Raw genomic sequence first — 47142 nt, 5'->3', positions numbered from 1 at the left:
GCAGGGGTTCGGCCAGCAGCGTGGCCGGGCCGCCATGTACCGCGGTCACGAGTACAAGACCAACCTGCTGCGGAAGGTCTCGCTGGAGATTCTGGTCAACGACGATTTTGTCGACCGCACGATGGACTGCATTAGCACAGTGGCGCGTACTGGGCCCGAAGGAAGCATTGGCGACGGCAAGATTTTCGTCCTGCCGGCCGAACGCGTGGTGCGGATTAGCGACGTGCTGCAAGGTCCGGAAGCCGTGTGACGACACGTGTGCGGCACGTGCCGCCGATGGGGCTCTTCAGCTTTTTCTCTCATTGTTCGGCGCAAGTCTGTCATGAACCCTGCCCCTCGCGCGTTGGTTTTGCTGTTGTCGACGGATCTGGCGACTTCGTCGAAGGTGGCCGGGGCTGGTGCCCGCCAGCGTGTGCAAATCAACACGATCAATAGCGTGGCGGCGATCGCCGACCGAGCCGCTGCCGACAGTTACATGTTGGCGATTATCGATCTCAGCACCCCGAGCCTCGACGTAGGAGAGGCCGTGACACAGTTGCGGGCTCTACCGCAACCGCCGGGCAAGATAATTGCTTTCGGTCCGCACGTACACGAAGCACTGCTCGAGCGCGCGAATGCCGCCGGTTGCGATTTGGTGCTGTCCCGCGGCCAGTTTCACGCCCGCGTGGATGAGCTTCTCGCGGATCTTGGCTAGCGCGGCCTATCCCCCGGTGAAGCACCCCGCACAATTTCTTCGTGGCGATCGGGCCGCCTACTCCGGTTCGAGAGGGAAATGGCTGACAATTGCGCGTCGCAACGCATGTTGATTGGCTGATGTGTTCCTGGTAGGTTCACATGGGTCCTGCACCTGTCTTGCTCCCCGCCGATCCCGCCCGAACGGAGCCGAACGTTGCCACCTTTTCCTACTACGCATGCGCACGCGATCGGTATGAATCGGCGCGAGCTGTTGCAGGTCGGCTATTGCGGATTGCTGGGCATGGGGTTGCCGTCGCTGTTGGCGCGTCGCGCCCAGGCTGCAACCGGCGCGACGTCTGTCACCAGTGGCAAAGCCAAGAGCGTCATCCTGGTCTTCTTGACCGGCGCGCCCAGCCATATCGACACTTTCGATATGAAGCCCGACGCCCCGGCCGAGGTCCGCGGCAGTTTCCAGCCCATCTCGACTGCGGTGCCGGGCATCCAGATTTGCGAGCATTTGCCGCTGTTGGCCGCGCGGGCCGATCGTTACGCCATCATTCGCTCGATGACTCACGGTTTGCCCAGCCACGAACACGCTACGCACATGTTGCTGACAGGCATCGACAAGATGCCCCCCGGTGCCACGCACATGGCCTCGCGTTTTGATTGGCCCTGCTATGCGTCGGGGCTCGACTTTCTGCGGCCCCGCAATGACGGCATCCCGAATGGCGTGATGCTGCCCACCTACTTGAATAACGGCTACGGTTTCTCTGGCCAGGACGCCGGTTGGCTCGGTCCCCGGCACGACCCGTGGCACGTCACGCAAGATCCCAACGATCCAAAGTTCAAAGTCGAACTGACAAGCCTGCCCGTGGGTCTCTCGGTCGAGCGCCTTGCGCAGCGGCAGTCCTTGCTAGCCGAGATCGAACAGCAGCGCGCCGGATTGGTGGCACGGACTGATCGTGGACCCTTTGCCGACTTGCAACAACAGGCTTTTGATGTGCTGACCTCGGGCAAAGTCGGGCAGGCTTTTGCCATCGATCAGGAACCGGGAGAGTTGCGCGATCGATATGGCCGGCATGCGTTCGGCCAGTCGCTGTTGTTGGCACGTCGGCTGGTCGAGGCGGGTGTCCCGATCGTGCAGGCCAATATGGGACGCATGAATAATTGGGATACGCATAACGACAACTGTAAGCAGCTCAAAGAACGGTTGCTGCCGCCGCTGGATCAGGCCCTGGCCACGCTGTTCGACGATCTTTCAGCCCGCGGCCTATGGGACGATACGTTGGTCGTGATGGTGGGAGAATTCTCACGCACTCCGAAACTGGGAGGCAACGTCGGCACGGCCTCGTTTACGCCCGACGGCCGCGATCATTGGGCCGGAGTATTCTTCGCACTGTTGGCCGGTGGCGGCGTGCGCGGCGGGCAAGTGCTTGGCAAGTCCGACAAGATCGCAGCCTTTCCCGCCTCGCGGGAATACTATCCCTCGGACCTGGGGGCGACGATCTATAGCGCGCTGGGGGTCGGCAGCGAGGCCGAAGTGCGCGACCGCATGAACCGGCCGATCCGCCTGAACCAGGGCCAGGTCATCGAGCCGCTATTCACCGGCTAACAACCTTGGCCTCCGGATTGGAACGCCATTGCAACGCGGCCACGATTGTCTGTCCTTCGAGCGCCTGCGTCATGCTTTGTCCTTGATCGCCGTGGCATGGGATTCGAAGTCCACGGTGTCGGCCACCGATTTGCGGCGCAATTGGAGCACGGCCGCGCCTTTCTCTTTCCACCAGGTGCGCGCATCGGCCTCGGTCCACGTGCCGAGCCCTGGAATCTCGTCCAGCGCGTGCAGAATATCGAGCGCCGTTTGCGGGCGATCCTTTGGGTCTTTGGCCAAGCAGGCGACGATCAATTGGTTGAGTGCCGGGGGAATCGCCGGATTAAAGGTCTGTGGCGGCGGCGGCACGATGTTCATGACGTGAAAGAGCACGTCCAAATCGCTGGCACAGTGGAAAATACTGCGGCCTGTCAGCAGGTTGTAGCCGACCGCCCCCAACGAATAGAGATCCGAGCGCGGGTCATTTACCGTGGGGTCCTTAAGACGTTCTGGCGCCATGTACAAAGGCGTGCCCGTAAGCGCCGTCGACGCGGTCAACGTCGGATCGTCACCTCCGCTGGCGATGCTTTTGACCAGTCCGAAGTCGAGCACCTTCACGAAATCTGGCTGGCCACCGCGCTCGCAGAGCATGACGTTATGGGGCTTGATGTCTCGGTGTACCAGGCCGATGGCGTGAGCCTCGGCCAGAGATCCGCAAATCTGTTTCAGGATCGCCACGGCCCGCGCGGGGGGAATGGCCCCTTCGATCTGAATCAACTGGGCCAGCGACGCGCCAGGCAAAAACTCCATCGCGTAGTAAAACACGCCGTCGGCCGTGCGGCCAAAGTCGTAGATCTCGATGGTATTGGGGTGCGTCAATTGGCTGGCCAACTGCACCTCGCGTTCGAAGCGCGCGATGGCGATGGTGGTCATCTGCTCGGGCTTGAGCAGCTTGACGGCCGTTGGACGCCTGAGCATGGCGTGCCGTGCGCGATACACGACGCCGATGCCCCCTTCGCCGATCTTCTCTTCCAAAGTGTATTGGCCCAATTGGCGTGCTACGCCGATCTGTCGTTGCAATTGGGCAATGTGATAACCCGAGTAGACCAGCCCCCCGGTGGCCATCAGTAGCACCACCAGCGGCAACCACGAGGCGATGATCGGATAACGCAACGGTGCGTAAGCCTCGGCGTAATCCACCTCGGTTACGACACCGAAGCCATATTCGGGCAGCCACTTCCAGGCGCCGATGACTTTTACGCCGCGGTAGTCGCGATAGCCGTGTACATCGAATCCGTCTTGCTGTGCGATTGCCAGGTGGGCCGCGCGGGTGAGCGGTAGCGTCTCTTGGGGCGACGACAGCTTGGCGCCCTTGGTCAGGTCCGCTCCAGGGTCGCGCACCTGCATGTTGAAGATGGCCCTTGCCTGTTGCTCGTTGGGGATCAGCCCCGCCGATTTCAGCTGATCGTTGAAGCGGCTATCCGAGAGAAACCATCCCCGCTCGTCGAAGGCGTATGTCTCGCCGGACTTGCCGATCCGCCCCACGGACAGGATCCGAGTGAATTGTTCGTCGGCGCTTACTCCCAGATTGAGCGAGGCAACGATCGTGCCCGCTTCGTTTCGCACCGGCGTGCTTACCCAAATCATCGGCTCATCGAGTCGCACAGGGCGATCGAGTGCGAACGACCCTTGGGGATGGGGGCGGGCGACGCGTGTCTGGCCAGCAAAGGCGTAGGCATTGTCGGCCATCCCCTCGGCGTTCAAGTGAATGCCGATAGCGTTGTTGGCCCGTGCACCGAGCACGAGCCCCGAGCGATCGACGACGGCGTACGCCGTGCGACCCTCGGCGTCTTCGATATACGCCGCCAGCGATTCGCGCAGCGTTGCCTGGGCCGTTGCCTCGCGCAAGGCGGTAGTGGCATCGTCGGCGGTTGCGGAATCGCGCGCCAGGCGTACCAACTCGGCAATCGGCTCGTATACATCTTCCTGGCGGGCCCAGCGTTTGGCCTCGGCTTGCTGCTCGCGCAGCCAAAGCTCCAGCGCGGTCAGGTCGGCGTCGAGCACGGTCTGTAACTCGTCGCGTAGCACGTCGCGCAGAGAATTCTCGACCCCGTAATGTGACCAAACGCCCCCGGCCAGCAGCAACAGCAAGGCCAACAGTCCGGCCAGATAGGTAACCTTCCGTTCGACAATGTCGTGCCAGACCACGCCGAAGGCACGCCGGGCAGTCGCCGGCACATGCCAAGGATCACGCGGTCTGATGGCGTATCGCTCGTGGGGCTCCTGAAGAATCGTCTGCGTGGCATGGTGCGCGAGCAAAGATTCGACCTCGGAACGGAGCGCTGCATTGCCGCCGCATTCACGCCCCAGGGTCTCGGCCCGCGCCGATTCGTCCAGGCTGCAAACCAAGAGGAAGAGCTTCTTGGCGCGATCGTAATGGTCGCTCGTCACGGCACGGATTCCCCGGCGAGTTCTCGTCTCATCCAGGCGCGGATGATTTTCCACTCGTTTTCGACGGTGCGCTTCGAGACGCCGAGAACCTGGGCCACCTCTTCGACCGTCAAACCTCCGAAGAAACGCAGCTCAACGATCCGCGCCTGCCGGCCGTCGATGGCGTTCAGCTTATCGATCGCCTCGTCGACGGCCAGTATATCGGCATCGTGGTCGGGTGAGACCATCAGATGCTCGTCTAGCGCGATACGATGCCAGCCGCCGCCTCGTTTGTCGCGGTGCCTGGCACGGGCATGGTCGACCAGTATGCGACGCATGGCCTGCGCGCCGACGGCGAAGAAATGCGTGCGCCCTTGCCAGTTGACCCGCGTCTGGTCGATCAGCCGCAAATATGCCTCGTGTACCAGTGCCGTCGGCTGCAGCGTGTGGGCCTTTGTCTCTTGGCGCAAATACGCGCCCGCCAATTCGCGAAACTCGTCGTAAACCAGCGGCATCAGCTCCTCGGCGGCGCGGTGATCTCCCGCGGCGAGTTCGTTGACAATCCGAGTTGCTTGTTCAGACGGAGTGGCGGGCATGCGGGCGGCCCTGTAGAGCGCGCGTGACAATTGCTGCCAGTCATCGCGACAGCAAGCCCCGATTGTACTTCATCCGGGATCGATGTGAGGCTAATTCCCGTCTCGCCTGAGGGCGGTCGCCCAGCGTCCGCCGGTTCCATTCTGACTGTCACGACAGGTTCGTCGAATGGGGCCCGGAAGTATGACGGGCAATGACGCTGGCACATTTCCCCGGTGCGGCCTGAGAGGAGTTTGGGGGCTGGGCAAATCGCCCTAAGCGCATCGCCGCGCCATTCAGGCGTGCTTCCTGAATGCCGTTTCACCCAATGAAAAAAGGCCGGGAAAGGCTGATCCGCAGGGCGGTCGGCTCAGCCGCTGGCGGACATTCTTGAAAATCTTTGCGGACTCGGTGCGCAAACGTCGCGTTATCCAGTGAGCCCCGGCGGGGAAAGGCCTGTTGGCAAATCACCCGGCCGAGGCCGATCGAGCGCTGGCTTACGGAGGTGCCGAAATGTGCGTTTTGCAATGTCCGTGTGGGTTGGTGGTATCGACCGCTCGCGCCCAAGTCCGCTGCATTCGCTGTGGCCGGACGCTGGGGCCGTGCAATCGGCTGACCGTACCAACGCCACCGATCACGGAGACAGAAACGGTATCGCAAACCGCAACAAGACCGGACGGGCCAGGCACGACCGAAAACGGGCCCAACGGCCAAGGGCCCGCGGCCCTGACGACCTACGTGACGCTGGTCGTCATTGCCGCCGCACGCAGTCTGTTTGCACGCGGCGACAGCGTTTGACAGGTGACCACTCGCGGCGAGGGCCGTGAGTGAAGGAATAGTTGGAGTTACCGGGGCCGCAGAATTTCGGCGGCAGTTTCAATCAGGGTGGGATTCTTTCAATTGAGGAAGTTGTAACATGGTCATGCCGAATCAAGATCACGACTGTAGTTGCCGGCGGCCGAGCAATGGCCGAGTTTCCGGGGCGAGAGATCTCTTGTTGACCAGTGGTCCGTTGCACCGCATCGCCGAGGTGCGGGCGCAACAGGGAGTATCGCTGAGGGCGGCGCGGCAAGGGCTGCTGCTGTCGACCGACGAGGTCCGCCGGCAAGAGAACGAGAATTACGACCTGTTGCTCAGCGAGCTGTATCGCTGGCAAAAGCTGCTGGACGTGCCCGTGGCCGAATTGCTGAACGAGCCCATGCTGCAACTTTCGCAGCCGGTGCTGGCACGTGCGGCGCTGGTAAAAGTCATGAAAACGGCCGCTACGATCCTGGAGAGTTCGCAGGATCCGTGCATGCACACCCTGGCCGAGCGCCTGATCGACCAACTGCTGGACGTCATGCCGGAACTGGCCGGCATCTCGGGCTGGCCCTCTGTGGGGCAGCGTCGCACGTTGGACGAACTGGGCCGGATCGCCGAGCAGCCGTACTCGATCGCGCCGGTGGACGACTATTAGGCCGGGGGCTTTCGGCCGCACCGCAGAATTCGCTTTGCGCGTGCGGCCGACAGGGGTAGAATCAGCCTCAGCGTCGCTTCATCCAGACGGCAGGCTGAGGAACTGGCGATGGCGTTCTTATGGCAGGGCCCACAGACCCGATTCCGGGTCGGCCGTTATGTTTCAAGATTTGTGGCGGTGCGCGGCCGCGGCCGATTCCTCGCACTGACATTTCTATGCATCGGCGTGTACGGCTGGTGCTTAAATCCGCTGCATGGTCTGGCCGAGGCACCGGCAGCACTGCCTGCTGTTCAGCCGCCGGCGGCGACGGCTTTGGCCGCGCCCAATCATGCCCGCGCGCGAGAGATGACGGCGCAAATCGACCAGGCACTGGCCGAGGCGTGGTTGGCGGCGGGCATCGAACCGACGATTGCGTCGGACGACGCCGAGTTCATGCGACGTATCTACCTGGACCTGGCCGGCAAGATTCCTTCCGTCGCGCAGTCCAGAGAGTTTCTGTCCGATACAGGGGCCAATAAGCGCGAGCGGCTTGTCGACCAACTATTGGCGAGCGCGATCTGCGCATCCCACTTCGCCAACACCTGGCGAGATACTTTGCTGTTGGGGACGAATCCCGAGTTGCGTGTTTCGTTACCCGAGCTGGAGTCGTGGCTGCGACTGCGTTTCACCGCCAACACGCCTTACAACCAACTGGTGGCAGAGTTGGTATCCAGCAGCAGCGCCCTGCCCACGCGCCGCGGGCAACCATTGGCCGGGACCATTCCCAGTCCGATTGCCTTCTTCCAGGCGAACGAACGCAAGCCAGAAAGCATCGCCGCCAGCCTATCGAGCGTTTTCCTGGGCGTGCAGGTCGAATGTGCCCAGTGCCACGACCATCCCTTCGCCAAATGGAAGCAAGAAGATTTCTGGTCGCTGGCGGCGTTCTTTCGCGGCCTGGATGGGCCGACTGCCGACAACATGATGATGGTGTCGCTGTCCGACAGTTTCGATCGGGGCGGATTGAAAATCCCCGGTACCGAGATGGTGGCGCTGCCAAAGTTTTTGGACGGGTCCGTTCCCACGTGGCGGGCCGAGATTGGCAATCGGACGGCGCTCGCCCAATGGATGACGCACCCGCAAAATCCGTTTTTTGCCCGCGCGGCCGTGAACCGCGTCTGGGAGCAGTTTTTCGGCAAGAGCCTTTCCGCACCAGCTGACTCCGTGGAAGCGCCTGACCCGCGCCGCGCCCAGTTGGTGGAGCAGTTGGCCGAGCAATTTGTTGCCACGCGGTTTGATCTCAAGCAGTTGATGCGCGGCATTGCCCTGTCGCGCGCCTATCAGTTGTCGAGCAAGGTTCCGACGACCGACACGGACCTAACCGCTCAATTCGCCTGCATGCCTGTGCGCCGCATGACGGCCGATCAGCTATTCGACAGCCTGGTGCAGGCGACCGGCTTTTACGAAGCGCCGCCGCCGCGCAACGCGCAGCCGTTTCAGGCCGATTCGGTGCGGGTTGATTTTCGCAACAAGTTTGCCGCCGAGGGGCGCCAGCGCAGTGAAAATCAAACCACGATCGTGCAAGCCCTGACGCTGATGAACGGCAAGCTGGTGGGAGATGCGACCAGCGTCGACCGTAGCAAGACATTGACCGCGATCCGCAAGATCCCCTTCGTCGACGCCAAAGATCGCGTGGACATGTTGTTTTTAGCGACACTTTGTCGCATGCCCCACGATGACGAAACGGCCGAATTCCTGGCCTACGTCAAAGCCGGCGATCAAGACGGCCGCTTGGCCGATGTCCTGTGGGTGCTTTTGAATAGTGCCGAGTTCGTGTCCAACCATTAATGCCAGCGGCGAATCGCGTGCCGATTTCAGCCGCTGATTCTAGGAGAGGCGAGCATGAGCCGATTGTTGAAACGCCTGTCGGATCTATCGCGCAGCGATCGTCGCCGTTGGATGCAACTCTCGGCGGCCGGGGTGCTGGGCGGCTCAATGTCGGGCTGGCTGGAAGCGCTGGCCGCGGCCAGCAATCCTGCCAAGCGGCGCGGCAGCTGCATCCTGCTGTGGATGAACGGCGGACCGAGCCAGATGGATACCTTCGACCTGAAACCGGGCACGGACAACGGCGGCTCTTTCAAAGACATCGATACCACGGTGTCGGGCGTAAAGATCTCGGAACACTTGCCGCGCCTGGCGACGCATGCCTCGGACATGGCCATCATCCGCTCAATGACCACGAAGGAAGGGGACCACGGCCGTGCGACCACGCTGGTGCGCACGGGCTATCTGCCGGTGGGTGCGATTCGCTATCCCACGCTGGGATCGCTGGTGGCCAAGGAGTTGGGGCACGACGATGCCGAACTGCCGAACTTTGTCAGCATCGCGCCTTTCAGATCGCTTGCGCCGGCCGCTTACGGGCCAGGTTTTTTAGGTCCGAACTACGCGCCATTGGTGGTTGGCGACGGCCCTAGTGGCGGCGAGGGCAACAGCCCGGTGGCGCTGAAGGTAGAAAACCTCGCGCTGCCGGACACAGTTAGCCCGGATTCGGTCGACGGCCGGTTGTCGTTATTAACGGCGCAGAATAACCGCTTCATCCGCGAGCGCCCGGCCGCGGCCCCGCATGACGTGGCTTACGGGCGGGCGGTGCGTTTGATGCGCAGCGCCGCTGCCAAGGCTTTCGAACTCGGCGAAGAGACCGATGCCACCCGCGAGCGGTACGGCAAAAGCAAATTCGGTCAGGGTTGCCTGCTGGCCCGTCGATTGGTCGAGCGGGGCGTCCCGTTTGTCGAGGTCACGCTCAGCGGCGTCGACAACCAGGTACTTGGTTGGGACACGCACGCCGATAATTTCGAGACCGTGAAGAAACTCAGCGGAGTGCTTGATCCGGCCTGGTCAGCTCTCTTGGACGACCTGCGCGCTGGCGGCTTGCTCGACAGCACCATGGTCGTGTGGATGGGGGAATTCGGCCGTACCCCCAAGATCAATCCTGGCGGCGGGCGAGATCACTTTCCAAATGCTTGGAGCGCTGTGCTTGCAGGCGGCGGCATCCGCGGCGGCCAGGCCATCGGCCGCACGAGCGCCGATGGCACCACGATCGAAGACCGCCCGGTCGCCGTGCCCGACCTGTTGGCCACGATTTGCCAGGCTCTGGACATCGATCCGGCAAAGCAGAACATCTCGAACACGGGCCGGCCGATCGGTATTGTCGATAGCAAGGCCCAGCCGCTGGCGGAGATTCTTTAGATGCAGCGGTTGTGCCTGGCGGTTGTGTATCTGTTTGGCTGCGGAGCGGTATTGGCGGCAGACGATGCGCCGCTTGATACGTCGGTAAAGGTGAACGCCTCTGTCGCAGCCCGCGACGAAGTGGCTGCCGATGTACAGGACCTGATACTCTTCACGCCCTTGAAGCCGCTCGCGCTGCGGCTGCACATTGCAGTGGATAAAACCCCGTTCCGGCAAGCGTGGCAGGAGCGCATCGAGCGGGCCTTTGCCGACATCGATGCTGATGGCGATGGTCGCATTACGGTCGAGCAAGCCAGCAAGCTGGCCGGCATGATTTGTGGACCGGGCCGGGAGGCGGTGGCGGAATTAAAGCGATTGGCAGTTGACGGCGCCACGTTGGGCTCGGCAGAAATGGTCGCGTATTTTCTGCAGGCCGCGCCGCCGCTGGTTGTGCGCGAGGAGCCGAGCGTGAACGGGACGGCCATCTTCGCCATCCTCGATTCCGACGGCGATCGTCGGCTATCGCTGGCCGAATTACAGGCCGCCGAGCAATTGCTCCGGCGTCGCGACTTCAACGATGACGAAGCCATTACCGCCGATGAACTGATTGACGATCCGCGCGCCGTGGCGAAATCGGACGTGTCTGAAGGGAATTCGATCGGCGAGACGCCATCGACCGTGCTGGCCCTGGGGTCTGACGTCTCTCGCGCGCAGATTGCCGCGGCCTTGCTAAAGCATTACGACCGCAACCACGACGGCCAACTCTCGATCGCGGGCGACGATGCCGAACTACTGCCCGAGCCAGCGATCGTGCGCCAATTGTCCGACGCGGATTCCGGCCGCGCGACGGCCGACGAATTGGCCGCGGCCTACCAGCAACACTTCGATCTGGAAGTATCGATTCCGATCGGGGCTGGTCCCGCCGGAACACGGCGGTCGAATGCCAGCGGCAAAGCCTCGGCTTTTACGATTCATCGTCGGCTCACGGGCGACCTGCGGATTGAAGGGCGTGGACTCGAGATCGAACTAAGGCGGCATAATCGCAATCCGGGCCGCAGCATCGACGACGAGTTTCCCTTTGCTGACTACGATGGCGACAAGAACGGTTACCTGGACGAGGCCGAGTGTCAGCGCGCGTCGCTCGTGGCCGGTTCGCTGGTGGCGATGGACGCCGACAAAGACGGCAAGGTTTCGCCGGAGGAATTCAAGCCCTATCTGCACACCAGGGTGCAGGCGGCCAGCACGCGGCTGGTGTTGCGAGTCATCAACGGAGGGCAGGACTTATTCGATCTTTTGGACAGCACGTCAGATGCTCCGGACCATCAGCTCTCTGTGCGCGAGATTCTGGCCGCGCCGCAATTGATCGCCGTGGCGGACCGCAACGGCGATAATTTTCTGGCAGGGGATGAGATCACGCAGCGGCTGACGCTGGAACTATTTCGCGTGTCGGCCGAGTTTGCCGACGCCCGCACTGCCGGGGCGCGATTGGGTCTGGGTGGGTCAAAGCGCGAGGCGCATGCCGCGGGTCCGGAATGGTTCGTGGCGATGGATAGAAACCAGGATGGTGATCTTAGCGCGCGAGAATTTCTCGGCACGGCGGACGCGTTCGCACGGTTGGATAAGAATCGGGATGGCCTGATAGATGCCGACGAAGCAGCCGCGGCCCCCGCGCCGTAGCCCACTGCGTGTGACACTCCGGCGAGCGACACCCCCGCGACGTTCATTTGGTCGCACACCAGAAATCGCGGAGCGCGGCCCGCACCTTTTCACCCTCGGCGCCGACCGCCAGATAATCTTCGGCATTCGAGCAGCGAATCAACAAGTCGGGACTGTCCGCGCGTTCCTCAATGACGCACACCTGTTCCAGGTTCAGAATCACCTTGCGATTTTTATGGTGGAACTCGACGAAGGCGGGCATCGTTTCAAATCCCTCCGTGTGGTTCGATCGTCTGGTACGAACAAGACGCCGCGTGACGTGCGGACCGATTGTTAGCCGTCTAGCAGGCGAAAAATCGTAGCCGCATTGTACTGACCGGCCGGCCCACGAATGCGCAAATGCCCTGTATAAACCGTAAGCCTGGGCATCAATAACGCGCAAACATGATTGGTTCGTTCTTCAACCAAAAAGAGAAAGCGAGGCGCCATCGAAGGCTCGCTCAGGAAGCCACCGACGGTAGTCGATAGTGCAGCCATTGGCTGCTGGTGGCACCTAGGCTGTCGTACAACCGCTGCGCCGTGGCATTCGATGTTGCCGTGGTCCAGATAATCGCGTCGTAGCCAAGCTGCTGGGCATGCTGCCGACAGTGCTCGATCAGCGCCCGGCCGATCCCTTGCCCTCGCGCGCTCGGCGCCACGTAAAGATCGTTCATCAAACATTGCACGCAAGCCCGCACCGAGGAGTTGGTGAAGTACAAGGTCGCCATTCCGACGGCGGCGCCATCGTCGGCTCGGGCCAGGAACAGGATTCCTTGCGAGTGATCCGTAAGAAATCGGGAGAAATGCCGGCGGTTGCGTTCGGCATCGGGCGCGGCGAGATAGAACTGCTGATAGGCCGCCACCAGCGGCAATACTTCAGCAAAGTTGGCCTCGGTGACGGTTTGGATCTGCATGCCAGCCCTCAGCTTGATCAAGAAACGATTTCACACGGTCCACCCCTATAGCAACGCACGTAGCGATCGGCTCGTGCAAAGAGGTCTGGTCCATCCACCAGGTTCGCGCTTTCCAGATCGGCCATCTATATAGCGCATTGCGCAGAGGGGGCAGGCATGCCACTACCCGTGGTCTGCATGTTCCGCCGCCCGATTATTGTCCGCCGGTCACTTCGGTCGGGCCGGCCTGCGGGCTGGGGGGTAATGTGGCGGCGGTGAACCAACCCATCATCATCTCGTCCCAGCTCTGCTCGCCGAAGAAGACCCATTTGTTGGGGTCGGGATTCGCCGGGTTCGACGGCGAATTATCGTACGTCGCGAAGCAGCGTAACTGCGTCCCCTTGGGCATCAACTTCGGCTCGGCCAGCACGTAGTCGATTTGCCAGTTGAAGTCCCAGCGGGGAACATCCAACAGCACCTCGCGCTTGCCGGTGGGATACCATGCTTCGTAACGGAACGATTTGCCGCGCATATGCATGTGCGGCGTGAGGATCAACAGCAGCCGGTCATCCTCGAATCGGTGCATCGAGAAAGATTTGTAGTTCGCCATGCCGGGTGGTATGGCGATGGCAAAGTTCACGGCCCAACCGGATTCGACTTCCTGCTTCACGTCCTTGGCATCGCACAGCACCAGGCCCAGCGAGCTGAGATCCTGCTGTGGGCGGCCGTTGGGCGTGTAGTGAACTTGCATGATGATTTTCGACCCGGCCGGAATCCGTTTCGCCATGCCTTTCTGGACTTGCCGTGGAGGCGAGCCGGGAGCATACGCCGCCAGCAGCGAGCCGCGGCCAATCTCGAGCGGCTGGCCCGGCGGGTGCAAAAACACCAGTATGTGATGGACCACGGAATGGTTGCCCGGCCGGGCTTCGCTGGCAATCGACCATTTGTCTTCGGTGAATCCCGGATCGATGACGTAGTGCTGGTAATCCACGACGCCTTCGGCCGGAACCTGATACGGTTCGGCGCGCATCTTGAAGACCACGTCCGGCTGCGGAATGTTCCAACCGTCGACAAACGTGCGCGGTGCAGGCTGCTCGGCAGGATCTCCCTCGGGACAGCCCGAGGCGACCCACTGCGTGATTTGCCGTTTTTCTTCGTCGGAGAGCCGTTGATCGTTGACGAATTTCCCGTGCTTGGGATCGGCGAACCAGGGGGGCATGCGTCCTTGGTCAACGACCTCGCGGATGGTTTCGCCCCAGCCGACTACCTCGGCATAGCTCGTCATGGCGAACGGGCCAATCTCGCCCTCGCGATGGCATTCCACGCAGTGCCGCTGGAAGATGCGCGCGATCTGTCGCGAATAGGTGATCTCGGCGTCTGCCGCGGGACGCGTCACGCGACCAATAAAACATCCTGGGGCCGGCAACTCGGGCTGGGACACGTTTCCGCCAGCCAGCAATTCGTCGATGGCCGTGGCTAGATCCTGCCGTGTGGGCTTGGCCTTTTGCACGCCGATGCCGAATTGATCGTCGATGCGTCCTTGATAGCGCACGACGCGTTTTTCGTCCAACAGGAACACCTCGGGAGTGCGGGTGGCGCCCAGCTTGTCGGCAATCATGTTGCCGCGATCGACCAACAGAGGAAACGTGATCCCATGCTCGTGTGCGTAGGCCCCGACCTCGTCAGGGGTGTCTTGCACGTTGGCGTCGATTCCCAGCACACGTACGCCACGTTCCGCGTATTGAGCCGCTAAATGTTCGAGGCGCGGTCCGTACAGTTTTGCCAGGGGACACTCGGTGCCCAAGAAGGCCACGACAACCAAGCGCGCGTCCTGCAGATCGGCTAGTGCATGTTCCTGGCCGCTGGCATCGGGCAGGCGAAAATCAGGCGATTTCTGGCCAAGGCACTTCGGCAGCACGTCCGACGCTTCGGCTCCTGACGCGACCGGCGAACACCAGGCACAGGAGAGCATGACCAAGACCATCGCACCACGGAAACGCAAGTTGGCAATCATCGCAACGTCCCAATAGCCTGAGGCCGATGTTTTTTTGACAGTAGAAAAGACAGCGCGGGCAACCCGCTAATTGCTCATTTCGTGTTTGCGAGACCACTCGCCTATTTCGTTTACTGAACGCCCGCCATGTTACGAATGCCCGTATAAGCCACGAGCGCTCGCACCAGTTCTTGCGCCAGCACATCCATGGCTGGGTCGTCGATTTCACCTAATTGCAATTTTAGTTCGACCGTACACATCACCATCGACAGGCCCGCCTCGACGGCCAATTCGGGATCAGGATGCGCGATCTCGTCCGTTCGTGCGGCGACCAATTCCTTGAGTCGTTTGGCGGCATGGTCGCGGGCTTGTTTCCAGACCTGGCGAAAGCGCTCGTCGCTACAGGCCTTGGCCGCGAAGGCCCGCAAGAGTCCCTGCCGGTCGCGATGCAACTGAACGAGAAACGGAATCGCTGTGGCCAGGACCGCCGCGAGCGACTGGTTCTGCCACCGCGGCGGATCGAACAGCGCGTCGGTCAATTCCGCCTGCTCTTGCCGGAAACGCTCGTACAGGCACCCCAAGAGTGCGTCCTTGTCGGGAAAGCGGGCGTAGAACGCCCCCACGGACGAGCGGCTTTTGCGGACGATATCGCCGATCGAGATTTCCTCGAACGGGTGCCGGGTCAGCAGCGCCTCGGTCGCATCCAGTATCCGCCCGAGCGTTTCTTCACTGCGCGCTTGCGTATGTGGGTGGGCCCATTTGACGTTCGGCTCGGCGGCGACGGCCATAACTCGGGGCTCCTCGTAGAACCAGAAACAGAATCTGATTCTAGTTCAGGACAAGCGCAACCGTCAACGGCAATTCGCCCAAATTGAGCCATAACGGCCAGATGACCCGCTTCAACGGGCGGCAAAGAAACCTGGCATCGCACTAGGAGGAACGTGAATTGGCGTGGGCAGACGCCATGCTCTCGGCAATTAGCGAGGCAGGTCCATCAGTTGGCGCGAGACTTTTTAAGTTCCCCGCGCCCCGCGGAGTTGTCTTGGACGCGGGTGCTGCGAGGTCCTATTGGCCCGCTGCTGAGACGCCCAAAAAAACGGCGATCCCGTCGCGCGCAGTCGCAATACGCGCGACGGGATCGATCCGAGGCTCGAACTACTTGATAAACAGCATTTCCTGGTAGGTCGGCAGCGGCCACAGGTCGTCGGCTACCCAGCCTTCCAGTTCGTCGGCGTACTTGCGGACGGCTGACATGGCCGGCAGCACTTCTTCGCAAAAGTGACGCGCCTCGTCGTCCAGGCTGGCGGCACCGTGATGGGCCAGGGCCTTTTCCAGCATCGAGGTGCTGTCCTGCAGGCACTTCACCAACTCGGTGATCTTGTCCAGCGTGTCGGTATCGAACTCGTAGCCGACCAGCTTCAGGTTGGCGCAGGTCGATGCCAGTTCGTTCTGATAGCGAATGACGGCCGGGAAGATCAACGTCTTGGACATCTCAATCGTGAGCAGCGCTTCGACGCGGACCGTCTTGCAATACTGTTCCAGGTAGATGTCCAAGCGGCTTTGCAACTCGCGCTCGGATAGCACCCCGTACTTGATAAACAGGGCTTTCACGTCCGAATCGCTCAACTCGGGAAGAGCGTCGATCGAGGACTTCAGATTCTTCAATCCTCGCTTGGCGGCTTCCTGGTGCCAGGCGGCCGAGTAGCCGTCGCCGTTGAAGACGATCGACTCCGACTCGTTGATGATCTCGGTCAACAACTTCTGCACAGCTCCGTGCAGGGCGTCGGGCTTGCCGGCCGTGGCGGCCTCGAGCTTGGTGGCACAGTAGTCGAGCGATTCACAGATGATGGTGTTCATCGCAACGAGCGGGCCGGCGATCGATTGATTCGATCCCACCGCACGGAACTCGAAGCGGTTGCCCGTAAAGGCAAACGGGCTGGTACGGTTACGGTCGCCGGCATCCTTCGGCAATGGCGGCAACACGTCGACACCGACCGTGAGCGTTCCCTTGGCGATCGAACTGTTGGCACCGCCCGCCTTGATCTGCTGGAAGACGTCGGTCAGTTGGTCGCCCAGGAAGATCGAGATAATCGCCGGAGGAGCCTCGTTGGCGCCTAGGCGGTGATCGTTGCCGGCCGTGGCGACGACCGCCCGCAGCAAGCCTTGATACTTCTTGACGGCACGAATGACCGCCGCGCAGAACACCAGGAATTGGGCGTTCGTGTGCGGGTTGTCGCCGGGATCGAGCAGGTTGCCTTGCGAGGCACTACCCAGCGACCAGTTGACGTGCTTGCCCGAACCGTTGACGCCGGCAAAGGGCTTTTCGTGGGTCAAGCAAGCCATGCCGTATTTCTCGGCGACGCGCTTCAGGGTGATCATCACCAGGTGTTGATGATCGGTCGCCAGGTTGGCCGATTCGAAGATCGGCGCGATCTCGTATTGGCCCGGCGCCACTTCGTTATGACGGGTCTTCACCGGCACGCCGAGCTTGCTCAGATCGCGCTCGACTTCCAACATGAAGGCCAGCACGCGCTCGGGGATGGCGCCGAAGTAATGATCTTCGAATTCCTGCCCCTTCGGTGGCTTGGCTCCGAACAGCGTGCGGCCTGCTGTGTACAAGTCGGGCCGCGCGAAATAGAAGTGGCGATCAACCAAGAAGTACTCTTGCTCGGGACCGGCTGTCGACGCCACGAAGGCTCCGTCGTCGTGGCCGAACAGCTTGAGAATGCGATGAGCCTGCTTGTTCAGGGCCTGCATCGACCGCAGTACGGGGGTCTTCTTGTCGAGCGCTTCTCCGGTCCACGAGACAAACGCCGTGGGAATGCACAGCGTGGTGCCGTTGGGGTTCTCCAAAATGTAGGCCGGGCTCGTTACGTCCCAGATCGTGTAGCCGCGCGCCTCGAACGTGGCGCGAATACCGCCGGTCGGAAAGCTAGAGCCGTCGGGCTCGCCCTGAATCAGAGCCTTGCCACTGAACTCGGCCAAGGCGTTCCCCTCGCTATCGAGCGAGAGAAAGCTGTCGTGCTTTTCGGCCGTCAGCCCGGTCAGCGGGTAAAAGACGTGAGCATAGTGGGTGGCTCCCTTCGAGATCGCCCAATCCTTCATGGCCGCGGCCACGACGTCGGCAATCGAGGGATCGAGCTTGGCCCCCAACTCGATTGTTTTGATGAGCGCCTTGAAGACGGGCTTGGGCAGCCGTTCTTTCATGACTGAGCGGCTGAAAACATTCGCGCCGAATACCTCGTGCGAAGCGGTGTCGGCAAAGCTCAGGGGGGGCGAGCTCGGGCGCCAGTTCGTCACCGCCGAGATCGCGGCCGAACGTGCCGACGCGTGCGCAGGCGCTCCATGGGAGTTGCCAGCCGCCGCCGAACCATTTCCATTGGTCGAAGTGCCACCGAGGACGTGGGTACTCACTGATTTCATCCCTTCCAGAAACTTGACGCTGGGGACGACCGCCTAACAGGACGTTAGCCCAAGCGAACAGCAGAAATCGTTCGCCGATCCGTGGCGCAGAAGCGCGGATACAATCCTTCCGCTGCGCGAGCTTTAGGCAATCGGCGTGCCGGGGCGGCCATAAAAACGGCTTGTCGTGGCCCTAGTATGCCGAAACTGCCGTCTGAATCAAGGGTTATGGCCGAAAGCTGACGGCCGGCTCTCTGTTTGCCAAAAGTTAAGCACTCCGGCGCTGCCCCCTGTGTAAGCAGCAATTGCGCGAGCCGTTGGCGACTCGCACGGCCACGCCATCAGCCACTTACAGTCAAATGTGAAACATAGGAACGTTGCACCTCAGCCGCATGCGGACCAATTTCGTAGGGGAATCGACAATTTATTGCGATTCGGTACAGGGGCGGATACCTTGGAATGGTCGCTGCTGGCCAGAATCGGGCAGTTGCTTCGCATCTTCTATCTCACTCGCGCTGCGCTGCGGAGCACGCTACTGGTCGCCTTCGAACGCTGACGCCTTGGGGGGTTGTAAGCGATGTCAAGCGGCGCGACACGCTTACCCCAGTCGTTTGCCGTGTTTAGCGGTGATACTCGGCTTTTCGGCGATACTGCTCTGCGCCTTGGCCTGCTCGCTTCACGCGGCGAGAGGGCCATCTAAAAACTGATCGCACAAAAAATAGGGCATCAATAATGTTCGCGTTGCAACTGCATTCGTTGCGGAATGGTTTAATCGCGGTGACGACGAGTGTTGTTGGAATTGTCACAGCGAATATCACGCTCGCCGATAGTTTTCAGGGATTGCCATTCGTTCATGGCCAGAGCGGCGCAATGGGCGTTTCGTCCAATGGGACAATGATCGTCGGTTACACTCAAACCAATCAATCGATTTTCTCGCCGTACTTTGAAGAAGGGGTTGTATGGACCAATGGGGTGATGACGCCACTCACCAACCTGCCCGATAATGGGTTCATAGGGTACGCAAAAGGTATTTCAGGCGATGGCTCGACGATTCTTGGTCAAGGGTTTAGCGACTCGCTCTCTGCACAGTACCTGTTGCTAAGGGGCGGCAACCTGTCAACGCTCGGTCAGCTGTCGACGAATGACGGAGTAATTCCAGCTGGCATTTCTTTCGACGGCTCGATCGTTGTCGGTCAAGCCTTCGACGCCAGCATGAATACCGAGGCGTTCCGCTGGCAAAACGGCATAATGACCGGCCTGGGATTTCTGCCTGGTGGTTTTATCAACTTCAGCGAAGCCACCGCAGTGTCGGCCGACGGAAACGTAGTCGTCGGCCATGGCGTATCCGCCGCCTCGAGTTCCAATCAGGCGTTCCGCTGGGTCGCCGATGGGATGGGGGGCGGGATCATGACACCGCTGGTAATCCCGCAAGGTGAAAACTCAACCGTCGCCCTGGCAGTGTCAGCAGACGGCCAGACAGTCGTTGGCTATGGCGGTACGAACGGCGGGAATTCCGCCTCGCTGATGTGGAAGGATGGGACGGTCACGAACCTTGGGCTGCCGGCAGGCTATACATCGACCGAGGCTGTGGCGGTTTCTGGCGATGGCTCGATTGTCGTTGGGTGGAACACATTCGGCACAAGCAATCTAAACCATCAGGCGTACCTTTGGACGCAGAATACCGGCATGCTTCCGTTGCAGGATTATCTGATCGCTCATGGTGCCACGAATGTCGCTGGGTGGAATCTGTACGTTCCGACCGCGATCTCCGCCGATGGCCGAACTGTCGTTGGCTACGGATACAATCCCCAAGGACAACTCCAAGCCTGGAGCGCGACGATCCCCGAGCCTTCGACACTCGCCCTTCCTTTACTTGTGGTGCTAGGGCTGTTGTTCTATCCACGCCGCGGTCGGGGGTTGGCTTTGGGCTCGTAAGCGATCGTCATACTTCAGAAATAGCGGGCCGCGCCGATTTCTTGGCCAAACGCAAACGGAGCAAATTTTTGCGATTTAACCGCCATGAATTCTTGCTGGGAGGGAAACGAAGGAGGCTCTGTTTGGTGCTCGCCTCCGTACGTGAAGGCTAGTTGAATCTCTCCGACGCCCGGAGTGCGGACCGATTCTCGCGCATTAAACGGAGACATGCACGCCATTGCCTTACTCCTTCTGTGAGTCCCGCAACTTTACAATTCCTTTACGAGTTCTATCTTTTTACTTCCTCCAGATCGAATCGCCGTGCCGAGCGAAAGCCGTAATCTAGCCGCCGATGCTTTGCAGATCTGGCGTGCCGGCGTGGCGGCCGTTGATTCGCGACTGCTGGTTCGTAACGCCTTGCGCGTCGAAGGGGATCGGCTGTTCGTGGGTCACGATTCATACGATCTGAAGGCCATCCGCCGCATCGTGGTAGTCGGCGCCGGCAAAGCAGGAGCCGGCATGGCCGAAGGTGTCGAGCAGGCTCTCGGGCCGCGCTTGCTTGCCGAGAAGCAGGTGGCAGGCTGGCTGAATGTGCCGGCCGACTGTGTGCGACCGCTCGCGGCGATTCATTTGCACACCGCGCGACAACCGGGACAGAACGAGCCCACGCCCGAGGGGGCCGCGGGCGCGGAGCAGATTTTGCGTTTAGTTGGGGAAGCCACGGCCGACGATCTTTGTCTGGCGCTCATTTCGGGGGGCGGAAGCGCGCTATTGCCGGCTCCGGTTGCGGGTATCTCGCTCGTCGACAAGCTGGCTGTCACACGGCATCTGAGCGCGGCGGGGGCCGACATTCGTCAGCTCAACACGGTCCGCAAGCAGCTCAGCCGAATCAAAGGGGGGGGTCTGCGGCGCGCGTGTCGGGCGGGGCGACTGGTTACGCTCATTATTTCTGACGTGCTCGGCGATCCCTTGGACATCATTGCTTCGGGCCCGACAGTTGACGATCCGTCGACTCCGGACGACGCCCTGGCCGTGCTTGAAAAGTTTCATGCCCAGGAGGCTGGCATCGCTCCGGCGGTGTTCGACTATCTGCGGTCTGCTGCGAAACGATCTGACCATCGAACCGGCTGCCCGGCCACGAACCTGGTAATCGGCAACAATTCCACGGCCGTGGATGCCTCGGCCCGTGAGGCGGCGCGGCTGGGTTATACGGTCGAAACGGCGCCGACAAATCCGCGAGAAGGCTTTGCCGAAGATGTAGGACGCCAGCTCGCCGACAAACTTCTGGTCATGCGACGGGCAGCCGGACCGCACTGCCTGGTGAGCGGAGGCGAGCCGGTGGTGAAGCTAGCGCCGGCCGAGACGCGCGGGCGGGGCGGGCGCAATCAACAGCTCGTATTGGCCGCGGCCGAACAACTGGCCCACGAGAACGTCGATCACTTTGCGATGATTTCGGGCGGCACTGATGGAGAGGATGGACCAACCGATGCCGCTGGCGCGCTACTCGACGAGCAGATTCTTGTCGCAGCCCAGTCGCGCGGTCTCGATACGGCCGATTATTTACGCCGCAACGACGCCTATCACTATTTCGAGCCGCTCGCCGCGCTCGTCAAGACCGGGCCCACGCACACCAATGTATGCGATGTGCGGGTGATTGTGGTCGACCCGCCAGAGCGCCAAAATGACGTCGGCAGTCAGAGCTAACTGCTCGTCGCTGGCGGTCCACTGACGGTTTTGCGCATAGCCACCATGCGTCCGCGTGCGCAGCCGTGCGTATGACGCGAGCGCGCCAGCACTTCCAATAAGTATCAGAAACCAGACTCTCAGGAGGTCTCATGTCGGCGGAATTTCAAGATCGCGTGGCGCTGGTCACAGGCGGCTCGCGTGGCATCGGCCGGGCCACGGCACTACGCCTGGCGAGTGAAGGGGCCGATGTGGCGATCAGCTATGGCTCGCGCGTTGCCGACGCTAAGCAGACCGTGGCCGAGATCCGCCAGCTAGGGCGGAAGGCGATCGCCGAACCGTGCAACGCCGCGCAGCCGGCCGACGTAGCGCGGCTGGTCGCGCGCACGCGCAGCCAGCTGGGGCCGATTTCGTTTCTCGCCCATTGCGGCGCCATTAGCAACATCGCCGACCATAACCAGCTGACCTATGACACCTGGCGAGAAATGATCGACGTGAACCTGAACGGAGCCTATCTGGCAGTATTCGCCGTCAAGGACGAAATGATCGAACGCGGTTTCGGCCGGATCGTCACCGTCTCGTCGATCGCTGCGCTGTTGCCGCGACAGATGCAGATCCACTACTCGGCCTCGAAGGCGGGCGTGATGGCCCTGACGCGTTGTTGTGCCGAGGCCTTCGCCCCGCACAACGTGCGCGTCAATTGCGTCGTGCCCGGCCTGGTAGACACCGAGATGGCCGACGTGCTACCGCCAGAGCGCAAGGCCGAAGTGATCGCCGCCACACCCTTGCAGCGGATTGGCAAACCCGAGGAGCTGGCCGCGCTGATTCGCTTTTTGCTGAGCGACGAATCGAGCTATATGACAGGGCAAAGCATCGTCGCCTCGGGCGGAAGGCTGATGATGGCGTGAATCGCCTGGGGCGAAACCCGCAGCGACGAGTGCTGGACAAGACGTCCGTTTATCGTCGTTTAGGCGGCCGTTGCGGGCGCGTTATGAGTGTTTCGCTCTGCGCTCAGCACTCAATCGATCACCGCTTACTGGCGGCTGGCATCGGCTGGCAGGCGATTGTACTTGCCGGCCAGCTGATCGCGTGACAGACGAACGGCGGCTTCCAGCGGAGCGTCGCTGCCGTCGTCCACCAGGCCGGCGTGGTCGTTGGCATCGACGACGGGCTTGGCAACTTGCTGCACTTCCACATCCGGACGCACGCCGATTCCGCTGTAAGAATGATCCAGCGGTGAATAGAACTTGGCCGTGGTCAGCCGCAGCCCGGAGTTGCCCTGGTTCAAGGGGAAGATTCCTTGCACGGACCACTTACCGTAACTGGTGCTGCCGACGATGAGACCACGGCGGTGATCCCGAATAGCACCGGCCACGATTTCGCTGGCACTGGCGCTGTCACCGTCGATCATCACGATCAGCGGCATCCGCCACGTGCCATCGGCATGAGCCGTGTACTTGTAGTCTTCTTGCGGGCCGCGACCGCGAGTGGAGACGATGATGCCTCCCTCGACGAACTTGTCGACGACTTCGACGCTTACCGCTAGCAGGCCACCGGGATTGTTGCGCAGGTCCAGGATCAGGCTCTTCATGCCGAGCTTGTGCAGGCGCCACAGTTCGGCGTCCAGCTCGCGAACAGTCGTCTTCTGGAACTGGTGCATCTTCAGGTAGGCGACACCGGCGCTCTCGTCGACGATGCGGCCGCCGTCGACACTAGGAGCTTCGATCTGCTCGCGGCGAATGCGCAACTTGCGAGAGGTCGCGTCCGTGGCCTGCAAAGTGACCTCGACAAAAGTCCCCTCTTTGCCCTGCAACAGGTTCGCTGCCTGGTCGGTGGACAGCTCCGAAGTCGACTGGCCGTCAACAGCCACGATGCGATCGCCGGCACGAATGCCCGCCTTTTCGGCTGGGCTGCCGGTGATCACTTTGAGGATCAGCAGAGCACGATCACTGGCCTTGAGCTCGACACCGAGACCAACAAAGTTGCCTTCGATCTGCGAATAGACTTCGTTAAGCTGGTCGGCTGTGAGAAACGTCGAGTAGGCATCCAGGCCGCTGGTCGCACCGCAGGTGTATTCCAGAATCGTGACGGTGTTGCTCAACCCAAGACGTTCGCGTCCTAGGCGGGCAATATATACGACGGCATCACGAGCCTGATGACGATTCGTAATCTGCCAGCTGGCCACGCGCTCGTCGACCTCGCGGCGGAAGCGGTCGATCTGGGCCTGCGGCAAGCGCGGGAGTGAGTTCTCTACGAACACTGGATCGGCCAGCGCCACCTGGAAGGCACGCGTGCTATGGTCGATCAGTTGTTTCCAGTTCGGGGCTTCGACGTAGTGCGACTGGATCTTCAACAGCACTTCGCCGTACAAATCCAGCGCGTCACGCTCGGGCATGGTCTTGATGGCCCGCTTGTAGCTGGGGTCGTTGTAGCGACGTCCCAACTCGTAGTGCATGCGGGACAGCTCGAGCCGTTGCTCGAGCGCCGGATCGTGGGGAAATTTGCGCAGCTGCTCTTCGTAAAACGTCAGAGCCTCGCCCCAGCGTCGTTCCCCTTCGAGAGTCTGTCCGCGTTCGAGTTCTGGCGCGGGACTGCCGCCGGCCGGAACGTTGGCGGCGGGAGGGGTGACGATCGAAATCTGAGCCACCGCTAGCGACGGCGCAGACAACGCCGAGACCAGCGAGAGCAAGAGGGCGCAAAGCGCAAACGGAACCCTACGGTGCATGTTCAGGTCCTGGGTTGTAGCCGCTCAGCGAGACGGGCCGGATGTCGGTCGCAGGGCTTCGGAGGCGGGCGTACACGGGCGCGGGAAATAACCAAGCTGCCGGTTGTAGGGACACGGGGCATTCGTCAGGCCCCGCGGCCAAATTCAATATAGGTCACGATACGAAGACGGTCAAAAAACTTTTGCGCAGGGCTTGCAGCGCGCTCGCTACAGGCTGCAGATTCGCACCGCCGCCGGTCCTTTCGCATCAGAAAATGCCAACGTGCCCAAGGACGCAGCTGCGACGATTGCAGGCGGGAACGCGCAAGTCCCGAGAGCGCACAGCGTAGGGCGTGCTGTCGCAAAAGTGGCGTAGACAGCATGCCCGTCATAAACCGCACGTGAACAGGAATCTGGCCGAGCAGGACTTGCCCCTCGCCGACGCCCGAGTACGCGCGGCCGTAAAGCGGCTGGCGCAATCACACGCCCGTACAAGGTTCCTGATATTGATAGGCTATGGGACGCCTAAACGATTAGCCACCGAGATCACAGAGAAGTAAGGAACCGACGATCAGAGCCACCCCGCAACTTCGAACTCTAGGGGACCATCAATCGGCATCTTCTCTCTGCCGAAGTTCTCTGTGCCCTCGGAGGCTATATCTCTATGAGCCCTGGAACCCGACGGCGGTGACAGACCGTTGCTATCGCGCTCCGGCAGGTAGCTTCACGACGCGGCCCAGGCGGACCGATTCCGTTTCGCGTTGACAAAGCATCAGGGCATCGAGTGCCAGTGTGCCCGATAGCAGCTCCGACGGTTTGTTGGCTTTGACCGCGCTTACGACCTCGCCTAACTCAGCGGCGAAAGCGTCGACCGGTTTGAGCGCCGGATGCTCGACGCGGCCCTTTGCCGTGAGCAGCGTCAGAGGTGTCGCCGTGGTGGCAACCCCGGCAAATACCGCCGAGTCGAACAGGATCGTGGCCCGTTCGAGATAGATCTCGAAAGCATGCGTGAAGCTGCGGCCTTGCTGCGCGATGACGCCGCTGGTGGCCGAGACGGCCAGTTGCCGGTCGCCAAAGAGGAATTGCGTGTCGATGAATTCCACGACCTCGCCGCGCATCCGGCCCGTGCTGAATACGGCCGATGGCATACCGCACACCAGACGAATGAAATGCGCGTCATGAATGTGCAGGTCGACGACGGGGCCGCCGACCCGGGCAGCGTCATAAAAATCCGGAATCCAGAGCGGATCCGCAATTACGCGTTTGAAGTTTCCTCCGAGCAGCTTGCCGTACTTGCCGCCCGTTATGGCGGCGCGGGCAAACGCATACTCGGGCATGAAGGGCAATACGTGGCCGATCAACAATTGCTTGCCCGCCTTGGCGGCGGCGCGAACCATGCGCGTGGCGTCGGCCGTCGTCAGGGCAATCGGCTTCTCGCAAAACACATGCTTGCCGGCGGCAAAGGCGGCCAGCGCCACTTCGGTGTGCAGCGCCGGCGGCAAACAGATATCCACTACGTCGATCGTCGGATCATCGAGCATCGCACGCCAATCCGCATTGCCGTGTACTCCACGCAAATCCATCTGCGTGCCGGGTGGGCCAAAGTTCCCTTGGATGCCCCGCCAATCGCCGGCCAGCTTCTTCTTATCCCGCGTCGCAATGGCAACGACCTTACAGCCGCGCACCTGCTGGTAGGCGAGATAATGAATCATGCCCATAAATCCGATGCCGACGATACCAACGTTGATCATGCGTGGTGTCTCTTTCAGTGATGCCGTGGACTAGCGTGCTTTGAAACTGTCGCGAACAAGGCGGTTTGCGGCGTGTCATGCGTCACAATGGCCCGGTCGTGCTACACGCGATAGATTGTTGTAATGAACGAAACAACAGATGTCACCCGTCAGGCCCCGCACGGTCACGAGGTGGCAATCCTGCTCATCGCCGCCACGGGGACGTGCAAAGGCGCGCCTTTATTGAGAGGGGCGTCGGTGCCTACAAATCCCTAGAAAGCGGCGACGGCTCAGGCTGGGACCCAGTCAACGACGAGCCAGAATTCGGACGCGTTTTGGCGGACGCATGTTCAGCAGCCGGCGTTTCGGCAGTAGAATTGACTGCAAGAGAACCCGCCACGATGCCCTATATCCGCCCATGAGTATTGCTCCGCGGGGACTACAACCGGCGTATGAATTTCGGGGGTGCGTATGAACGTTCCATCAAATCTTCACGGCGTCATTCGTGGCAGGATTATCGAACTGGCGAATGATCCTGGGCTGGGCGACGGCCAAGAGGTTGAAGTCACGTTACGTGCGGCGGGTCGATCGGCGTGCAGCCCCGAGGGCTTGTTACGCTCTGCCGGTGCCTTGGCCAACTTGTGGCGACCCGAAGACGACGAGATCCTCGACCAAATTCAGGCGGCTCGCGCACGATCAATCGATCGCGAGATTCCTGGGTGAGCTTTCTCCTCGATACCAACATCTGCTCGGCCTACCTCAAACGTCGGACTGGACTAACCCACCGTTTTGTCCAGCACAGCGGACATCTGTATCTACCGACGATCGTGCTCGGCGAGCTCTATACCTGGGCCTTTCGGCGCGCGAAACCTGAAGAGCTTTTGGCGGTTCTGCAGCACGATCTACTTGCCGATCTTACAGTGATCGATTTCGACCGCCATTGCGCGCGGCAATTCGGTCAGCTACAAAGCCTGATGCTGACGAAGGGAACGGTCGTCAACTCCGTCGACCTAATGATCGCAGCCGTCGCTGTGGTTCACGATCTCACCGTGGTAACGCACAACACCCGACACTTTGAACCCGTTCCTGGTCTTCGTGTCGTCGATTGGTTGCAGGAATAAAAGGCGACCGTTTTCGCGCGGTCGCCACGCCCAAGCCGCGCTTCTCTCCCCTGGCGTGGCCGCCAACGCTCGCACTGCATCAACCTTTGGTCAATGTCTGAAAGCGCTCGGCCGCCTCGGCCCAGGCGTCTCCCTCGCGCGGTTCGTAGTTAACAACCGGAAAACTCTCGCGGATGATCTCGCGTGCTTCGGCGATCGATCCTACGGCGCCGCTGGCGATGGCTTGCACCATCACGTTGCCGATGGCCGTAGCTTCGACGGGTCCGGCTACGACGTGTCGCTGGCAGGCGTCGGCCGTGGCCTGACAGAGCTGTTGGTTTTGCGTGCCACCTCCCACCACGTGAATCGTTTTCACGGGGCCGCCGGTCAACTCTTCCAGCCGTCCCAGGACTTGCCGATAGCGCAGCGCCAGGCTTTCGATCGCGGTGCGGATCACCGCTCCTTCGTCATGCGGCACGGGCTGGCCCTTGCGCTGGCACAATGTGCGAATCGTGGCGGGCATGTCGCTGGGGGCCATCAAGGCGCCATCGTCGGGATCAACCAGCGACGCCAACGGCGGCGCGGCGGCGGCCATTCGATTCAGATCGTCCCAACTAAACGTTTTGCCGGCGCGCTGCCAAACGCGACGGCATTCTTGCACCAGCCATAGCCCAATGATGTTTTTTAGCAGCCGCGTGCGCCCCCCCACGCCCCCTTCGTTGGTGAAGGTAAGTTCGAGACATTTGTCCGTCACCACGGGGGCGGGCAGCTCGGCGCCCATTAATGACCACGTGCCCGAGCTGATGTAGCACCAATCGGGCCGTTCGCTTACTTCTCCGCGGGCCGGCACCGCCATCACGGCGCTGGCCGTGTCGTGCGTCCCCGGCAGGACGACGGACACACCAGTGAGTCCGGTTTCGGCGGCAACCTGACGCGTGAGCGGGCCCAAGTTCGTGCCCGGCTGAACGATCTCGCCCAGAAAATGCGACGGAATCCCCAGTTGCCCGAGCAAGCCGGTGGCCCAGCGGCCTTTGGTCGGATTAAAGAACTGGGTGGTGCTGGCATCGGTGTATTCGTTTGCCTTGACGCCGGTCATCAGCCAATGAAACAGGTCGGGCATCATCAAAAACGACTCGGCCATTTCCAATAGGGGCGAGTTCTGTTCGCTGAGTGCGAGCAGTTGATAGAGAGTATTGATATTGAGGAACTGGGCGCCGGTCTTGGAAAAGATCTCGGCGCGGGGAACTCGCTCGAGGGCCCGCTCCATCATCCCCTCGCATCGTGGATCGCGATACGAATGTGGATTTTCGAGCAGCACGTCGCCGCGCCCCAAGAAGGCGAAGTCGATCCCCCAAGTATCAACGCCGACGCTTTTCACTCGCCCCGGAAACCGTGCCGCGGCGGCGCGGAGGCCGACGACGATCTGGCTCCAAAGCCCGAGCAAATCCCAGTACAGACCTCCGGCGGCGGGGATGCCGCCATTGTCGAAGCGGTGCACCTCTTCCAGCCGCAAGCGCCGGCCATCCAACAAGCCCGCCAGCACGCGCCCCCCCGAGGCTCCCAGATCGACTGCTAAATAGACTTCTTCTGTTGGCATGGCACTGTGTCCCTGCGATGCAATCAAGGTGGCGCAGGCCACCGGTCCGGTTTGGAAAGGCGATCCCTGGTCGGGATGCGTCCGCGGCAAGCCGCCACGGCGGCCAAGCAGCGATCGTGACGGGTTGCGAAAGGCTAGTCAAGCAACGGAAGGCCAAGGACTTGCGGTTCCCGGCGGCGTCCGGCGGGTGGCCCCAATGACCGCTACAACCGGCGCATATCGGCTGAAGTTCCGCGGACGAAGCCGACGATGATCAAGACAGGACCGCATAGTTGACTTAGTTAGGCAACATTCATATGATTGAAATCTTAACTAACCCCTCCCCTGGCTGGGGTTTGCCGGAGCATGCACCCGTGATTAGCCCTGCGGACATGAAAACTTTGGATACGACCGCAGCAAACACGGGCTTGGCGAACGGGAAATCCCTGCGGGCAGTGCCTGAAACCCCGGCCGCTATCGCGAATCCGACGCTCCCGTCGGAGGAGATGCTGGACCAGTTGCGCGAGCATAGTGAGGCCCTGGAAGGGGCCAGCCCGCGCGAGATCATCGCCTGGGCCGTGCAGCATTATTTTCCGAAGCTAACGATGGCCACGGCCTTCGGTCCCGAGGGCTGCGTCATTATTCACTATCTGGCCGAGGTCGAGCCACGGACGCCGGTGTTCAACCTGGAGACGGGCTACCAGTTTCCCGAGACTCTCGCCTTGCGTGAGCGGATTTTGACCCGCTATGGAATCGCGGTCGAGTACAAGAGCGCCCCGACAACCGTCGCCGAGTATGAAGCCCAGCATGATGGGCCGGTCTATACGAATCATCCTGACAAATGCTGCTTTGACCGTAAGGTAACCGTTCTCCGCCAGGCAGCGATCGGTATGCGGGCCTGGATGAGCGGCATTCGTCGCGACCAGAGTGCCGATCGGGCGCGAGCGCCGATCGTGGGTTGGGACAAGAAGTTTGGCTTGGTCAAAATCAGCCCGTTGGCCAACTGGACCAAGAAGGATGTCTGGAAGCTGATTGCCAGCCAGGACATTCCTTACAATTCGCTGCACGATCAAGGCTACACCAGCATCGGTTGCTGGCCTTGCACCAGAGCGGTGATGTTTGGCGAGGACGAACGCGCGGGCCGCTGGAGCGGAACGGCCAAAGTCGAGTGCGGACTGCATACCGCCGACTGACAACTTCCACGACGAAATACCACGCCTGTGAAAGTCTCCGCCAAGACCGAATACGCTTGCATTGCGATGCTCGAACTCTCGGCGAGTTACCCAATCGGCGAGCCGGTGCGTATACGCAAAATCGCCGAAGAGCACGGCATTCCCTCACGGTTCCTCGTGCAAATTCTGCTGCAGTTGAAGGGGGCAGGTTTAGTGGTGAGCACGCGCGGCGCCGCCGGCGGCTATCAGTTGGCCAAGACGCCCGAGGAGATCACGCTGGCCGAGGTGATGAACGTCACTGAAGGTCCCGACGAGCAAGTGACCACGAGCGCCGCCCCCGGCTCGGTCGTGGCCAAGGTTTTGGAATCCGCCTGGCGCGAAGTCGCCGCAGTGCAGAAGAAGATGCTCGAAAAGATCACCTTCGACGAATTGGTCGATCGTGCCCGCCACCAGGCGGAAAACATGTACTACATCTGACAAGCGCGCGGTCGTCGGTAGGTAGTAGCTAGCGGGCCACCGGCATCGGCTCTCGGGAAGCTGCTTCCCAGCGCCACCTCCGAACCGATCCTTCTGTCACGTCCGCGCTGCAGGCAACCCATCGGGTGCCATGCCCACGCCACGTGGGCATGCCTTTCGACAAACACTAATGGCCGCGCCATGCGCCGCCAATCTGGGGCGCGTGACTGGGTCGGATTAGAAGCCGATCCGCAGGGATTCAGCACATCCGCGAAGCGCGGGTGCCCGTGTCACCCGAGGTCATTATTTTCCAACGCAGACTGGACCGGCAGCCCGTTTTCAAGCCGGTTCGCGGCGCCGCCTTATCGCCACGGTGATGCGTATTCGCTACGGGCGATCGCTACAACGGGCCCGATCGGCGTCAGCAGCAGTGGGCGTTTTTGCATTCCGCTCGATGGCCCGCCGCGGCTGCTCGTTCAGTTGCCGTGCCAAGCAGGTGACCTACCCTTGGCGCGTGGAGCACGAGAACCATCCCTCACCTCGGTCCACGTTGTGGAACGTTCTGGTTTTCACCGATCTACTGGTCAATTGGAGTCGCGTTATGAACTGTTCGCAAATGTGTTCCAAGGCGCGTGCGGGGCGGATTATCTTGGGTTTGATCGTGAGCGGCTGTTTGGTCGTGGCCGTGATGTGGTTCTTGCAGGCTTCGAGCCCGAAGACCGCTATGGCTTTCATTCCGGTCCCCAAGGATATGGGTACCACCGGTGCCGTACCCAGCGACAAGCCGAGAATCACTTCGGCCGAGATTCTGGGCCGTTTCCCGACCGACAAGCACGAAGAGTTTATGCGTCGCGCGATTGCCAACTCGCGCAAGGCGGGCGTTGAATACAAGGTCGGCGGTGCCTTTGGCGCGGTGATCGTCAACAGGAACGGCGACGTTTTGTCCGACGGCATGAACCACGTCGTTGCGCAGAACGACCCGACCTGGCACGGCGAGATGGACGCGATTCGTCAGGCGTGCGCCCTGCTGAAGACGCCCAAGCTGGACGGCTGCATCCTGTACACCTCGTCCGAACCGTGTCCGATGTGCCTGGCGACCGCCTACTGGGCCGGTCTGGACGGCATTGTCTACGGTGCAACGGTGGGTGACTCGAAGAAGTACGGCAACTTCGACGACGCCTTTATCTACGAGCAGTTCGCCAAGCCGGTTGAAGACCGTGCGATTTCGGAGCAGACCATCCTGCGTCCGGAAGCCGTCGAAGTCTGGAAGGAATACGCCGTCCGTCAGGACAAGGTCGACTACTAGTCGATCGTCGAGGCGCAGGCAGGCGTAGTCCGTCTACGCACGAAGAAAAAGGCCATGCCGGCCAAGCGCGAAAGCGTTTGCCGGCATGGCCACTTTATTGAAACCACTCTACCCGATGCGCACCGGGATCCTAGAACAGCATCACGGCCTGGATCGTCAGCGGAAATGCCGCCGGTGTTCCCGGCACGCGCGCCGGGTCGGGGATGTATGTAAGGTTCGGTTGCAGGAATAGCCCATCGCGCACCTGGATCTGGTAATACCAGGTGTAGATCCACTCGTGATCACCGAGCGGTTGTGGGCCGGGGCCATAACCCGTGAAGTAGGCTTTGCCGGCATTGGGGTCGTTGGTCATGCGGCCCCAACCCATCGCGAAGCCCGCCGAATCGTTGTCGCGGCCCGGCAGCAATCCGTAATACGTCACGCCTCCGCCGACGTAGCGTTGCGTAAAGGTGATGTCGTTATTGGTAGAGCCGAATTGGTAGAAGGCTCCCAGCCCATTATGGCTCACGCCGGGCTCCTCCCAATAAAGCCGCTGCGAGCCGAACAGGTACACGCCCTGCGCGCCGTTCTCGATCGTGTTGCTAAAGGTGACAAGCGGTCCGGTTTGCCCCCAATAGCCAATGCCGAATTTGCCCGGCTTCTTGTCCTGGCCAATGATCCAGTGCGTCCCCACTTCGCCGATGTGAAAATAATGCCCGGTGAATTGCGGTCCCTTATCGCCCGTGTTGCTGCCGGTGGCCCCATTGCCGTCGTAGAAGCCGTATTGCAAATACACGTTTTCCGTGGGAAGCAATGAGATCACGATACCCGTGGCGGAATTGTAGTAGCCCGGTATCACGCCCAGCATGGTCGGGTTGACGTACAGCGGCGTCATGATCGCGCCCGAGCTGGCCGGTATGTTCGACGTGGCTTCGGCCATCCGCACGGGGCGCGTGACGTTGCCAAAGTCGTAGGTCGGCACCGATTTGCCGACGCGCACGACCATCTTCTCGTCGAACAGCACTTGCCGGTACCACAGCTGATAAAGCTCCACACGATTGACCGGCGGTTTGCTGTCGAGAGAATTGAAGCCCAGCACCGTGCCCGCTAATGCGTTGGGCGAGCCTTGGCTTTGCTCGACGCCGTTGACGGTGGGACCAGCGCCATAGCCGTTGTAGAAGAGGAACTCCGAGCCAAACATCGCGCCGTCCGCGCAGCCGGCTTCGTCCGCATCGAACGAAACGTCGGCCAGCGTCAAGTTCTGACCGGCCCACAATCCAGGGCCCAATCCTCCCGAGAGGATGCCGTTGGCATCGTTGATCGTGGCTCCGCCCAGGCGCCAGCCGTTGCGGTTTACCCCCAGGATTTTTCCCAGGTTGCCGTTGCCCGTGATGATGTTCACGGCCGCCGGGTTACCGCTGATCGACGTTAGCGCCGTGGCCGATGAGCCCGATGCCGGGGCACCCGTCACCGGTGCGCCGACAAAGTTCGCGCCGTTGCCGGGTTGCAGATTGATGTCGCCGTTCTGCGCCGCCTGATCGGACGACTGCGCAACGACCCGTTCGACGCTGTTGATATGGAAAACGACCAGCGTGCACAGCAAGACAGGTCCGACGCACCGTTGCACGAAGGAACCCATCCGCCACCCAGGTTAAAGGCTACCTGCCGACTATTAAATTGACGCACAAGTCCTCCACATAAATAGTCTTCGACCTGAGGCCGCCCGTTGGTACCGCCAGAAAAAATGGGGAAATCGAATTCCCCGTCAAGTCGTGCGACTGGGCAAGATATGACGGCCCTCAGGTCGCTTTTTCTATCACCTGCTGCCTCTGGTAGGTCGTCGAGATCGAGTTACGAGCACTGCAGCGGCTCGCGAGTCGATCCTGGACTGGATTGTCGCTGGTGCGGTGCCTGGCCTAGGCGTCGCCTTTAGACTGCGCCGCCCAGGCGGCTCGCCAGACGTCCGAGGGAACGTGTGCGGCTCATCAAGGGTTCGTCGCCGAAAGTTGCCAAGAGAAAATTTGCCGCCGCGAGCGACAGTCGCGCGGTGATTGTGCGCGTTGCACGGCGAACGAATCATGCCTGCTGTTATGCTACGCACAGAGACCGGAACAAGTCTTCGCTCGGGGCATGCGTCGCAAGGGTTTGCAACGCACGTGCAGCGATTTTGCGTGAATTCTGCTGGCTGGGCGAAAATTGTTGGCGCGGGATCACTAGCCGCGGCGCGTTGGGCGTGGCGTCGATGTCGCGTACTTCAGTGGTGTTGGTGTCGTTGGATCCTGACACGCGTGTGTTTTTTCTAGCCAGGATGAATGGGCAGTATTCTGTCTTTTTTACTAGCTTTTCGTAGGACGAGTCCCTAAGCTATTGTCAAGACGGATCGAGGAGTACCGAGCGGAAAGGATTCACGCCGATGTGCGCAGCGACTTCAGCTTTCGCGGGCGCGCGGCCCAAGGGCCGCCGAACGGACTCGGAAAAGGCATCCAAAGTAGGCCAGAAAAGGCCGCTTTTGCCTGCAATTCTGCCCTCGACCGCAGTGGGCCGAGTGGACCTGTCCAATGCACGCGCTGCCGCGGTTACCACAGCGCCCCCCACGTCGAATCGTCGCGAATCTTTTCGCGCGACCAGCTTGCGGACGCGCGACAACGCGCGGCCCCGGGATGCGGCAGGCAAAATTTTTGTAGGCTGCGCCGGTGATCATCCGGTGGTGCACCACCTGCTGACCGAGGTCTTTCAAGGGCCAACGCGCGACGCATTCTACGGCTCGCTGGATGATCCGTTCTACGAACCGCGCGATCGCCTGCTCGTCAAACGGGGAGACCAAACCGTCTCGCACCTGTTGTTGACCAAGCGCGTCATGCACTTCGCCGGGCTCAGCTTTCCTACGGACGTGCTGTCGTGGATGGGGACATTGCCCGAGTTTCGTCAGCTGGGATGCGCTTCGCTATTGGCGCGGGCTGCCGACGAAACCATGCGCCGCGATGGCGTCGTGCTGGGCATCTTGAAGACCAAGGTGCCGCACTTCTTTCGCCGTTTTGGCTGGGCGCTCTGCGGACGGCACAGCCAGGCGCAGGCCGGCAGCCGCGATCTGCTGGCGCAATTGTCGGCGCGCGGATTTGTGCCGGGCGAGGCCTCGGTTGGCATTCGGCCGTGGCGCCAAGTCGAGCTGCCCGCCCTGATGCGGCTGTATGGCGAGATGACGGCCGGCCGCGCCGGGCACTTCGAGCGGACCGAGGCCTATTGGCGATGGCTGGTCAGTCGCAAGGGATTCGAGCGTATCTATGTCGCCGTCGATGGGCCGGACAACTTTGAATTGCAGGACGACCCGAACAAGCTCGTCGGCTATCTCATCACGGGCGAAGATCGCGTGTTGGAACTGGCCACCGCCAGTACGCATCGACACGTGGCCCGCGAGCTGTTGGCCCGCGCGTGCAGCGAAGCGATCGAACGTGACTACCACATGGTCACCATGCACGCTCCGCCGGACGATCCGCTGCTAGAGATTTTTTGCCGGGCGGGCGGCACGCTGCAAACGACGGAATCCAACCAAGGCGAGGTCTTCATGGCCAAGCTCATGAATCCGCCCGGATTCCTCAAGATGCTCTGTCCCGAGTTGCACAAGCGGGCCGAAGCGGCAGGGCTGACACGGCCTTGCGAGCTGGGCATCCTGGTCGATGGCGAGAAGTACCGGCTGGTCGTCTCGCGGCGGAGCGTAAAGTTCGGTCGCCATAAGATCGGACGTAGCTACCTGTCCTGCGGCGGCGCGCATTTCACGCGCTTGCTGTTGGGACATCTCGATATCGACGAAGCGCTGGCCGAAGGCCGACTGCGCGCCTCGACACAGTTGGCCGCCGAAACGGCCCGCGCGCTGTTTCCCCGCCTGCCGGTGTGGCGCCCGCCGCTGGACGAAATGTCGACGTAGCGTGCGCTGCACGATGTTGAATCGGATCAATGATCCGCAGCGGTGCTCACTGCTTACTTATTGCAGTGCCTACGAATTCTGCGCTACCTACTTATTTCTTTAGCAGCGTTTGAGCCTCTGCCAAGACATGCTCGGCGGTGATGCCGAACTCTTTGAATAGCAGGCCGGCGGGGGCACTGGCGCCGTAGCCGGTCATGCCGACGAATCGGCCGCGCAGGCCTATATACCGCTCCCATCCTTGTTGCACTCCGGACTCGACCGCCACGCGGGCCGTCACGGTCGGAGGCAACACGCTGTCCCGATATTCCTGCGGCTGCTCGTCGAACAGCTCGGTGCAGGGGAGGCTGACGACACGCGACTTCACTCCGGCAGCCGTCAGCTTTTCGTGAGCTTGCACGGCCACGTGCAACTCGCTGCCCGTGGCCATCAGTATGATATCCGGCTTGCCGTCGGTTGCATCGGCCAACACGTATCCGCCCTTTGCCACGCCGGTTGCCGCCGCGTATTTGCTGCGATCGAGCGTGGGCAGGTTTTGCCGCGTCAGGCTGAGCGCCGCCGGGCGGTTCGTCAGCTTGAGCACCACGCGGTAGGTTTCCGCCACCTCGTTGGCATCGCCAGGCCGGAAGAACAACAACCGCGGAATCGCACGCAGCGCGGCGTAATGCTCGACCGGCTGGTGTGTGGGGCCATCCTCGCCGACGCCGATCGAATCGTGCGTATAAACGTGAATCACCGGCAGTTCCATGATTGCCGCCAGCCGCAGCGTGGGGCGGAGATAGTCACTGAACACCAGGAACGTCGAGACATACGGACGGATAAACGACAAGGCGATTCCATTGGCGGCCGACGCCATGCCATGCTCGCGAATACCAAAGTGCATGTTCCGCCCTGCTTCGATAGCGGAAAACACGCCGGCGCCATCGAACTCCAACATCGTCATCGTCGACGGCGCGAGATCTGCGGCGCCACCGATCAGCCAAGGGATCCGGGCGGCCAGCGCGTTGAGCGTCTTGCCTGACGAAATGCGGGTGGCCATACCCTTGGGGTCGGCCGGATACGTGGGGACGGCCTGTTCCCAGCCCTCGGGCAACGCGCGGGCTTCCATCTGCCGCCACTGGGCGGCCAGTTCGGGGTGTTTCTTTTCGTACTGTGTGAAGCTGGCCTGCCACTTGGCGAACAGTTCTTTGCCGCGTTTGCCGACATGGTCTGCGAACTGGGCGCGGACTTCGTCCGGCACCAGGAACTTGGCGTCGGCCGGCCAACCGTAGGCTCCTTTCGTCAGCCGAATCTCGTCGTCCCCGAGCGGGCTGCCGTGCGCCGAATGACTGTCTTGCTTGTGCGGCGATCCGTATCCAATGTGGCTGCGAACGATGATCAAAGTCGGCGCTTCGGTCGCGCGCTCGACCTCTTCATAAGCGGCGTTCAGAGCGTCGAGGTCGTTGGCATCGCCCACGTGGATCACGTGCCAGCCGTAACCCTCGAAGCGCCGGCCGACGTCCTCGCTGAAGGCCAGCGACGTGTTGCCTTCGATCGTGATGTGATTGTCGTCGTAGATCCAGCACAGGTTCGCCAGCTTGAGATGGCCAGCTAGCGACGCGGCCTCGCCGCTGATTCCTTCCATCATGTCGCCGTCGCTGCACAGGGCATAGATGCGGTAGTCGAACAGGTCGAAGCCCGGCCGGTTGAAGTGGCTGGCCAGCCAACGTTGGGCCACCGCCATGCCGACGCTGTTGCCAATTCCTTGCCCTAACGGTCCGGTGGTCGTTTCGACCCCCGAGGTCATGCCATGTTCGGGATGACCGGGGCAAAGGCTGTGCAACTGGCGGAATTGCTTGATTTGATCGAGCGGTACTGCCAGTTGGTCGGTCGGACGACCGTGGGCGTCCAGTCGTTTGACGCCAGCCAAGTGAAGCGTGGCATACAGCAGCATGGAAGCGTGACCGCAGGAAAGCACGAATCGATCGCGGCCCGGCCACAGTGGCTGATCGGGGTCATACCGTAGCACGTTGTTCCATAGCGAGTACGCTACGGGCGCAAGCGCCATCGGGGTGCCGGGATGTCCGGAGTTGGCCGCCTGCACGGCGTCCATTGCCAAGGTCCGGATGGTGTTGATCGAGAGCTGTTCGATGCTCGTTGTCGTGGTAGCCATAGTGACAAATCGAAAGGGCTATAGTGGTTGTCTGGCGAAGAGATGCGGCTCAGGTGTGAGGGTCGGGCAGAACGCCTGTCGGCCGACGGTGGGCGACCGCATTTCGCCTCGGAATTCGCTGAGTCTAGGGGGCGCGGCAGGGAGAGTCAATCGGCCGCCAGGTGGGCACTGTCGACCGACATTATCCATGTCTATGTGCAGTAGATGTATCGGCGCGCAAACGCCGTGCGCGGCGCGTTTCCGAAACGTTAGAATGTGAGGCATGGAGGCAGCATCTCGTCCGCGGCGCGGTTGGTTTGCGTCAACCTTACGAACGCTGTTTATTGCGCGGACGATTTTTGCGATTTGGCTTGGCTGGTGGGTACACAGCGCCCGACGGCAACAACAGGCGTCGGCCGTGATCCGGCAACTCGGCGGCTGAGTCAATTACGATTTTCAGCTCGATGATCTGCCAGCACTGCGAAAGATTTTGCCGAATTGCACGATACCCTAATAATGCGGTGCCCTAATAATAGGATGGCAATGCGGTCGCACGCGGCGATTCCTGGGGACTGCCACCATATCCAGCGCCGCCCGAGGGGGTGGACCGTGGGTATTTGGCGCAGCTAACATACATGTATTCCGCTTCTGGTAGGCAACCTGGACGTGGCGGTCCCCGGTGTGCAAATCCCAGGACGAAGTAGGTCGGTGCTGGACCGATTGTGGCAGGGTCGCCGACCAACCGAATTCCTCCGCGTGGACTGTCGAATATGACGCCCGAGTTGCACAGCCTTGTTGGCGAGTTGGAAGCGAATATTTCCAAGGTGGTCCTGGGGAAGCCACGCGTCGTCCGCCTGTGCGTCGCCGCGCTTTTGTCGGGCGAGCACGTATTGCTAGAGGACGTGCCCGGGGTTGGCAAGACCTTGGTTGGCAAGGCGCTGGCCAAGAGCATCAACGCCAAGTTCTGCCGCATTCAATTCACGCCCGACTTGTTGCCGGGCGACATCGTCGGTTCGAGTGTATTCGACTCGAAGAATAGCGAGTTCTTTTTCAGCCAGGGGCCGATCTTCGCCAACATCGTGCTGGCCGACGAGATCAATCGCACCACGCCGCGCACGCAAAGCGCGCTGCTCGAGGCCATGAGCGACGGGCAGGTATCGGTCGACGGCCACACGTACAAGCTGCCGCGTCCTTTCATGGTTATCGCCACGCAGAACCCTTTTGAGTTCGAGGGAACTTATCCCTTGCCGGAAAGTCAACTCGACCGGTTCCTGTTGCAATCCAACATCGGCTATCCCGATCGAGACGAGGAATTGCAAGTGCTGACCAGTCATCGGCAGGGGGAGCCTGTCGATCATCTGGCGCCTGTGCTCGATTGCCAGCAGGTGATCGCGCTGCAGGACGCGGTGCGGCAAGTATCCGTGGACGAGGCGATCCATAATTATCTGCTGGATTTGATCGAGGCCACGCGCGAGAGCGATGACCTGCACGTGGGAGCCAGCACCCGCGGCGCGCTGTGCCTGTACCGCGCCAGCCAAGCGCTGGCGCTGATCGAGGGGCGCGATTATGTCGTGCCCGACGATATCAAGCGGCTGGCGGTGCCGGTGCTCGCGCATCGTGTGATCACCAAAGGATATTTGCACGGCAATCAGCGCAGCGCCGTGGAAGGGATCATCCAGCGCTTCGTCGACGACTTGCCCGTTCCCCGCTGACCGCGGCGCGACCCGGAGAGCGACCCCTTGGATCGCTAGCGAATCATGCGAAGCCTCGGTCTGCCGAAGATCACGCTGGAAGGTCTGTGCTACGTCGCCACGCTGAGCTTTTTGCTGGCCGGTGCGTTGGTGCGGCAAATCAATCTGCTGCTGGTGCTGTTTGCCCTGCTGGCCAGCCTGCCACTATTGAATTGGTGGCTCGTGCGGCAGAATCTGCGGCGTCTTACTTTGCAGCGGCGGCTTCCTCGCAGCGTGGCATCTGGTGACGTGTTGATGGTGGAATTGGAGTTGGCCAATCCGCGGCGGCGTCTGGCCTCGTGGGCCGCGCGCGTCGACGATCGCATCTGCCGACAAGATGACGGGGCGACCGAAGAGCCGATCTTGGCGCAAGCGCTGTTTGCCTATGTTCCGGCGCGAGGAGCCAGGACGCAATCGTATCGGGGCCGATTGATGCGGCGCGGCCGCTATCGATTTGGACCGCTGCGGATTTCCACGCAGTTTCCGTTTGGCCTGATGCGCGGCTCGGTCACGATCGAGCAGCCACAGACAATGTTGGTCTTGCCGCGACTGGGTCGGCTGACGCGTCGTTGGCAGCGATTGCAGCAATCTTCCGATTTGGGCACCAGCAACGTGGAACGCCGCCAGGGTTTGCTGGAAGGAGACTTCTATGGTTTGCGCGACTGGCGACAGGGAGACAGCCGGCGCTGGATCCACTGGCGCACCAGTGCCCGACGGCAGGCGCCCGTCGTGCGGCAATTCGAGCAGCAGCGCAATCAGGATTTGGCTCTGGTGGTCGAGCTATGGCAACCCGACCGTCCGAGCGCATTCCATTCTGCCCAGGTCGAGTTGGCCGTGAGTTTCGCTGCCTCGATCGTGTCGGACGTTTGTCGTCGGGGAGGGCGGACGTTGTGGATCTCGGTCGCGGCGCGGACGCCACGATTCGATAGCGGGCCCGCATCGCTGGCTCTGACTCGCGAAGTGATGGAATCGTTGGCGGTGGCCGAAGCCACCAGCACGGACGCCTTGCCCAACGCTCTGTCCAAGATTTTAGACGTAGCACGGCCGGGCACGAACGCGATCGTAATCTCGACTCGCTCGGTGGATCTTAGCGATACCGAGCGCTTCGCAACGTTGTGGCGCAACACGCGGCAGCGCGCGTGGCTGGGGCGCTTGCAGGCAATCGACGTCGGCCGGTCAGATTTGGCTGATTACTTTGTACCGCTATAAAAATGAAACGTGACGCGCGGCAACGATCGCCCGTTTGGTCGGTGATGGGCGAGGCACGCCGGGGCTGACATGCCGGTTTTGACCGGACATTCGGTACCGGATAGACCGCGGCGGAGAGTGACATGCAATTGGATCGTATGCTGCAAATTGCGGTGGCTTGCCTGGTGGCATTCTCGACCGCGCTGTTGGGTATGGGCGAACAGCGAGTCGCCCTGCCGGTGGCGGCGGTCATCGTGGCCTTCGCCACCGTATATATCACCGACGCAAAGGGTTGGATCGTCCTTAACCAGAGGGCTGCCGACGCGGCCGGCGTGGGAGCCGCGCTATTGGCCCTCTTCCAGTGGCAGCAGGATGCGACCGACGCGGGGTTGCTGGCCCTGTTGAATTTTGCCGTTTATAGCCAGTTCGTGTTGCAACTTAAGCGAAAAGGAATCGGCACGTACTGGTTGCTGATTACCCTCAGCCTGATGGAAGCGGCTGTTGCCACGGCGCTCAACGAAAGCCTGATGTTCGGCTTTTTGCTGGTCGGATATGCGTTCCTGGCGATTGGCGTGCTGACGGTTTTCTATCTATATCGCGAACAAATCAGTGCGTACGGCGCGGACGCTGGCCGAGGAATAAGAGAATCTCGCGCCACGTCGCCGGCGTCACGGGACGCACACTTTGCCGGGCACGCCGTCACGCAGCAGTCTGACGAAGCGCTGAATCCGTCGCTCGCGCGACTGGTCGCCAATCTCGGCGGCGTCGCGCTCGGCATGGCTTGCCTGGTTTTTGTGGTGATCCCCAGGTCGGAACGGGGTGCCTGGCGGGAAATCGACGACGAATCGGCGCAGCGGATCGTTGGCTTCACGAACGAAGTCCATTTGGGCGAGATGGGCGCCATCAGTGAAAGCCCCGAAGAGATCATGGAGGTTTTCCTGGAGGATCCTGCGACGAATGAACCGTGCGAACTCGTCGACGAGCCGTTGTTTCGGGGAGTGGTGCTGACGACCTATGCGAATCGCAAATGGAAGCGAGAGCTTTTTCACGGTAAGGCGATAGAGAGACAGCGAATCCCGTCCGGGGTCCCCTATATCAAGCAACGGTTTGTCGTCCTACCGCTTGATACCGATGTGTTGTTTTCGATCTTTCCCAGCTTCTCGACGAGCAGACAAGACAAAATCCTCTGGACCGACGTCGGAGAGCAGCTGGAGCGCAGGGAGCGTCGGCTGGGAAACACGATTGATTACGAGTTGATCACAACCGGCATCGTGGATAAACGGCAGTCGTCGATTGTTCCAGCGCAATCCCTCCTCGAAGAGCACAGCTACGAACAAGAGCGCTTGCTCACGCTGCCAAGCCCGAGCAACGGCTATGATCCACTCGCCGGCTCCAAGGCGCTCGCCGCGCAAATCGTGCGGGCCATCCCGGCCGAGAATCATTTGGAACGGACGCGCGTCCTGGCCAACTACCTGCGCGATCCGACGAATTTCCGCTACTCACTGGGAGAAATCTCGCGCGACCCGCAGCTCGACCCTGTCGAAGATTTCCTGACTTCGAATCGGGTCGGGCATTGCGAGTACTTTGCCAGCGCGATGGCGGTTATGTTACGCGCCGTTGGCATTCCTTCGCGTCTAGCGGTCGGCTTCAAAGGAGGCGATTGGACGGGAAGGTACTATCAGGTGCGCGCCATGGACGCCCATGCCTGGGTCGAGGCCTATCTGGCGCCGGAATACCTGCCCGAGCGGCTGCCGGAATGGTTCGACCGCTCCAAGGGCGGGTGGGTCATTATCGATCCCACGGGCACCGTGTCCGCTGCGCCGGCGATGAACGCCAGCAGTTACGTCTATGAAGCGCTGCGGCAGTTCACGGCGTCCATGCGGACGGGTTGGCGAACCTACGTGCTAGGACTGAACCACTCCCGCCAGACGGAGAGGATTTATGAACCGTTTTGGGCAACTCTGAGGTCTGTAACCACGGCCCTGACACATCGCGAGTTCTGGGCGCTGCTCGGCACGAGGCTGGCCAAAGCCGTGAGTCCGGCCTATTGGGGGCTGACCAACGGTGGCTGGTTCAGTTGGCGCGGAGCGCTGGCGACGATCGTGATCATGCTGTTCTTTGTGGGCGTCTACTATGCCGGCCGATTCATCATGCGCCGAATCTGGCGTTGGACGTCCGGCGACGCCGCGGTGATTGCGGCGGACAATGCCGACGTAGAATTCTACCGTCGCCTGGAGCTGTTGTTGGCCCAGCGCGACATGCTGCGCGGCCCGAGCCAGACGCAGCGAGAATTCGCTTTGGCCGTGGGAGGGCAGCTCGCCGAGTCGGCGCAAACCAAGCGGGCAGCTCCCATCGCTCGGCAACTGGTCGAGTTGTTCTACCGCGTCCGCTTCGGTCGCCGGACCCTGGACAGCCAGGAAGCCGCCACGGTAGAACAGGCCCTGGCGGATTTGGCGGGGGTACTCGCGGCTGGCAACGGCAGCCAGCACTAGGACGGGACTTTCTGTTTGCCAAAATGGGTCGTGGTGCGTGCCACGCTTGGCCCGTCCCACCGTGTGGACCATAGAGATTTCTCCGTGGTCAAAGCGCTGCTCCCCTCGGCGAGCAACGGATCCGCACGGGCATACCAAATTGAAACAAGAAACGGACCCTGGGTTATAGGACGGTAGATGAAGATCGGTTTGATCGGGTATCAAGGGGCCGGCAAGAGCACCCTCTTCGAATGGCTTACAGGCATTGCGCCGGATGCGGCCAAAAGCCACACCGGGCAGAGTGCCATGGCTCCGGTGCCTGAGCCGCGTATCGCCGATCTTTGCAAGATCTATCAGCCCAAGAAGATCACTCAGGCTTCGCTGGAACTGGTAGACACGCCGGGCCTGAGTAGGACGCACGAGGGCAACCCCGCTCGACTCGGTTTATTGCGCGATTGCGGTTGCGTGATCATGCTGGTCGCCGCGTTCGACCGGGCGGCGTCGGCCCAGCAGGATTTGAACCGGTTCCAGGAAGACTTGCTGCTGGCCGATATGGAGATCGTTTCCGGGCGCGTCGACCGGCTGCGCGACAGCGTCAAGAAGCCGCGTCCCAATCGCGAACAAGAAATTGCCGAGCTGGCCGCGCTGGAGCAGGTGTTGGCGGCCATGGAAGCGGGCAAACCGCTGGCCGAATCGGCCATGACCGAGGATCAGCTCAAGGCGACGCGCAGCTTTCGCCTGTTGACGGAAAAACCTGCCCTGGTCGTGCTCAACATCGCCGACGACGAGGATCCCGCCGCGCGGGCCGCCGCCGTCGGGGGCGACCGGCCGTTGATCGCGGTCCGCGTGGGCCTGGAACTGGAGCTGGCCCGCATGACTCCCGAGGAACGTACCGAGTTCGAGCGCGACCTGGGGCTGACCGGTTCGGAACGCGACCAGGTGTTGCGCACGATCCTGGAAGTATCGGGCCAGATGCTCTATTTCACGGCTGGCGAGAAAGAGGTTCGCACGTGGATGATGCGCAAGGGTGGAACGGCGCTGGAAGCGGCCGACAACATCCATAGCGACCTGGCACGCGGCTTTATTCGTGCCGAAGTCATGACCGTGGGCGACCTGGTCCGTCTGGGGAGCGAGCGCGAGTTGAAGGCCAACAACCTGGTGCGTCAGGAGCCGAAGGACTACGTCGTCAAGGACGATGACATTCTGAACATTCGCTTTAGCGTGTAGCGCTGCGGAGGCGGCCAACTACATCGATGGTGAGCGATCGAACTCAACATGCCCACGGCGAGCGTGGGCATGGCACCAGGCGCGCATGGTAACCGGAACGATTTGCGACGTTTGGTTGCGGGTGTTTTGGTGCGAAGATTCGGCGGGCGTAACTCTTGCCAAGCGGCGTGACTCGGCTAGACTTGCCGCAGACCCGTCGCTGGTCGTCGGACTGCCACCCGTCTAACTTATCTTGCCCTTGCCGTCGCGCTCGCGCTACGATCGGTTGGGGATCCTAAAATGCGCTTAATTACCTTCATGCTCCGCCGGGCGGACGGCGCCAGGGCATGCAGGAGCCATTGAACCGCAGGAGCCGAATTATGAACAAGCTGGTTACGGAATTCATCGGCACGTTTTTTCTGGTCCTCACGATCGGCTGCACGGTCTTGGCCGGTGCCGACAAGGGCGTGATTCCGCCGCTGGCGATTGGCTCGGCCCTGATGGTGATGATCTTTGCCGGCGGGCACATCTCGGGCGGGCATTACAACCCGGCCGTCACGCTCGGGGCCATGCTACGCGGCCGCACGACCCTACCGGAACTGGTGGGCTACTGGATCGTGCAGATTTTGGGCGCGGCGGCAGCGGCAGCAGCGGTGAAATTCTTGCGCCCCGAAGCAGCTGCCGAACTCGCGGCCAAGACCCCCGGGGCATTGGTCGTGGGCCCGGCATTCCTGGCCGAGTTTCTGTTTACGTTCGCACTGGTGTATGTGGTGCTGAACGTGGCCACGAGCAAGGATACGGCCGGCAATTCGTTTTACGGATTGGCAATTGGATTTACAGTGCTGACCGGCGCCTTTGCTGTGGGAGATATTTCGGGCGGGGCGTTCAATCCAGCGGTGGCCGTGGGGGTGACGATCCTGAACCTGGCGGCCTGGTCGAACATCTGGCTGTATCTGGCGGCCGACCTGGCCGGAGGCGTTGTGGCGGCGATCGCCTTCCGCATTTTGAATCCCAACGATCCTTGATGCACCGCGTGCACTACGCACGAGATTATCGTACACGGGGATTCTTGATCCTCTAGCAAACGAAAAAAGAGCTGCCGGCAGGCGGCTCTTTTTATGCGAGTCTCGTAACAGGATACCGTTTGCACACGCGCGTACGGAGTGGTTAGATGGAACTGAAGCGATCGATTGACCGGCACTGACTCGGTAGTGTGCATTGCACATCCCACGGTAATATGGTTCGCAATCAGAACAAAAAAACGCGTACCAACTGTCCGTTGACCAGGGACAAGAACTTGCGCGCGGCGGCCGACAAAATGACCGCATCCATCAAGGAAGGGCTGCCTGCCGGGTTGTCACGACCGGCCCTGCGGGCGCTGGCGTCGGCCGGCTACACAACCCTCGAGCAACTTGCCCAAGTGCGCGAAGCGGACCTCGCCAAGCTGCACGGCCTGGGCCCCAAGGGGATTGACTTGATCCGAACCGCGTTAAGGGGACGCGGCAAGTCGTCGCGGGCGTAAACGCGTTCTGCGATTACTGCACGGTAGATTCCGATCCCGTGGCTGAGCAGATAGAGTGGGGCGATGCCAGAATCGTTACCTGCCGGCCACCGCTGGTTTCAGTTCCGCCTTCGCACGATCCTCCTGGTGATGTTGATCATTGGGCTCGCCGTGGCGCATTTCCGCGCCACGCGCTTGGCTCTGGAACTCGAAAGTCGCAACCGCGAATTGGAGAGTATCAATTCCAAGCTGCGGGCCGAGGCAGGTTATTTAGAGATCGACGATCCAAGCAAAGCCGTCGTGCTACGACTCCAGAATCTGGAAGAGAACACCTGGCAATGGAAAGTGTGGCTGCCATCGGGCCGATGGATGCTGGGTTGCATGACCGAAGGGATTCCGCGCCAGGGCGTGCCCGACGCAGGATCTTGCGGTCCGCTGGATGGTGGCCGCGAAGTGCCGGCGAATGTCACGTTACGTAAGGATTCGGATGGAAAATGGAACTTTCGCTTTGGCGTCGACGGGACGGCAATTGGCAATGCCGTGAACGAGTCGAATTGGTTGATCAAGAAGGTGGACGGAGCTTCGCTCTATAGGCCATGCACCACTGAAATTGCGGGCGATAAAACCCAGGCCGTGTTGGAGCCAAGCCAGCCGGTAGTGCTGATGCGATTGCAAGCCCATGAAGTCATCGCTACGCCCAACGGCGGGTGGGAGGGGCGAGAAAACGTCGACAACAGCGACGGAATCATGGTTTGGCTGAACCGGGCTAAATAGCGAACGACATGCAAAGGGGCAACGTGCGTTTTCGATCACCACTGCAGCCGGCAATCATTAGGGCATAAAGTCAAATCTCAACCGCGATCAAACTGGGGGTGAATTATGGACGGCCGCGATCTGTTTGGAGCCATAATCCGCGTGATGGGTTTCGCCGTCATTCTGTATCCAATCGGCACCTCTGGCACCATCGCCGCATCGATGTCAACGCTAGGTCCCTCCCGGCTGGTCATATCAATCTTGGCCGCCATGCTGGCGCAGGTGCTGGTCGGAGGCGCGGTGCTTTATTGGGCCGAGAAGATCGTTGCGTTCACTTACCGCAACGCGCCGCCGCGACTGTGATTTTAACTTGCCGGGTGCCATGCCCACACGAAGTGTGGGCATGCAAAGTAGGTTGTGACACAGAGGCATGCCCACGCAGCGTGGGCATGGCACCGGGCAAAAAGCCCAACACTCTTGGCATCCGGGGGACTTGGCTCGACTCCACCGGTAGTGATGCGATAACCGCTCCTCGCCAGGAAAGCCCCTGGTTCGAGGGCTACGGTGCCGGCGGTCGTGGCGGCATACGGTAGTGGGTGATTAGTATGTGCAGGGCGGGGAGCGTTTCAAGGTCGTCCTTCTTGAATGCGCCGGAACGGGACTATATCCCGAAACTCTAGCCCGTTGCTGTCTTGGTCGTTGGTCGAAGAGGGA

37 protein-coding genes are annotated in these 47142 nt (G+C 61.2%); 24 read left to right on the top strand and 13 right to left on the bottom strand.

Annotation, left to right across the window (positions count from 1 at the left end):
- The 3 genes from VGG64_02110 to VGG64_02100 form a co-directional block, all read left to right on the top strand.
- Positions 1-250 (top strand): P-II family nitrogen regulator (locus tag VGG64_02110; GenBank protein ID HEY1598368.1); only part of this gene is annotated, 250 nt, incomplete at its 5' end.
- Positions 251-322: 72 nt separating this feature from the next.
- Entirely contained in the window at positions 323-694 is a 372-nt protein-coding gene (locus tag VGG64_02105; GenBank protein ID HEY1598367.1) for a hypothetical protein, read from the top strand.
- Between the two features lie 234 nt (positions 695-928).
- On the top strand, positions 929-2287 hold the full coding sequence (locus VGG64_02100; GenBank protein ID HEY1598366.1) for a DUF1501 domain-containing protein: 1359 nt from the start codon (positions 929-931) through the stop codon (positions 2285-2287).
- 69 nt (positions 2288-2356) lie between these two features.
- Here the strand turns inward: VGG64_02100 and VGG64_02095 are convergent, their stop codons facing one another.
- Both VGG64_02095 and VGG64_02090 read right to left on the bottom strand, forming a co-directional pair.
- The gene (locus VGG64_02095) at positions 2357-4717 is read right to left on the bottom strand and encodes a serine/threonine protein kinase (GenBank protein HEY1598365.1); all 2361 of its coding nucleotides are present in this window, start codon (positions 4715-4717) and stop codon (positions 2357-2359) included.
- Positions 4714-5292, bottom strand: coding sequence for a sigma-70 family RNA polymerase sigma factor (locus VGG64_02090; protein HEY1598364.1), 579 nt, complete (start codon positions 5290-5292; stop codon positions 4714-4716). The genes VGG64_02095 and VGG64_02090 overlap by 4 nt, the downstream gene beginning before the upstream one ends.
- Before the next feature lie 971 nt (positions 5293-6263).
- Between VGG64_02090 and VGG64_02085 the strand changes: the two genes are divergently transcribed.
- The 4 genes from VGG64_02085 (at position 6264) to VGG64_02070 (ending at position 11603) form a co-directional block, all read left to right on the top strand.
- On the top strand, positions 6264-6725 hold the full coding sequence (locus VGG64_02085; protein ID HEY1598363.1) for a hypothetical protein: 462 nt from the start codon (positions 6264-6266) through the stop codon (positions 6723-6725).
- Positions 6726-6833: 108 nt separating this feature from the next.
- The gene (locus VGG64_02080; GenBank protein ID HEY1598362.1) at positions 6834-8549 is read left to right on the top strand and encodes a DUF1549 domain-containing protein; all 1716 of its coding nucleotides are present in this window, start codon (positions 6834-6836) and stop codon (positions 8547-8549) included.
- A gap of 54 nt (positions 8550-8603) precedes the next feature.
- On the top strand, positions 8604-9947 hold the full coding sequence (locus VGG64_02075) for a DUF1501 domain-containing protein (protein ID HEY1598361.1): 1344 nt from the start codon (positions 8604-8606) through the stop codon (positions 9945-9947).
- Positions 9948-11603 (top strand): hypothetical protein, encoded by a 1656-nt coding sequence (locus tag VGG64_02070; protein HEY1598360.1) that lies wholly within the window; start codon positions 9948-9950, stop codon positions 11601-11603.
- A gap of 43 nt (positions 11604-11646) precedes the next feature.
- Here the strand turns inward: VGG64_02070 and VGG64_02065 are convergent, their stop codons facing one another.
- The 5 genes from VGG64_02065 to VGG64_02045 form a co-directional block, all read right to left on the bottom strand.
- The gene (locus VGG64_02065) at positions 11647-11844 is read right to left on the bottom strand and encodes a hypothetical protein (GenBank protein ID HEY1598359.1); all 198 of its coding nucleotides are present in this window, start codon (positions 11842-11844) and stop codon (positions 11647-11649) included.
- A gap of 238 nt (positions 11845-12082) precedes the next feature.
- The gene (locus tag VGG64_02060) at positions 12083-12535 is read right to left on the bottom strand and encodes a GNAT family N-acetyltransferase (protein ID HEY1598358.1); all 453 of its coding nucleotides are present in this window, start codon (positions 12533-12535) and stop codon (positions 12083-12085) included.
- Positions 12536-12728: 193 nt separating this feature from the next.
- Positions 12729-14528 (bottom strand): redoxin domain-containing protein, encoded by a 1800-nt coding sequence (locus VGG64_02055; GenBank protein ID HEY1598357.1) that lies wholly within the window; start codon positions 14526-14528, stop codon positions 12729-12731.
- Positions 14529-14638: 110 nt separating this feature from the next.
- Complete coding sequence (locus tag VGG64_02050; protein ID HEY1598356.1) at positions 14639-15295, bottom strand: TetR/AcrR family transcriptional regulator; 657 nt, start codon at positions 15293-15295, stop codon at positions 14639-14641.
- 367 nt (positions 15296-15662) lie between these two features.
- Positions 15663-17921 carry a glutamine synthetase III gene (locus VGG64_02045; GenBank protein HEY1598355.1) on the bottom strand — a complete coding sequence of 753 codons (2259 nt, stop codon included), beginning with the start codon at positions 17919-17921 and terminating at the stop codon, positions 15663-15665.
- Positions 17922-18641: 720 nt separating this feature from the next.
- Between VGG64_02045 and VGG64_02040 the strand changes: the two genes are divergently transcribed.
- Positions 18642-19844: a hypothetical protein gene (locus tag VGG64_02040; protein ID HEY1598354.1), complete on the top strand. Its 1203-nt coding sequence runs from the start codon at positions 18642-18644 to the stop codon at positions 19842-19844.
- Positions 19845-19858: 14 nt separating this feature from the next.
- Here the strand turns inward: VGG64_02040 and VGG64_02035 are convergent, their stop codons facing one another.
- Positions 19859-20062, bottom strand: coding sequence for a hypothetical protein (locus VGG64_02035; GenBank protein HEY1598353.1), 204 nt, complete (start codon positions 20060-20062; stop codon positions 19859-19861).
- Between the two features lie 82 nt (positions 20063-20144).
- Here VGG64_02035 and VGG64_02030 point away from each other — a divergent pair, with 82 nt between their 5' ends.
- Positions 20145-21527 (top strand): DUF4147 domain-containing protein, encoded by a 1383-nt coding sequence (locus VGG64_02030; protein ID HEY1598352.1) that lies wholly within the window; start codon positions 20145-20147, stop codon positions 21525-21527.
- A gap of 131 nt (positions 21528-21658) precedes the next feature.
- Entirely contained in the window at positions 21659-22414 is a 756-nt protein-coding gene (locus tag VGG64_02025; protein ID HEY1598351.1) for an SDR family oxidoreductase, read from the top strand.
- Between the two features lie 125 nt (positions 22415-22539).
- On the opposite strand, the gene VGG64_02020 is transcribed toward VGG64_02025, so the two are convergent.
- Both VGG64_02020 and VGG64_02015 read right to left on the bottom strand, forming a co-directional pair.
- Complete coding sequence (locus VGG64_02020; protein ID HEY1598350.1) at positions 22540-24231, bottom strand: S41 family peptidase; 1692 nt, start codon at positions 24229-24231, stop codon at positions 22540-22542.
- 680 nt (positions 24232-24911) lie between these two features.
- On the bottom strand, positions 24912-25961 hold the full coding sequence (locus tag VGG64_02015) for a Gfo/Idh/MocA family oxidoreductase (GenBank protein HEY1598349.1): 1050 nt from the start codon (positions 25959-25961) through the stop codon (positions 24912-24914).
- 450 nt (positions 25962-26411) lie between these two features.
- Here VGG64_02015 and VGG64_02010 point away from each other — a divergent pair, with 450 nt between their 5' ends.
- Together VGG64_02010 and VGG64_02005 are read left to right on the top strand one after the other, a co-directional pair.
- Entirely contained in the window at positions 26412-26663 is a 252-nt protein-coding gene (locus VGG64_02010; protein ID HEY1598348.1) for a hypothetical protein, read from the top strand.
- Positions 26660-27061, top strand: a complete 402-nt coding sequence (locus VGG64_02005; GenBank protein ID HEY1598347.1) for a type II toxin-antitoxin system VapC family toxin — start codon at positions 26660-26662, stop codon at positions 27059-27061. Before VGG64_02010 ends, VGG64_02005 begins: the two co-directional genes overlap by 4 nt.
- A 79-nt stretch (positions 27062-27140) precedes the next feature.
- On the opposite strand, the gene VGG64_02000 is transcribed toward VGG64_02005, so the two are convergent.
- Positions 27141-28637 carry a rhamnulokinase family protein gene (locus VGG64_02000; protein HEY1598346.1) on the bottom strand — a complete coding sequence of 499 codons (1497 nt, stop codon included), beginning with the start codon at positions 28635-28637 and terminating at the stop codon, positions 27141-27143.
- A gap of 353 nt (positions 28638-28990) precedes the next feature.
- Here VGG64_02000 and VGG64_01995 point away from each other — a divergent pair, with 353 nt between their 5' ends.
- The 3 genes from VGG64_01995 to VGG64_01985 all read left to right on the top strand — a co-directional run bounded on the left by VGG64_01995 (position 28991) and on the right by VGG64_01985 (position 31550).
- Complete coding sequence (locus VGG64_01995) at positions 28991-29809, top strand: phosphoadenylyl-sulfate reductase (protein ID HEY1598345.1); 819 nt, start codon at positions 28991-28993, stop codon at positions 29807-29809.
- 27 nt (positions 29810-29836) lie between these two features.
- Positions 29837-30265 (top strand): Rrf2 family transcriptional regulator, encoded by a 429-nt coding sequence (locus VGG64_01990; GenBank protein ID HEY1598344.1) that lies wholly within the window; start codon positions 29837-29839, stop codon positions 30263-30265.
- A 580-nt stretch (positions 30266-30845) separates the two neighbouring features.
- Entirely contained in the window at positions 30846-31550 is a 705-nt protein-coding gene (locus VGG64_01985) for a nucleoside deaminase (protein ID HEY1598343.1), read from the top strand.
- A gap of 130 nt (positions 31551-31680) precedes the next feature.
- Here the strand turns inward: VGG64_01985 and VGG64_01980 are convergent, their stop codons facing one another.
- Positions 31681-33156, bottom strand: coding sequence for a carbohydrate porin (locus tag VGG64_01980; protein ID HEY1598342.1), 1476 nt, complete (start codon positions 33154-33156; stop codon positions 31681-31683).
- Positions 33157-34233: 1077 nt separating this feature from the next.
- On the opposite strand from VGG64_01980, the gene VGG64_01975 reads away from it, so the two are divergent.
- Positions 34234-35451, top strand: a complete 1218-nt coding sequence (locus VGG64_01975; protein ID HEY1598341.1) for a GNAT family N-acetyltransferase — start codon at positions 34234-34236, stop codon at positions 35449-35451.
- Positions 35452-35542: 91 nt separating this feature from the next.
- Here VGG64_01975 and tkt read toward each other — a convergent pair whose 3' ends face one another.
- Entirely contained in the window at positions 35543-37600 is a 2058-nt protein-coding gene (gene tkt / locus VGG64_01970; protein ID HEY1598340.1) for a transketolase, read from the bottom strand.
- A 749-nt stretch (positions 37601-38349) separates the two neighbouring features.
- Here tkt and VGG64_01965 point away from each other — a divergent pair.
- The 8 genes from VGG64_01965 to VGG64_01930 all read left to right on the top strand — a co-directional run bounded on the left by VGG64_01965 (position 38350) and on the right by VGG64_01930 (position 46791).
- Positions 38350-39291 (top strand): MoxR family ATPase, encoded by a 942-nt coding sequence (locus tag VGG64_01965; GenBank protein ID HEY1598339.1) that lies wholly within the window; start codon positions 38350-38352, stop codon positions 39289-39291.
- A gap of 45 nt (positions 39292-39336) precedes the next feature.
- A complete protein-coding gene (locus VGG64_01960) occupies positions 39337-40518 on the top strand; it encodes a DUF58 domain-containing protein (protein HEY1598338.1) in 1182 nt (393 codons plus the stop codon).
- Positions 40519-40640: 122 nt separating this feature from the next.
- Positions 40641-42989, top strand: a complete 2349-nt coding sequence (locus VGG64_01955; protein HEY1598337.1) for a transglutaminaseTgpA domain-containing protein — start codon at positions 40641-40643, stop codon at positions 42987-42989.
- Positions 42990-43166: 177 nt separating this feature from the next.
- Positions 43167-44195: a DUF933 domain-containing protein gene (locus tag VGG64_01950; protein ID HEY1598336.1), complete on the top strand. Its 1029-nt coding sequence runs from the start codon at positions 43167-43169 to the stop codon at positions 44193-44195.
- A gap of 359 nt (positions 44196-44554) precedes the next feature.
- Positions 44555-45199, top strand: coding sequence for an aquaporin (locus VGG64_01945; protein HEY1598335.1), 645 nt, complete (start codon positions 44555-44557; stop codon positions 45197-45199).
- A gap of 293 nt (positions 45200-45492) precedes the next feature.
- A complete protein-coding gene (locus VGG64_01940; protein ID HEY1598334.1) occupies positions 45493-45696 on the top strand; it encodes a helix-hairpin-helix domain-containing protein in 204 nt (67 codons plus the stop codon).
- A gap of 63 nt (positions 45697-45759) precedes the next feature.
- The gene (locus VGG64_01935) at positions 45760-46449 is read left to right on the top strand and encodes a hypothetical protein (protein HEY1598333.1); all 690 of its coding nucleotides are present in this window, start codon (positions 45760-45762) and stop codon (positions 46447-46449) included.
- Between the two features lie 105 nt (positions 46450-46554).
- The gene (locus VGG64_01930) at positions 46555-46791 is read left to right on the top strand and encodes a hypothetical protein (GenBank protein HEY1598332.1); all 237 of its coding nucleotides are present in this window, start codon (positions 46555-46557) and stop codon (positions 46789-46791) included.
- Positions 46792-47142 lie beyond the last annotated feature (351 nt).

Source organism: Pirellulales bacterium, from assembly GCA_036490175.1.
Taxonomy (GTDB): domain Bacteria; phylum Planctomycetota; class Planctomycetia; order Pirellulales; family JACPPG01; genus JACPPG01.
The sequence above is the reverse complement of the archived record's forward strand: the minus strand, read 5'-3'. Positions and strand labels throughout refer to the sequence as shown.

Bases quoted from the DNA above. Each gene is read 5' to 3' on its own strand.
- VGG64_02105 (HEY1598367.1), top strand. From the start codon at position 323: ATGAACCCTGCCCCTCGCGCGTTGGTTTTGCTGTTGTCGACGGATCTG.
- VGG64_02100 (HEY1598366.1), top strand. From the start codon at position 929: ATGAATCGGCGCGAGCTGTTGCAGGTCGGCTATTGCGGATTGCTGGGC.
- VGG64_02090 (HEY1598364.1), bottom strand. From the start codon at position 5,292: ATGCCCGCCACTCCGTCTGAACAAGCAACTCGGATTGTCAACGAACTC.
- VGG64_02080 (HEY1598362.1), top strand. From the start codon at position 6,834: ATGGCGTTCTTATGGCAGGGCCCACAGACCCGATTCCGGGTCGGCCGT.
- VGG64_02075 (HEY1598361.1), top strand. From the start codon at position 8,604: ATGAGCCGATTGTTGAAACGCCTGTCGGATCTATCGCGCAGCGATCGT.
- VGG64_02070 (HEY1598360.1), top strand. From the start codon at position 9,948: ATGCAGCGGTTGTGCCTGGCGGTTGTGTATCTGTTTGGCTGCGGAGCG.
- VGG64_02065 (HEY1598359.1), bottom strand. From the start codon at position 11,844: ATGCCCGCCTTCGTCGAGTTCCACCATAAAAATCGCAAGGTGATTCTG.
- VGG64_02060 (HEY1598358.1), bottom strand. From the start codon at position 12,535: ATGCAGATCCAAACCGTCACCGAGGCCAACTTTGCTGAAGTATTGCCG.
- VGG64_02055 (HEY1598357.1), bottom strand. From the start codon at position 14,528: ATGATTGCCAACTTGCGTTTCCGTGGTGCGATGGTCTTGGTCATGCTC.
- VGG64_02050 (HEY1598356.1), bottom strand. From the start codon at position 15,295: ATGGCCGTCGCCGCCGAGCCGAACGTCAAATGGGCCCACCCACATACG.
- VGG64_02040 (HEY1598354.1), top strand. From the start codon at position 18,642: ATGTTCGCGTTGCAACTGCATTCGTTGCGGAATGGTTTAATCGCGGTG.
- VGG64_02035 (HEY1598353.1), bottom strand. From the start codon at position 20,062: ATGGCGTGCATGTCTCCGTTTAATGCGCGAGAATCGGTCCGCACTCCG.
- VGG64_02025 (HEY1598351.1), top strand. From the start codon at position 21,659: ATGTCGGCGGAATTTCAAGATCGCGTGGCGCTGGTCACAGGCGGCTCG.
- VGG64_02020 (HEY1598350.1), bottom strand. From the start codon at position 24,231: ATGCACCGTAGGGTTCCGTTTGCGCTTTGCGCCCTCTTGCTCTCGCTG.
- VGG64_02015 (HEY1598349.1), bottom strand. From the start codon at position 25,961: ATGATCAACGTTGGTATCGTCGGCATCGGATTTATGGGCATGATTCAT.
- VGG64_02010 (HEY1598348.1), top strand. From the start codon at position 26,412: ATGAACGTTCCATCAAATCTTCACGGCGTCATTCGTGGCAGGATTATC.
- VGG64_02000 (HEY1598346.1), bottom strand. From the start codon at position 28,637: ATGCCAACAGAAGAAGTCTATTTAGCAGTCGATCTGGGAGCCTCGGGG.
- VGG64_01985 (HEY1598343.1), top strand. From the start codon at position 30,846: ATGAACTGTTCGCAAATGTGTTCCAAGGCGCGTGCGGGGCGGATTATC.
- tkt (HEY1598340.1), bottom strand. From the start codon at position 37,600: ATGGCTACCACGACAACGAGCATCGAACAGCTCTCGATCAACACCATC.
- VGG64_01965 (HEY1598339.1), top strand. From the start codon at position 38,350: ATGACGCCCGAGTTGCACAGCCTTGTTGGCGAGTTGGAAGCGAATATT.
- VGG64_01960 (HEY1598338.1), top strand. From the start codon at position 39,337: ATGCGAAGCCTCGGTCTGCCGAAGATCACGCTGGAAGGTCTGTGCTAC.
- VGG64_01955 (HEY1598337.1), top strand. From the start codon at position 40,641: ATGCAATTGGATCGTATGCTGCAAATTGCGGTGGCTTGCCTGGTGGCA.
- VGG64_01950 (HEY1598336.1), top strand. From the start codon at position 43,167: ATGAAGATCGGTTTGATCGGGTATCAAGGGGCCGGCAAGAGCACCCTC.
- VGG64_01945 (HEY1598335.1), top strand. From the start codon at position 44,555: ATGAACAAGCTGGTTACGGAATTCATCGGCACGTTTTTTCTGGTCCTC.
- VGG64_01940 (HEY1598334.1), top strand. From the start codon at position 45,493: ATGACCGCATCCATCAAGGAAGGGCTGCCTGCCGGGTTGTCACGACCG.
- VGG64_01935 (HEY1598333.1), top strand. From the start codon at position 45,760: ATGCCAGAATCGTTACCTGCCGGCCACCGCTGGTTTCAGTTCCGCCTT.
- VGG64_01930 (HEY1598332.1), top strand. From the start codon at position 46,555: ATGGACGGCCGCGATCTGTTTGGAGCCATAATCCGCGTGATGGGTTTC.